Genomic DNA, 54,390 nt, shown 5'->3' on the forward strand with positions numbered 1-54,390 from the left:
ACGACGCGATGCGGCTGGGCGTGGGGCTGCCGATGGGGCCGTTCGCGCTGCTCGACCTGATCGGGCTCGACACCGCGTACGAGGTGATGGAGGTGCTGTTCGAGGAGACGCGCGACCGCCGGCACGCGCCCTCGCCGCTGCTGCGCGAGCTGGTCACCGCCGGGCGGCTCGGCCGTAAGAGCGGCCACGGCTTCTACGGGCCGCAGGAGCCGCCCAAGGAGCCGGAGAAGTCCACGATCATCACGTTCGGCATCGACGGTCCCGACGTGCACGGGCTCGGCGAGCGGTTGTCGGCCTCGGGGTTCAGGCCGTCCGACGCGCCCGACACCGTGCTGCGCTGCACCGACCGTCCGGTGATCGAGCACGCCGTACGCCTGTCCGACCCCACCAGGATGGTCGGCGTGCACGTCGTCGGCGACAAGGTGGCCGAGCTGGCCGGCACCGCGCTCACCTCGCCCGGGGCCGCCAAGGCGGCGCGCGACCTGATGCGGGTCGCCGGTCTGGTGCCCGTCTCGTGCAAGGACCGGGCCGGGTTCGTGGCCGACGCCCTGCTGTTCCCCTACCTCAACGACGCCGTCCGCATGTACGACGCCGGCTACGCGTCCATCGCCGACATCGACGCCGCCATGCGGCTGGGCTGCGGCTACCCGGCCGGCCCGTTCGAGATGCTGGGCTACCTCGGCCTGGCCAGGGTCCGCGACGGCCTCAGGGCCCTCTACGCCGAGTACCGCGAGCCCGCCTTCGCCCCCGCCCCCCTGCTCGACCAGCTCGTCACGGCCGGTGTGAGCGAGTTCCCCCGCTCATGAGCCCCCGCCGCGCCCGCCGGAGGGACGACTCCCGCCCTCTCGGCCTTCCCACCGGCAACGACAAGGTGGAGGAATGGCCGGACGGCGACTGGAAGGTGCGCATGCTGACGGGCGCGTCCTCGACCAAGACCTACCGCTGCCCCGGCTGCGACCAGGAGATCCTGGGCGGCAGGCCGCACCTGGTCGCCTGGCCCGACTGGCCGGGCGGCGACGAGGAGCGCCGCCACTGGCATCCGGCCTGCTGGCGCAAGAGACTCGACCGCGGCCCCGGCCGCAGCCGCTACTAGGAGGACCCCCGTGGAGATTCGCGCGGCCACCGTGCTGCCCGCCAGGCGTGAACCGATCGAGCTGCAGACGGGCGACGGCCTGACCCTGGTCGGCGAGCTGGCCCGGCCCCTCGACCGGCCGCCCGTGGCGACCCTGGTGACCCTGCACCCGCTGCCCACCCACGGCGGGTTCATGGACAGCCACGTCTACAAGAAGGCCGCCAACCGGCTGCCCGCGCTCGCCGACCTCGCCGTGCTGCGCTTCAACACGCGCGGCACCAGCTCCGAACGCGGCACCTCAGGGGGCGCGTTCGACGGCGGCGAGGGCGAGCGGTTCGACGTGGCGGCGGCGCTGGAGTACGCCGAGTTCAACGACCTGCCGCGGGTGTGGGTGGTGGGCTGGTCCTTCGGCACCGAGCTGACCCTGAAGTGGGCCCACGACCCCCTGGTCGAGGGGGCGATCCTGCTCTCGCCGCCGCTCCACAGGGCCACCGACGACGACCTCGACGCGTGGGGCCGGTTCGGCCGGCCGCTGGTGGCGCTGGTGCCCGAGTTCGACGACTACCTGCGTCCCGAGGAGGCCAGGCGGCGCTTCGCCAGGGTGCCGCAGGCCGAGGTCATCGGGGTCGACGGCGCCAAGCACCTGTGGGTGGGCGAGCCCTACGTCCGGATCGTGCTGAACGAGATCGTCCGGCGGGTCAATCCGGAGGCGTACCCGCTGCCGACGGACATCTGACGGTCACCTCCAGCCCGCCCTGCGGCCGCGCGACCACCTCCAGCGTGCCGTGATGGGCCTGGACGACGGCGGCGACGATCGACAGGCCGAGCCCCAGTCCGTCGCCGACCGCCCGGCGGCCGCCCGCCAGCCGCTGGAACGGCTGGAGCAGCGTCGCGACCCGGTCGGGCGGGATCACCGGGCCGCTGTTGGCGACGCTGAGCGTGGCCAGGCCCGCCCGCGCGTCCGTGGCCACCGAGATCCAGCCGTCCGGGACGTTGTGCCGCGCCGCGTTGTCCAGCAGGTTCGCGACCAGGCGTTCGAGCAGGGCGCGGTCGCCGGAGGCGGGCGCCGGCCGCAGCGCCGCCTCGACGCGCAGCGGTGAGTCCGGCCGCCGGTCGAGCGCCTGACCGGCGACGGCGGCCAGGTCCAGCGGCTCCCGGTGGTCCAGCCCCTGCTGGCTCCTGGCCAGGACGAGCAGCGCCTCGATGAGCCGTTCCTGGTGCCGGCCGGCCGCCAGCAGCCGGTCGAGGACGTGGCGCAGCTCGGCGGCGCCGGCGTCGGGGTCGGCCAGCGCGACCTCGGCCATGGCGCGTTGCAGGGTCAGCGGGGTGCGCAGCTCGTGGGAGGCGTTGGCCACGAACCGCCGTTGCGCGGTGAAGGCGGCCTCCAGCCGGTCGAGGAGGTCGTCGAAGGTGTCGGCCAGCTCCTTCAGCTCGTCGTCCGGGCCGGAGGCGGCCAGCCGCCGGTCGAGCCGGTCGGCCGTGATGCGCCGGACGGTCGCCGTCATGTCCTGCAGCGGACGCAGCACCCGCCCGGCCGTCAACCGGCCCAGCAGCACCGACGCGAACGCCATGACCACCAGGGCGATCACCGAGTTGACCAGCAGCCTGCGCAGTCCGGCCGCCTGCTGCTCGGCCAGGTACGCCACGTCCACCCGCGGCTCGGGCACGACCTGGCCGGGCCCTCCGGGCAGGACGGGCGCGGCCGGCGCGGCCGGGAACGGCGAGTGCGCGACCAGCAGGTAGATCAGGGCGACCAGCAGCAGGCCGGCGGCCAGGAACAGGCCGCTGTAGAGCAGCGTCAGCCGCAGCCGTACGGTCCGCCGCACGCCGGGACACCTCCGTCCGGGTCCGGTGCCCGGCCCGCGGGACGGGCGAGGCCGGCCATCCGGTACCCGGCCTGCGGCACGGTCTCGATCAGCGGCGGGTCGCCGAGCTTGCGGCGCAACCGGCTGACCGTGACCTTCACGGTCTGGGTGAACGGGTCGGCGAACTCGTCCCATCCGCGTTCGAGCAGCTGCTCGGCCGAGACCACCGCGCCGCCCGCCGACAGCAGCAGCTCCAGCACCGCGAACTCCTTCGGGCTGAGCGCCAGCCGGCGCCCGTCGCGGGTGGCCACCCGGGTGGCGGGGTCGAGCCGCAGCCCGCCGTGGACCAGCACCGCGGGCAGCGCCGGACGCGCCCGCCTGGCCAGCGCCCGGATCCTGGCCACCAGCTCGGCGAACGCGAACGGCTTGGGCAAATAGTCGTCGGCCCCGATGCCCAGCCCGCTCACCCGGTCGTCGATGGTCCCGGCGGCGGTGAGCATCAGCACGCGTGCCGGATGGCCGCCGGCGGCCAGGCTCCGGCACACGTCGTCGCCGTGCAGGCCGGGCAGGTCGCGGTCGAGCACGACCACGTCGTAGTCGTTGACGGACGTGCGTTCCAGCCCGGCGTGCCCGTCCAGCGCCACGTCGACGGCCATGCCCTCGCGGCGCAGGCCGGCGGCCACGGTGTGGGCGAGCTCCTCGTGGTCTTCGACGATCAGCACCCTCATGGTCCGCCCAGCATGCCCAGAGCGGGGTTACAGCGGGGTAACCGCCGTCGTTCCCGGGCGGTAACCGAGGGTGGGGTTCGCTGTGAGCGTCGGACGAAACGGAGGAGTCATCATGAAGGGTTCGACCATCAGGCGGGTGGTCCTGGCCGCCCTGGTCTTCGCCGCCGTGGCGGGCGGGGCGGCGGCGTCGTACGGGGAGACCGGGCCGGGCGACGGCGGGAAGGCGTTCACCGCCTGCGTGCGCGCGCACGGGCTGCCGGACTTTCCCGGGGTCACCGTCTCCGAGGACGGGCTGATCAACCTCAGCATCGACGGCGAGCGGGTGGACGCGCTGTCGGAGAGGTACGGGGCGGCGGTCAGGGCGTGCGAGTCGCTGCTGCCGCGCGGGGCGAGACTGCCGGCCGCACCGCAGGCCCCGGCCGCGCCCGCGGCGCCCGTCCTGTCGTGATTTGGGGCGGTACGGGCATGGCGCGGGCCGGACAAGATTTGTAGAATCTTGTTCGGTTCCGAGCGAGGAGGCACTGTGGGCGCGTTCGACCTGTCCGGCAGGACGGCTCTGGTCACCGGGGCGTCGAAGGGCATCGGGCGGGCCATCGCGCTCGCCTACGCCGCGGCGGGCGCCGACGTCGCCCTGGTCAGCAGGTCGGCCGAGACCCTCGCCGAGGTGGCCAAGGAGATCCAGGCGCTCGGCAGGCGGGTCGTCGTGATCCCGGCCGACCTCACCGACCGCGCGGCCGCCGCAGCGGCCGTCGCCGCCTCCATCGACGGGCTCGGGCACCTCGACGTCGTCGTGAACAACGCCGGCGGCTCGAACTTCCTGGTCGAGTTCAAGGACCTGCGCCTGTCCGGCTGGGACAAGCTGATGCGGCTCAACCTCGACTCCGCCATGGCCGTCTGCCACGCCGTCGCGCCCCACCTGCTGGGCCGCGGCTCCGGCTCGGTGATCAACGTGGCCTCGGTGGCGGCGCGCGGCGCACCGCTGCTCGCCCCGTACGCCGCCGCCAAGGCCGGGCTGGTGGCCCTGACCAAGACACTGGCGGCCGAGTGGGCGCCCGTGGGCGTCCGGGTCAACGCCCTGTGCCCCGGCTGGACGGCCACCGACCTCAACCGCAACCTGTGGGAGGACGAGACCGCCGCCGCGGCCACGGTCGCCGGCGTGCCCATGCGGCGCTGGGGCACGCCGGAGGAGATGGCCCAGCCGGCCGTGTTCCTGGCGGGGCAGGCGTCGGCGTACATGACCGGGCAGGTGCTGTTCGTCGACGGCGGGGCCACCGCGATCGGCTGAGCCCTCGTGTGCCGGGGGCCTCAGACGGCCCCGGGCTCGCCCGGCGGCTCGAACACGAGGACGACGTACGTCTCGAAGGACCGGCTGCCGTTGCCCGCCACGCGGCCGGCGCCCATCCTGGTGGTGCCCGCCCGGACGAGCCGGCCGAAGTCGCCGGTGACCTCCGGCCGGCCGTGGCCGCCCGCCCGGTCGTGCCAGGCGGCGACGGCGTCCCCGGCGGTGGCGTCCCCGGCGTGCCAGAAGAGGCTCTCGCCGGTGCCCGCGCGCAGGCCGTCGTGCCCGGCGCTCAGGCCCTCGTGCTCGGAGCGCGAGGAGGCCCTGGACCTGGCGTACTCGACCAGCAGCGGGTCCATCGTGAGCGGGGGCGCGTGGTGCTTGGCCCGGTGGGCGTTGACCTCGTTCAACGCCTCCTGCAGGAAGGCGTTGTTGGTGGCGTCGGGGAGGGCGGGACGGGTTCCGGCCATCGCTATCACCTCGCCAGGATTGTGCGTGCTGGAACCACCGCAGGGCAATGTCCGGAAGCGGTCGGGCTTATCGCGGTATACCGGCATAGGTCAATAAGTGAATGTCTACGTGAACCGGGCTACCGTGTGGTCCGTGCAGCTCTACACGAGATCGGCCGGGAGCGGACTCCCGGTTGTGCTGCTTCACGCGTTCCCGCTGTCGTCGGCGATGTGGCTGGCCCAGCGCGAAGGGCTGTCGACGGTCTGCCGGGTCATCACCCCCGACCTGCGCGGGTTCGGCGGCTCCCGGCTGGGCGACGACGAGCCCTCCCTCGATCTGATGGCCGACGACGTCGCCAGGCTGCTCGACGACGAGGGCATCGACCGGGCGGTGGTCGGCGGGTTGTCGATGGGCGGATACGTGACCATGGCGTTCTGCCGCCGGCATCCCGACCGGGTGCTGGGCGTGGTCCTGGCCGACACCAAGGCCGCCCCCGACCAGCCCGCCGCCAGGGACAACAGGGAACGCATCGCGCGCGCCGTGCTGGAGGAGGGGAGCGAGGTGCTGGTCAGCGAGGTGCTGCCGGCGCTCATCGGGCCCACGACCAAGGAACGCAGGGCCATGGTCTTCGGCCGGGTCAAGGGCCTGGTGCAGTCGGCCCCGCCGGGGGCGGTGGCCTGGGCGCAACGGGCCATGGCCGCGCGTCCCGACTCCTTCGGCACGCTGGGCGACCTCAAGGTGCCCCTGCTGATCGTCGTGGGGGAGGAGGACGAGCTGTCACCTCCCGCCGACGCCGAGGCCATGGCGCGGGCCGCGCCCGAGGGCAGGCTGGAGGTCATCCCCAAGGCCGGTCACCTGAGCGCGGTCGAGCAGCCGGAGGCGTTCAACGCGACGGTGGCCGAGTTCCTCAGGACCGAGCTTGGCGGGGCAGCACGATCTCCCGGATGATCAGCGCGATGGCGGCGGCCACCGGGATCGCCAGCAACGCTCCGACGATGCCGAGCAGGGCGCCGCCGAACAGCGCGGCGATCACCGTCACGGCGGGCGTCACGTCCACCGAGCGCTTCATCACCCTGGGGTAGATGAAGTAGTTCTCGACCTGCTGGTAGACCACGAAGAAGATGGCGCAGGCGATGCCGGCCGGCAACGACTGCAGCAGCGCGACCCCGGTGACGAGCACCGCCCCGATCGTGGCGCCCACCAGCGGGATCAGGTCGGTCAGGGCCACGACGAGGGCGAGCGCGAGCGCGTACTGCACCCCGGCGATCGACAGGAAGATCCAGGTCAGCACGCCCGCGATGATCGAGATGAGCACGTTGCCCGCGACGTAGCCGCCGATGCCGGTGAGGATCTGCTCGGTGATGGCCGACGTGCGCGGACGGCGCGAGGCCGGGACGAGCTTGAGCAGGTACTCCTTGATCGTGTGCAGCGAGCCGAGGAAGTACAGCATGAGCACCAGCAGCGTCACCGTGGTGAACACGCCGTTGAGCACCACCAGCCCCGCGCCCATGATGCCGCTGGCCAGCGCGGGCCCGAGCGTGCTGGTCACGAACTGGCGCACCTGCGCCAGCACGTGGTACTCGGCCTCGATCTGGCGGACCGTCGGATGGTTGCTCAGGTCGGTGATGTAGCCGGGCACGGCCGCGATGAACTCCGACAACTGCTGGCTGACCGGCGGCACCACGGCCAGGCCGAACAGCGCGAACGCCACGACCACCCCGGTGAACACGATCGAGATCGCCGGCCGCCTGCCCAGGCCGCGCCGCTGCAACGCCTCGACCGCCGGGTTGAGGCCCACGGCCAGGAACATCGCCACGACGATGAGGATGATCGTGCTGAGCGACTTCTCGATCATCTGGGCGAGCGCGATGGCGGTCAGCACGCCCAGCCCGCCCACCAGCCCGAACAGGAACGGCCCGCGGGCGAACGGCTTGCCCGGCAGCCCGTACGGCGCCGCCTCCTCGGCGGGCCCGGACTCCTGCGGCGCCTCGGCCTCCTCGGCGGTCCTGGGCTCGGTTTCTGCGGACACGGCGGGCTCCTAGGGGGGACGGGAGGTGTCGGTGAAACAGAAAGAGAGCCTAGCGACCCAAGGTCACCAGACTCTCTTCCCAGCCGTTCGCTGCCCCCGTGTGCGGTCTCCCGTCTAGCCCGCCGTCACTCCTGCCACCACTCCGCGTCGTCCTCGCTCTTGGCCTCGACCTTGGGAGCGGGCGTCGTGGGCGGCGCGACCGGCTCGGCGGCCGGTGCGGCGATGGCCGGCTTGGCCGGGGCCGCGGCGACCGCGGGCTCCGGCTCCAGGCCCGGCAGGGCGGCGCCGCCGAGCAGCTGGCGCAGCTGGGCCAGGTGGCTGGTGATGCTGTCGCGCTGCCTGGTCAGCTCGTCGACCTGGCGCTGCATCGTGGTGCGGGTGCGCTCGGCGTCGTTCTTCGCCTCGGTGACGATCGTCTCGGCGCTGGACTTGGCCTCCGCCATAACCGTCTCGGAGCTCTTGCGGGCGTTCGCGACGAGCTGCTTGGCGTGCAGGTCGGCCTCGCGGCGGGTCTGCTCGGCCTGCTGGGTGGCCTTCGTGGCGCGCGACTCGGCCGTGGCGGCCCGCTGCTCGGCCTCGGCGACCATCTTCTGCGTGTTGGCCTGGGCGGTGGCGTGGCGCTCGGCCTCCTGGCGCTCGGCCTCCTCCCGGCGGGAGGCGAGCTGGATCTCGAACTCCGCCTCGTCCTGGGCCCGCTTGGCCTCCGACTCCTCCAGCACCCGCTGAGCCTGCGCGCGCATCTCGTCGGCCTGCCGCTTGGCGGTGGTCAGCACCTCGTCGCGCTCGCGCTTGGTCGAGGCGCGCAGCTGCGCCACCTCGCGCTCGGTGGTGGTGCGGAGCTTGGCGATCTCGCGCTCGGCGTCGGCCCGCTTCTCGGCCACCTCGTGGTCGGCGGTGGCCCGCAGCTTGGCGGCCTCGCGCTCGGTGGTGTTGGTCAGCTCGTCGGCCTCGCGGCGGGCGGTGGAGCGGATCTCCTCGGCGTCCCGCTCGGCGGTGGAGCGCATGTCGTCGCTCTCCCGCGTGGCCTGGGCCCGCTTCTCGGCGGCCTCGGCCTCGGCGGCGGCCCTCAGGTCGGCGGCCTCGACCTTGGCGGCGGCCTTGATCTCGTTGGCCTCGGTCCGGGCGGCCTGCACGAGCTCGGTGGCCTGCTCCTCGGCCAGGCGCAGCAACTGCTCGATGCGGGCGCCGAGACCGGAGTACGTCGGACGCTCCTGCTCCTGCAGCTGACGCTGGGAGTCGGACAGATCGCGCTGCAGGTTGGTGACCTGCTCCCGGGCCTGGCGTAGCTCCAGGTCGAGCTGCTTGAGGTGGTCGTGTACCTGGTGCCGGTCGTAGCCCCTGAGCACGACGTCGAACTCGCGTGCCGGGGCGTCCTCGAAGAAGTTGTTGAGCTGGGCGTCGATGTCGGACTGCATGGAGGCTCGATCCTGGGTTGTCGAGACGGCTACACGGGCCGGACGGGGGGTTCGGGGCAGCCGAGCCAGGAGCCTGTGCCTCGCGGCAGGCTCCCTGTCCGGTGGGAAGCCAGCGTACTCCGCTGGTGCCACCTTCGGGCCCCGTCCAGCTTTCTGCGTGACTAGTTACTTATGAACGATATTTCCGTTTGCTAGCGCGAGGCCGCTTGGACCAACTCGGTGAGCATTCCTCCCACATCTTTGGGGTGCAGGAACGCGATCTGCGACCCCATCGAACCGTGACGCGGACGTTCGTCCAGCACCCTCACGCCCTTCTCGTTGATCTTAGTCATGGCCTCGGCGACGTCGGAAACCCCAAATGCCACATGGTGGACACCTTCGCCGCGTTTGGCGAGGAATTTTCCTACGGGCGAGTCGTCGGAGAGCGGTTCCAGCAGCTGGATGTAGGAGCCCCCGCCTTCGCCGTCGGCGATGTGCAGCATCGCCTCCTTGACGCCCTGCGCCTCGTTGACCTCGCGGGCCACGACGGTCAGCTCGAACGTCTCCGAGAAGAAGGCGATCTTCGCCTCCAGGTCGTGGCAGGCGATCCCGATGTGGTCGATGCGCATGAACATTGTGTGGCCTACCTCCATAGCGGGCGAGCTCCTACTCGTGGGTATGGTGTCAAAGAACCCCTCGTGAGCACAGGAGGCCGCCGCCAATGTCCAGTTCCGTCATCGTCGCCGGAGCTCGTACCCCCATCGGCAAGTTGCTCGGCGCCCTGTCCGGGCTGTCCGGCGTAGAGCTGGGTGGCATCGCCATCAAGGCCGCCCTGGAACGTGCCGGAGTGGCCCCCGAGGCCGTCGAGTACGTGATCATGGGCCAGGTGCTCCAGGCGGGCGCGGGCCAGATCCCCTCCCGCCAGGCCGCGGTCAAGGCCGGCATCCCGATGACCGTGCCCTCGCTGACCGTCAACAAGGTCTGCCTGTCGGGCCTCGACGCCATCGCCCTGGCCGACCAGCTCATCCGCGCCGGCGAGTTCGACATCGTGGTCGCGGGCGGCATGGAGTCCATGACCAACGCTCCCCACCTGCTGCCGGGGCTGCGCAAGGGCGTCAAGTACGGCGGCTCCGACGTCGTCGACTCCATGGCCCACGACGGCCTGTTCTGCGCCTTCGACCAGTGCGCGATGGGCGAGTCGACCGAGCGGCACAACGCCCGGCTCGGTATCGCCCGCGACGAGCAGGACGCCCTGTCGGCCCGCTCCCACCAGCTCGCCGCCGCCGCCACCAAGAACGGCGTCTTCGAGGAGGAGATCGTCCCGGTCGAGATCCCGCAGCGCCGCGGCGAGCCGGTGATCGTCCGGGAGGACGAGGGCATCCGCGGTGACACCACCGCGGAGACGCTGGCCAAGCTGCGCCCGGCCTTCGCCGCCGACGGCACCATCACCGCCGGTTCGGCCTCGCAGATCTCCGACGGCGCGTGCGCCGTGGTGGTCATGTCGAAGGCCAAGGCGGAGGAGCTCGGGCTGCCGTGGCTGGCGGAGATCGGCCGGCACGGCAACGTGGCCGGGCCCGACGCGTCCCTGCAGTCGCAGCCGGCCAACGCCATCAAGCACGCGCTGTCCAAGCAGGGGCTGAGCACGGACGATCTCGACCTGATCGAGATCAACGAGGCCTTCGCCAGCGTGGTCCTGCAGTCGGCCAAGGAGCTCGGCGTGCCGCTGGACAAGGTGAACGTCAACGGCGGCGGCATCGCGCTGGGGCACCCGATCGGGGCCTCGGGGGCGCGGATCGTGCTGACGCTGGCGTACGAGCTGAAGCGGCGGGGCGGCGGCCTGGGGGCGGCCGGGCTGTGCGGCGGGGGCGGGCAGGGCGACGCGCTGATCATCCGCGTGCCCTGACCCGTCCGGGCCCACCCGGTCGCTGTCGTCGGGTGGGCCTGTTCTCCTGCCCCCTGTGCGCGGTCGCCGGTCAGGGCGCGGTCAATGAGCCGCGCCCTTGCCCGTGTGCCGCCCGCCCGCCGGGACCAGCTCGCACACGCCGTCGGTGCACTGACGCTGCATGCGTCCCATCGAGACGAGCTGCACCAGCGCCATCACCCAGCACGCCGGGCACCCGCGCAGGGCGATCGCGCCGGGGACGGCGAGCACCAGGCTGACCGGCCCGGTCCACGGGATCAGCGCGACCGCGGCGATCAGCGCGCCGAAGCCCAGCGCGCCGCGGGCCAGGTGACGGGGCAGTGACGTCCCCGGGGTGGGCTCAGTCATGGAGGGCTCCTTGGGACAGCAGGCCGTGCACGGTCGCACGGGCGCGGTGCAGGCGGGACTTCATCGCGGGGACGCTCAGCCCGAGGGCGTCGGCGACCATGCGGCCGCTGAGCCCCTGGACGTCCCGCATGATGAGCACCCGCCGCTGGTCGGCGGGGAGTGCCGCGATGGCCTCGGCCACCCGCGCGGCCTCCAGCCGTTCGAACATCTCCTCCTCGGCCGACTGCGCGGCGGGCGAGGAGGGCGCGGGCGGGCCGGGGCGCAGCATCAGGCGGGCCCGCCTGATGCATTCGTTGCGGATGATCCGGAACATCCACGAGGCCAGCGCTCCGGACGCGCGCAGGGTGCCGATCTTGCGGTACAGGACGATCAGCGCCTCCTGGGCGGCGTCCTCGGCGTCCTCCGGCGTGGCGCACAGCGTGTGGGCGAAGCGCCGCACATGCGGGTGGGCGCCCGACACCAGCGCGGCGATCGAGTCGGCGTCGCCGGCCCGGGCCGCGTTGATCAGCTGCTCGTCCGACCACGCGCGCCCGTCGCCGGGCGGCTCCGGGGCCGCCCGGCCGGGCCCGGCGGGCCCGGCCAGGCGCTGCGGGTCAGCCACGTTCCTTGCTCCTTCGCCGCAGTACGACCACGCACGTGCAGATCAGTACGGCCGCAGCCCCGGCCGCGATGGCAATCACCATGATGGTCTCCCATTGTCTCGTTCCGTTGTACGGACATGAGAGGCACCGACCCCCGAAAAGGATTCAGGAGACGCGGGTGAAGTCGGCCGTCCAGTTCGTCTCCCAGGTCGTCCCGCCGTCGGGGGAGAAGCGCTGCTCCCAGCGGCACGACTCGGCGGTGATGTCCGACCAGACGTAGGCGACCTTGATCGGCCTGCCGTCGTACACGTCGTCGCAGGTGAACAGGCCGACACCGGTGTCGTCGAAGCGGCCCACGACGGGCGGCAGGGACATGCCGGTGGCGCTGCCGGCCCAATAGAGCGCCCACGTGTCGGCCGCCTTGTCATGCAGGCGGAGGGTCACCCCGGCGGAGCCCTCGCTGGGGAAGGTGACCTCGTCGATGTTGCCCGCACCGTCCAGGACACTCCAGCACCTGGTGTGGCCGGTGAACTCGTACCATTCTTCGCTGCCGGCGAGCGCCTTGCGCAGCCGCCGCTGCCGTGAGGTCCAGGTGCCGACGAAGAAGTCGAAGCTGTTGTCCATGCCCGGGACGGTATGCGCCGATCCCTGACATCTTCCGTCAGTGTCCTCGCGCCGTACGAGCCCCCGCGACGTACGGCGCGAACGCGCGACACCCCGGTCCCACCAGGAACGGGACCGGGGTGTCGCTGACGCTGCGCTCGGGCCGGCCAGGAATCCGGCGCCGGACGCGCCCCCCTAAGGGGGCATCTCAGCCCGGCCGCGAGGGAGGCTGCGGCCGGGCTGCTTGTGGGCGGTCATGAAGCCAGGAACTTGGCGAAGACCGAGCGGTGGCGACGTTCGGAACGCTGTCCCTTCAGCGCTTCCCGTACGCGCCGCTGCTCGGCGGCGGCCTGACGGAGTTCGGCGGCGTGGTGCTGCATGACGGAGTACTCGAGTTCGGCGTTCATCCGATGCTCCTGCTGTTCGTGTTCCTTGTTCCCTGCACTCTTAAGACTCCTCCTAAGGCCCCTCCCGCCACATCGGGCGGATGTCCTATCTGCCGGGGTCCGGGCAGGTAGGGAGGTACTTAGGCAGGCGTGCCCAGGGACTTAGGACGCCTCGGCATACCTAGGCGGGAACGCGGACGGACCGCGCCACCCGAGGTGGAGCGGTCCGTGGGCAGGGTAAGGAGGCCCGTCAGGGCTCGTCGGTGAACTTCACGGTCACCTTGGCGAACCCGAGCGACTTGAGCATGCCGGTGAGCATCGACTTGGTGTTGGCGTCGGCCCGCGCCCGCAGGTCGCTGGCCACGGCCGCCTCGGTGATCTTCTTCTCCGCCAGCAGGTAGAGCTCGCGCTGGTCGCCCGGGGAGCCCGACAGGAAGTCCTGGACGCGGTCGAGCAGGCCGCGCTGCTGGGCGAACACGTACGAGCGGCTGTTGTCCAGGTTGGGCTTCTCCAACTGGGCGCGCGGGAGCCGGACGGTGGCCTCGGTGCGCTCCTTGTTCACGGTCACCGCGCCCGCCCCCATGGCCGAGAAGTCGACGTAGGCGTCGACGCCGCCCGCGCCCACGAACAGCGTGCGGGTGCCCTTGACCGCGTCGGGCAGGAAGTTGGCGTCCTTCTCCAGGTCGACGACGACCTGGAAGGTGCCCGTGGCCGCCTCGAACCGGCTGAGGTCCTTGATGGACTGCAGCAGCACCGGCTGGCTGCGGTCGACGGTCTGCTCCCCGAACGGGTTGAGCCAGGTCCAGGCCAGCCGGCCGCCCACCACGAGCAGGACCGCCAGGACGAGGAACCCCGCCGCATATCGCCACCTGCGCCGCCGCCGGGGAGCCAGGTCCGGCGGCGTCGTCTGGGAAGTCGTCATGGGGCATGACTACCCGCTCGTCGATCATCAGTGCCACCCGTAGGGTGACATCTTCGTCCTCAGCCGGTGGTGCGCGGGGTGCCGGGGTCGGGATAGACCGGGTAGACGTGGCTGCTCTCGGGCGTGGCGCCGGTGGGGGGCGTGATGACGGCGGTGGGGGCCGGACCGCCGCCGAAGTGCGTGCTGGACAGGCGGCACGCCTGGAAGTCGCTGTAGAACATGCGCAGCCACTCCCTGCGCTGGTGCTCGTCGAGGCCGGAGAACCAGGACGCGGCGTACTGGTGCTCGGGCAGCGGCCCGCCGGGCAGCGGCTCGCCGCGCAGCCAGGCCATCACGATCTCCCGGTAGCCGTCGGCCGGCGTGCCGGGGCAGCGGGCGGCCAGCGCGTCGATGTACTCGTAGGCCGCCTCCTCGGCGAACCCCGCCGACAGGTCGGGCACGTGGATCGGCGCCAGGCCGTTGGAGGGCTTCAGCGGCTCGTCCAGCGGCCGCTGCTCCACCCGCGTGAACGCGGCCGGCGTGCCGGCCAGGCGCGAGGCGATCTGCGTGAACACCGCGCCCAGCTCGGTCTGCCCGGCCCGCATCCCGGGGTGCAGGCAGACCGTGATCGGCCACTCCTGGCAGGCGTAGGCGATGTCCTCGGCCGCGGCCGGCTTGGGGTGGGCCAGCATCCGCGACACGCCCATGCCCGCCGCCAGCACGGCCAGCAGCGCGCACGCCAGCACCAGGGCCTGCCTGGTCACCAGCGCCGCCCAGCCGAGCAGCAGCGCGCAGGTGATGCCGAGCAGCCAGATCGTCTGGTCGAAGAACGGCGCGCCGCCCAGCCCCTGGAACAGGTCGTACGGCTCGCCCGTGCCCGGCACCAGCCGGTCGGCCAGCCCCCGGTCGTCGGCCAGCCAGGAGAAGGCGACGTAGCAGGCCAGCCCCGCGATCGGCGGCGTGAGCGCCTTGGGCACGACCCAGCCGGCCACCCACCCGATCACCGCGTAGAGCGCCAGGCCCGCCATGCCCATGCCCAGGCCGGACAGGCTGAGCCGCCCCGCCTGGTCGGTGAGCACGGTCTTGACCGCCAGCACCAGCACCGTCGCGCCGAACGAGCCCAGCACCACCACCACGATCGCCAGCGGCGCCTTGAGCGCCCGCCAGGTCGTGAGCGACCGCCCGCGCAGGGCGCGCCGCTTGCGCAACGCCACCCAGGCGGCGAAGGCGGCCGCCACCGGCCCGGTCATCCGCAGCGAGCCGATGACAGCGGCCAGGATGTTCTCCCACGCGTCGACGCCGGGTATCAGGACGTTCCACGCCGCGACCAGGCCGAGAGCGAGCAGCACCGCCACTGTCACGGCCGCGCTGTGCTTCAGCTCCTCGCGTGTAACGCCCGAGTGCTCACGCACCCTGTATCCCGTTGATGTTCACCAAGCACCCCCCGTGCCCTCGGCAAAGCGGAAGAATGCCAGCCCAGACCCGTCCCCACGGCAGATGGACTTGGCTTCCGCGTCACCTTACGTGAGAGAACCATAACGGAGCGTGATGATTGACGGTCGGATTCTTGGTCAAGCGGTGAAGCCTGTCGCTCCAGGTAGCCCGACGAAACCGGGACGAGAGGCACGCTACCGTAGCGCTGTGTCCCAGCCGAAGCCGCTCAATCTGCCGTTCGATCCCATCGACCGCGCCGCGGAGAGCTGGCGTGCCCGCTTCGGGCCTTCCTCCGCGATGGCCGCGGTCACCTCGATCATGAGAGCACAGCAGATCCTGCTGTCGCAGCTCGACTCCCTGCTGAAACCCCACGACCTCACCTTCGCCCGCTACGAGGCCCTGGTCCTGCTGACCTTCAGCCACACCGGCTCGCTGCCGCTGTGGAAGATCGGCGAACGGCTCATGGTCCACCCCACCAGCGTCACGAACACGGTGGACAGGCTGGAGAAGTCCGGGTTCGTCTGCCGCCTGCCCAACCCCCGCGACGGCCGCGGCGTGCTCGCCGAGATCACCGCCAAGGGCAGGGAGGTCGTGCGCCGGGCCACCGACGACCTGATGGCCGCCGAGTTCGGCCTCACGATGTACGCCGAGGACGAACTCCGCCAGATCTTCGACCAGCTCCGCACGCTGAGGGTGGCGGCGGGTGACTTCGCGGGCCCGTCCATGCGGCAAGATGAGGAGCATGGCGGACTTCTCTAGGCCCGGGTCGCTCTACGGAGCTGTGGACCTGGGCGCGCGCAAACAGGCACTGGAGGCCCAGGCCCGGCGGGAGGCCGCCGGTCCCCAGGGGGCCACCTCGGCCTCGGTCGTCGACGTGACCGAGGAGACGTTCACGACGGACGTCATCGACCGGTCGATGACCGTGCCGGTGGTGCTCGACCTGTGGTCGCCGCGGGCGCCCGGCAGCGCCCAGCTCAGCCCCGTGCTCGAGAAGGTGATCGGCGACCTGGGCGGCCGGGCCGTGCTGGCCAAGGTCAACGTCGACGCCAGCCCCCAGATCGCGCAGGCGCTGCGGGTGCAGGCCGTGCCGACCGTGCTGGCCATCTTCCAGGGGCAGGCCGTCACCGGCTTCCAGCAGGTGCTGCCCGAGCAGGAGGTGCGCCGCTGGCTCGACGAGCTGATGGGCGCGGTCGAGCAGTTCTACCAGGCCAACCCCGACGCCCGGCCGCCGGCGGCCGAGGAGGGGCCGGAGGCGCCCGCCGGGCCGCCCGCCGACCCCGACCTGGTGGCGGCCGAGCAGGCCATCGACGCCGGCGACCTCGACGCGGCCGAGGCGGCCTACCAGCGCCTGCTGGCCCGCGTCCCCGGCGACGAGGACGCCAAGATGGGCCTGGCGGGCGTCGGCCTGATCAAGCGCACCTCCGCGGCCGACCCGGCCGACGTGCAGCGGCGCCTCCAGGACCCGTCCGACGTCGACGCGCAGCTCCTGGCGGCCGACCTGGAGATGCTCTCCGGCGCGGTCGACGAGGCGTTCGAGCGCGTCGTGGCCGTGGTCAAGCGCACGTCGGGCGACGACCGGGACCGGGCCAGAAAGCACTTGCTCGGACTTTTCGACGCGTTGCCGTCAGACGACCCATCTTTGGCAAAAGCGCGTAGAGCATTGGCGAGTGCCCTGTTCTAACCTGGAGGTATGCGGGTCGTCACGATCTCCGCGGCCTACGGCACGGCCGGCAGCCACATCGGCCCGGCCGTCGCCGAGCGGCTCGGCGTGCCCTTCGTCGACCGTGCCATCCCCAGCGCCGTGGCCAAGGAACTCGGCTGCACGCTGGAGGAGGCGCTGGCCCATGACGACCGCGCCGAACACGGCCTCGGCAGGCTGCTGTCGGGCGCCATCCGGCTGCCCACGGTCACCTTCGGCGGCGTGGACATGTACGTCCCCGGTGCGATGCCGCTGCCGCCCGAGGAGTTCGTCCGGCGCACCGAGCGCATGATGAAGGAGATGGCCCTGGCCCAGGGAGGCGTCTTCCTGGGCCGCGCCGGCGCCCTGGTGCTGGCCGACCATCCCGGCGCCCTGCACGTCAGGCTCGACGCGCCGCTCAAGCGCCGGGTCCGCCAGACGGCCACGCTGAGCGGCACGAGCGAGCGCGAGGCGCGGGCCGTCATCGAGGACAACGACCGGGCCAGGACGGCCTACGTCCGCCACTTCTACCGGGCGGATCCGGGCGATCCGTGCCACTATCACCTTGTGCTCGACAGCACGACGATTCCCGTTCCCGCGTGTGTCGATCTCATCGTCACCGCAGCGACGGCACTGGGTTGACCTGATGCCCCCTATCCTTGGATGACTTCTTGGTCAGTCCCGAAGGAGCGATTGACGTGGCGACCGTCCCGAGTGTGTCGTACTCCATAACCGTGCGTCTCGAGGTGCCCGCAGGCGGCAAGGCCGTGAGCCAGCTCACCCATGCCGTAGAGTCGGCCGGAGGCGTGGTGACCGCCCTCGACGTCACCAACGCGGGCCACGAGAAGCTGCGCATCGACGTCACCTGTGCCGCCCGCGACACCGACCACGCGCAGGCCATCGTCGACCAGCTGGAGGCGGTCGAGGGCGTCGTCATCCACAAGGTCTCCGACCGCACGTTCCTCATGCACCTCGGCGGCAAGATCGAGATGAAGTCGAAGGTGCCGCTGCGCAACCGCGACGAGCTGTCCATGGCCTACACCCCGGGCGTGGCGCGCGTGTCGATGGCCATCGCCAGGAACAAGGAGGACGCGCGGCGCCTGACGATCAAGCGCAACTCGGTGGCCGTGGTCACCGACGGGTCGGCGGTGCTGGGGCTGGGCAACATCGGGCCGGAGGCCGCGCTGCCGGTCATGGAGGGCAAGGCTGCCCTGTTCAAGCGGTTCGCCGGCATCGACGCCTGGCCGATCTGCCTCGACACCCAAGATGTCGACGAGATCGTCCGCACGGTCCAGCTCATCGCGCCCGGGTTCGGCGGCATCAACCTGGAGGACATCGGCGCGCCGCGCTGCTTCGAGGTCGAGCGCCGGCTGCGCGAGCTGCTGGACATCCCGGTCTTCCACGACGACCAGCACGGCACGGCGATCTGCGTGCTGGCGGCCCTGACCAACGCGCTGCGCGTGGTGAACAAGTCCATCGAGAACGTCAAGATCACGATGGCCGGCGCCGGCGCGGCCGGGAACGCGGTGCTGCGGCTGCTGCTGGCCGCGGGCGCCCGCAACGTGGTCGTCTGCGACTACCTGGGCGCCGTGCACAAGGGCCGCGACGACCTCGACGACTCGCTGCGCTGGATCGCCGAGCACACCAACGCCGACGGCTACGCGGGCGACCTGCGCGGTGCGGTCAAGGACGCCGACGTGTTCGTGGGCGTGTCCGCGCCCGGCATCCTGACCGGCGACGACATCGCGACGATGGCCAAGGACTCCGTGGTGTTCGCGCTGGCCAACCCCGAGCCCGAGGTCTCGCCCGACGACGCGCGCGAGCACGCCGCCGTGGTGGCGACCGGCCGCTCCGACTACCCCAACCAGATCAACAACGTGCTGGCCTTCCCGGGGGTGTTCCGCGGGCTGCTCGACGCGCAGGCCGGCGGGGTGACGCAGGAGATGCTGCTGGCCGCGGCGGGCGCGCTGGCGGCCGTGGTGACACCGGAGGAGCTGGGCCCCAACTACATCGTGCCGAGCGTCTTCCACCCCGACGTGGCGACGGCGGTGGCCGCCGCGGTCCGCGAAAGCGCCGGCGGCCGGGCCCGCGGCTTCACCGAGGCGTGATCCTGCGGGGGCCAAGGCAGGCTCGGCCCCCGCACCCAGACGGCCCACAGAGCGCACCGTCACGGCGGCGCGCCGGTGAAGGGTCAGAGGGCGTGACATGGAGGGCCGTCAGCCGAAGTCCGGCGGGTGGCTCGACCACGCGAAGCCGTAAAGACAGAAAGCGTGAAAGGGCCGTGAAGCCGGAAAGGCTCCCGCCTACCGGGTGACGGCGGGGATCAGGCGGTAGCTTTCCTGGAAGACCAGGTTGTGGGCGTCGGCGGCGGCGATGGCGCGCAGGGTGGTCAGCTGGCCCGCCGCGTCGGAGTGGTCGAAGACGTTCAGCGGCCAGTCGCCGACCGTGTTGCCGCGCAGGTGCGGGTGGTGGAAGTCGGCGCCGTAGTGGGCCACGATCGCGATCGGCAGGATGTCCTTGTCGCGCTGCTCCGGCCACGTGAGCGACCACATGGCGTTGAGCCCGCCCTCCTGAGACCTGGTGAGCCCGCTGGCCACCACCTGCCCCGTGCCGAGGAGCAGGTCGGCGTTGAACTCGTCCAGCGTCGCCCGCGCCACGGGGTCGAGCAGCTCGACCGCCGTGGCGAACAGGCGTTCTTTGTCCTCCCGCGCGGTGACGCCGCCGTGGACGCCGTCGCGCAGGTCGGTGAAATGCCTGATCAGGGCCTCGTTCATGGCAGTGCGCATGCCTACCCCCTTCCCCCGGGACAGGGGCGACACCCCGTGCGGCGGCGATCCGCCGCACGGGCACGCGCGGGTCAGGCGGCGAACGGCGCCGGACGCCGGTCGCGGATGCTCAGTTCGTAGATCTTCTCGTAGCCCATGGCCATGCCGAGCGCGTCGAAGTTGCGCTTGACGTGCATGCGGCAGTCGGCCGGGTGCAGGCCGCCCGCGGCCTCGACGGCCTCGGCCAGGTCGGCGGGGTCGTCGCAGACGTAACCGGTGATGCCGTCGACGAGGACCTCGCCCACGGCGCCGCCGCGCAGCGCGACCACCGGGGTGCCGCTCGCCATGGCCTCGATCATGACCATGCCGAACGCCTCCTCCCGGCGGCTGGGGAAGAGCAGGCAGTGGGCGTCGGCCAGCAGCTCGCGCTTGCGCGGGCCGTCGGCCTCGCCGACATAGACGGCGTCGTCGCCGAGCCGGGGACGGATGTGGCTGTCGAAGTACTCGTGCTCGGACGGCTCGTTCAGCCGGCCGGCGAGCAGGATGCGCCGGCCGGCCTGCCGGGCGGCGTCGATGGCCAGGTGGGCGCCCTTCTCGGGGCTGAACCGGCCGAGGAAGAGCGCGTAGTCCTCCTTGTGCTCGCGGAGGGGGAAGCTCTTCAGGTCCACGCCGTTGTGCACGGTGCCCAGCCAGTTGAGGTCGGGGGCCTGCATGCGCTGGAACGTCGAGGTGGACACCAGGCCGACGGAGTCGCCGAGCCGGCGGTAGCGCTCGGCCTGCTCGCCCGAGGCCGGGCCGTGCACAGTCGTCACCGTCGGGATCCGGGGGTTCAGGGCGGTCACCGAGCCCGCCGGGGAGTGGTCGTGGACGACGTCCACGTCCAGGTCCGCCGGCCGGACGTCGGGGACCGCCGTCCCAGGGACGGGTTCGTCCAGCGGATGGGAAGGCGGCTGGGTGTAGGCGGCCAGGACGTGGGGTGAGGTGCCCGTCCGGCCGGCGCCGATCAGGGTGACCTGGTGGCCCAGTCTGAGCAGGGACCGCGCGAGGTCGTCCATCATGACCTTGACGCCGCCGTACGAGCGGGGCGGGTTCTCGAACCTCGGGGGAGCCACCATCGCGATGTGCAGCCGGGACTTGGCGGACATGACGTCACCTCCGTAGGGGCGGCAGAAGAGGGTTCAGCCGGTAGGCGCTCCGACACCTCGATGCGACCCGGGGGGGCCTCGGCGACGGATGCGACATTTCGGATTCCCCGTACCGGCCGCTTCGAACCTGTGATCTGCGGTGACGTTCGTCGCAGCCGCGGCGGCGGGGTGCCGCCGCGGCCCGGGTGACGGTCAGGCGAGGAGCTGCTCGATGCGGGTGCGGACGTCGGGCGTGTCGAGGCCGCGCACGGTGAGCGTGGTCCGGCGGCGCACGACGTCGTCGACGGTGGCCGCCCACTCGTGGTCGCGGGCGTAGACGGCCTGGGCCCAGATGTCGGGCCCGTCGGGGTGGATGCGCTCGCCGAGCGAGGGGTCGTCGCGGATGAGCCGGGCCACGTCGAAGGCGATCGTGCCGTAGTGGGTGGCCAGGTTGCGGGCGACCAGCGGGTCCATGCGGGCGCCCGGCTCGCGTTCGGTCCACAGGCGCATGGCGACGGCGTCCGGGCTGGCCAGGCCCGGCAGGGGCACGGCGGGCAGGATGTCGGCCAGGTCGTCGCCGAGCGGCCGGCCCGGCAGGCGGGAGAGGGTCTCCAGGACGTGCCTGCCGATGTGCCGGTAGGTGGTCCACTTGCCGCCCGCGACCGACAACATGCCGCCCGCGCCCCTGGTCACCACGGTCTCCCGCTTGGCGGCCGACACCTGCCCGGGGCCGCCGGGCAGCACGCGCAGCCCGGCGAAGGCGTAGGTGATGTCCTCGCGGCGGAGCTGGCAGTCGCGTACGGCGTGGCCGGCCTCGTCGAGGATCTGGGCGATGTCGGCGTCGGTGGCGCGCACGTCGGCCGGGTCGCCCTCGTACGCCTCGTCGGTGGTGCCGAGCAGCAGGTGGTCCTCCCACGGGATGGCGAAGGAGACCCGGTACTTGTCGATCGGCGTGGTGAGCGCGGCCTTCCACGGGTCGTGGCGGCGCATGACGAGGTGGGCGCCCTTGGAGAGCCTGATGCTCGGCGCGGCGTGCGGGTCCTCCATCCGGCGCAGGTGGTCCACCCACGGGCCGGTGGCGTTGAGGACGAGCCGGGCGTCCACCCCGAACTCGGTGCCGTCGAGGCGGTCGCGCAGCTCGGCCCCCGTCACGTTGCCGATCACGTTGCCGCCCGACTTGCGCAGCCCGACGACCTCGGCGTGGTTGAGCACGACCGCGCCCGCGTCGACCGCCGCGCGCACGGTCATGACGGCGACGCGGCTGTCGTTCATCTGGTGGTCGCCGTAGACGGCGGCGGCGCGCAGGCCCTCGCTGCGCAGCGCGGGGACGCGGGTCATGGCCTGGTGCGGCGTGATGACCTTGCCCATGCCGTCGCCGAACACCGACAGCGCGGAGTACAGGAAGACGCCGGCGCCGAGCTTGGCCGCGCCGTGCGGGCCGCCCTTGTAGATCGGCACCAGGAAGCTGAGCGGTTTGACCAGGTGGGGCGCGATGTCGGCGGCCAGGGCACGGCGTTCGCGGTGGTTCTCGGCGACCAGCTTGACGTTGCCGGTCTGCAGGTAGCGCAGGCCGCCGTGGACCAGCTTGGACGACGCGCTGGAGGTGGCCCCGGCGAAGTCGCCCGCCTCGACCATCGCCACCCGCAGCCCGGCCTGCGCGGCCATCCAGGTGATGGAGGTGCCGAGGATGCCGCCGCCGATCACCAGCAGGTCGTACGTGGCGCGGGAGAGCTCGTGCCGGATCTCGGCCCGGTCGGCGCCGATGGCGATGTTCATGACGTGCTCCAGTCCTACTGTTCGACCCAGTCGAGGGTGCGGGCCACGGCCTTCTTCCAATTGCGGTACTCCCGCGCGCGGACCTGTTCGTCGATCTCCGGCCGCCACTCCGACGCCTTGTGCCAGTTGGCGCGCAGGCTGTCGAGGTCGGGCCAGTAGCCGGTGGCCAGGCCGGCGGCGTACGCGGCGCCGAGCGCGGTGGTCTCGGCGACCATCGGCCTGATCACGGGGACGGCCAGCACGTCGGCCAGCGTCTGCATGAGCAGGTTGTCGGCCGTCATGCCGCCGTCGGCGCGCAGCGTGGTCAGGTCGAGGCCGGAGTCGGCGTTCATCGCGTCGACGACCTCGCGGGTCTGCCAGGCGGTGGCCTCCAGGACGGCCCGCGCGATGTGGCCCTTGGTGACGAACCCGGTCAGCCCGGCGATCACGCCGCGGGCGTCGGAGCGCCAGTGGGGTGCGAACAGCCCCGAGAAGGCCGGGACGAAGTAGCAGCCGCCGTTGTCGTCGACGGTCTTGGCCAGCGTCTCGATCTCGGCGGCGCTGGAGATCAGGCCCAGGTTGTCGCGCAGCCACTGCACCAGCGAGCCGGTGACGGCGATCGCGCCTTCCAGCGCGTACGTGGCCGGGCCGTCGCCGATCTGGTAGCCGACGGTGGTCAGCAGGCCGTGCCGGGAGACGACGGGGTCCTGGCCGGTGTTCATCAGCAGGAAGCTGCCCGAGCCGTAGGTGCTCTTGGTCTCGCCGGGCTCGAAGCAGGTCTGGCCGAACAGCGCCGCCTGCTGGTCGCCGAGCGCGGAGGCCACCGGCACGCCGGCCGCGGTGTGGCCGTAGACCTCGGCGGACGGGCGGATCTCCGGCAGCATCGCGCGCGGCACGCCGAGGGCGGCGAGCAGGTCGTCGTCCCAGCTCAGCGTGTGGATGTTCATCAGCATCGTGCGGCTGGCGTTGGTCACGTCGGTCAGGTGGCGGCCGGTCAGGTTCCACAGCAGCCAGCTGTCCATCGTGCCGAACAGCACCTCGCCGCGCTCGGCCCGCTCGCGCAGGCCGTACGCGTCGAGCAGCCAGCGGATCTTCGGCCCGGAGAAGTAGGTGGTCAGCGGCAGGCCGGCCTTCTCCTTGAACAGCCCCTCGTGCTCGGCGAGCATGCGGGTGAGCGCGTCGGTCCTGGTGTCCTGCCACACGATCGCGGGGCAGACGGGACGCCCGGTCTCCCGGTCCCACAGGACGGTGGTCTCGCGCTGGTTGGTGATGCCCAGCGCGGCGATGTCGAGCCCCTCGGTGGCCTCGGCCATGACGGTCCGGACCGACTGCCAGATCTCCTCGGCGTCGTGCTCGACCCAGCCCGGCTTGGGGAAGATCTGGCGGTGCTCGCGCTGGGCGACGGTGACGATGTTGCCGGCCTGGTCGAAGACGATGCACCGGCTGGACGTGGTGCCCTGGTCGATGGCTGCGATGTAGTGCGGTCGAGGCACGAGGTTCCTCGCTTGGGAGTCGGGGTTCGACATTGTCGAACGATGTGAGCGATGTTACGTGTTCGCCCCGGTGTTGTTCAACCGGTCATCTGGCCAGATCGCGGGTGATCGCGCGGGCGGCGTCGCGGACGTAGGAGACGTACTCCATGGTCAGGGCGCCGTCGGCGGTCAGCCGTTCGACCGCCCCCCGGATGCCGATGGCGCCCACCACGAGGCCGCGCGGGTCCTTGATCGGGGCGGCGATGGCGACCTCGCCCTCGGTGAGCTCCTCCATCTCGGCCGCCCACCCCCTGGCCCGGACCTGCTCCAGCTCCTCCTCCAGCTTGGCGGCGTCGACCAGCGTCCGGTCGGTGTACGCCGGCAGCGGCGGGGCCGCGAGCGACTCGCCGTACGGGTCGTAGGCGAGCAGCACCTTGCCGAGCGCGCTGGCGTGCGTCGGCAGGTAGGTGCCGACCTGGAGGGTCTGCATGCTGTCGTCGGGGCGGAACACGTGGTGGATCACCAGCACGTGCCCCTCGTGCAGGGTGCCGATCCAGGCGCTCTCCCTGCTCCGCCCGGCCAGGGCGTCGGCCCAGTTGATCGAGCGGGTGCGCAGCTCGTTGACGTCGAGATAGCTGCTGCCCAGATGGAGCAGCGTGGCCCCGAGCCGGTACTTGCCGGTCGTCGCGTCCTGCTCGACGAAGCCGACGCGGACCAGCGTGCGCAGGATGCCGTGGAGCGTGCCCTTGGGCAGGCCCAGCGCCCTGGCCAGCTCTGCCACGCCGAGCTGGCGGGGGCCGGATGCGAGCAGCCGCAGGATCGCGGCCGCCCGTTCCACCGATTGAATCGTCTCTCCCACGGCGGCCACCCTAGCGCAGATCAGTTCGACATTGCCGAACGCTTGCGGGAAATCAGCACCCCGCCGAACGTCAGCGCGGCGTTGACGAGCACCGCCACGATCACTCCCTGGAGCACGGTGCCCATCGCGGCCGTGGCCACGGCGCTCATGACCGGGATGCCCATGGTGATGCCGACCTGCTGGGTCATCGTCGCCAGGCCGGTGGCCAGGCCCTGCTCGGAGTCCGGCAGCCCTGACGTGGCCGTCACCATGAACCCGACGATCGCCACCATGTTCCCGATCCCGCCCGCGAACGTGGCCGCCAGCAGCAGCCAGATCCAACCCGGGCCGGTGCCCAGCAGCGCCAGCGACGCCGTCGCGACGGCCTGGAGCCCGAACCCGGCCGCCAGCGCCCGGCCCCTGCCGAGCCGGCCGAGGACCCGGGGCGCGAACACGCCGCCGAGCACGGTGCCGAGCCCCAGCACCCCGAACGCCAGCCCGGTCGCCAGGGCCGAGTAGCCGAGCACCTTCTGCAGGTAGAGGGTCATGAGGAAGACGAGGGACGTCTCCGTGGCGAAGGCGATCAGGCCGGCCAGGTTGCCCCAGGTGACGTTGGGCCTGGCCAGGATCGAGACGGGCACCAGGGGCGCGGCGGCGCGGCGCTCGACGTACCAGAAGGCGACGAGCAGGGCGGCGCCGGCGGCGAGCGCGCCGAGGCCGAGGGCGTCGGCGAAGCCGTGCTCGCCGGCCCTGGTCAGGCCGAAGACCAGCGCGAGCAGGCCGGCGGTCACGCTCACCGCGCCGGGCAGGTCCATCCTGGGCCGCTCGGCGGGACGGCTCTCCTTCAGCACCACGGGCGCGGCGACGACCACGGCCAGCGCGACGGGCACGTTGACGAAGAACGCCCACCGCCAGCTCAGCAGCTCGGTCAGCAGCCCGCCCAGGATCGCGCCCGAGGTGAACCCGGCCGACATCAGCGCGCCGTTCAGGCCGAGCGCCCTGGCCCGCAGCGGCCCCTCGGGGAACGACGTGGTCAGCAGCGCGAGCCCGGCGGGTGTGACGACGGCGGTGGCCAGGCCCTGGGCGACCCGGGCGACCAGCAGCATGCCCGGTGAGACGGCCAGGCCGCCGGCCAGCGAGGAGACGCCCAGCAGCACCATGCCGGCCACGAACAGCCGGCGCCGCCCGAACAGGTCGGCGATCCTGCCGAACAGCAACGTGAACCCGGCGGCGGCCAGCGCGAACGCCGTGGCCACCCACTGGAGGTCGGCCAGCGCGAAGCCGAGACCTGAACCGATCACCGGCAGCGCCACGTTCAGAATGGAGAAGTCCACGGCGAGCATGAACTGGGACCCCAGCAGGAGCACCAGAACCAGCCGTTGCGCGGACGTCATGCGATCGGATCGGGGCCGATCGGCGAGTACGGTCATGCCATCCCCCTAATGGGACGTGAGTTCCGTTAAGATGCGGCACGACGATAGCACGAAAGGGGCATTAATGGAACAAGAGTCCCGTTTGGCGGGGACTGTGCGGCCAGGGGGCCGCACCGCGCGCGTGCGCGCGGCCGTGCTGGAGGCCACTCAGGACGAGCTGGTCGAGCACGGCTTCCATGGGCTGACCATGGACCAGGTGGCGGCCAGGGCCGGCGTGGGCAAGACCACGGTCTACCGGCGCTGGGGCAGCAGGGCCGGGCTGGTGACGGACCTGATGACCGAGCTGGCCGAGCAGTCGTCACCGCACGCCGACACGGGATCCATCGAGGACGACCTGCTGGCCAACGCCGTGGCCGTCGTGGGCGCGGTCACTGACCACCGGCTCGGGGCCACGTTCCAGGCGGTGATCGCGGCGGGCACCTCCGACGCGCAGGCCGTCCAGGCGTTGCGCGCGTTCTACCTGCGGCGCATCGAGGAGTGGGCCAAGGTCGTCGACCTCGCGGTGAAGCGGGGTGAGCTGCCCGAGGGCACCGACGGGATGGAGGTGATCCGGGCGATCTCCGCGCCGCTCTACTACCGCCTGCTGGTCACCAAGGAGCCGGTGGACCAGGAGGTCGCCCGGGACGCGGCGCTGCGCACGCTGGCCGCGGCGCGGGCGGGCGCGTTCGTCCCGCGGGACGCCTAGCGCCGCCGGGGCCGTTGCGGGGGCGTTCGCGGAGCCAGTGCCTTTGTGCCGGTTTCCGCGCGGGCGGGGTCACAGGGGGCCGTCGGGGACCGAACGGGGCCAGACGGAGCCGTACCACCACATGATCCCGCCCATCACCACGAGCCCGGCCGCCGTGGCCAACTTGCCCCACAGGTCGGAGGGCGGCCCGGTGTACGGCAGCCGGCCGTGCCTCCGCTCCCGCCCCCAGGTGCAGTCGTTGCGCACCCGGGTGGAGTCGATGAGCGTGTCGGGATGGGTGTCGGTGACCGAGAACGCCTCGATCTCGCGGGTGGTGCCCCGGTCGATCCGGACCGTCCTGACCACCTGCTTGCGGGCCGGGATCGAGCCGGTCGCCACGCTCCTCGCGTCCACCCGCAGGTCGAACCGGGCGAGCTGGGGGGTCTGGTTGCGCAGCGTGACCCGTACGGACCCCGAACCGCACCCGAGCCGGTCGGTCGTCATCGTGAACGGGTCACCCCGGTCGGGCAGCGGCCACGCCTGCGCGGACGACGGGAGCAGCAGCGCCGCGCCCACGGGAAGTGCGGCCAGGACGAGGCGTGTACCGATGCGCATGTGCTCCTCCCGAGCCCCCGCAAGCGTGATCTTTGCTACAGATCGTGCCCATAAGAGCACAGAAAGTAACATCGCCGAGCCGGGGGAGCGGAAGCCCGCCACACCCCTCATGATGGAGGTATGGCGGAAGCGATCTACGTCGGCGGTTTGTTGGTGGCGACGCCGCTTCTTGACGACCCCAACTTCCGGCGTAGCGTCGTGCTGATTCTCGAACACGACCACGACGGCGGCACTCTCGGCGTGGTGCTCAACCGGCCGAGCGACATCTCGGTCACGCAGGTGCTGCCGGTCTGGGACCCGCTGGTCACCGGGCCGCCGGTGCTGTTCGAGGGCGGCCCCGTGCAGACCGACAGCGCTCTCGCCCTCGCGGCGGTCCCGAGCGGGCAGGAGCCGCTCGGCTGGCGCCGGCTCCACGCGGGCACCCCGGCCGTCTCCCGCCTGGGCACGGTCGACCTCGACGCGCCCCCCGAGATCCTCCAGGGCGAGATCGCGCAGATGCGGATCTTCGCCGGATACGCCGGCTGGACCTCCGGCCAGCTGGAGAGCGAGATCGCCGAAGGCGCCTGGTACGTCGTCGACTCCGAGGCCGGCGACACCTTCCACGGCGACCCCGGCTCGCTCTGGCGGCACGTGCTGCGGCGCCAGCCGGGCGAGCTGGCCTTCGTGGCGACCTGCCCCGACGACCCCACGATGAACTAGGCCGCCGGGCGGGTGTCCCAGCCGGGCCGCAGCGACGCCTCGGCCAGCGCGACCGCCTCGGAGATACGCGAGACGAGCTCCGGCATGGTGGTCTCCCTGCGGGGGCACTCGAAGCCGATGCGCATGGTGGACATCGCGAACGCCACGATCAGGTACGTCAGCTGATCGTCCTCGGGGGCGACACCCCTGCGGGCGGCGACGGCCTCGGCCAGCCGGCTCTCCGTCATGGCGCCCCGGGCCACCGACTGACCCACCAGGTGCGGATATTTATCGAATAGTTGTCGCAGCTTCAGGAACCTCTCGGTGTCCTCCGGCGTTGACCCCTGCATGTCGTCCACCATGGCCCGCAGGCCGTGCATGAGCGACGTGAACGGGGGCTCGTCCGCCGGACGGGCGGCGAACTCCTCCAGCAGGATCTCCTCGCCGTGGTCGTGGAACCACAGAACGAGATGGTCCTTGCTGGTGAAGTAGCGGAAGAAGGTGCGGGGGGAGACTTCGACGACCCCCGCTATCTGCTCGATCGTGGTGGACTCATACCCTTGTTCGAGGAACAGGTCGAGCGCCGCGTCGAGGAGCGCGAGGCGCGTCTTCTCCTTCTTGCGTTCCCGTAGACCCACAGCAGACACCCCTTCGCCACGTTTCTGTCACAGTGTGCCAGAAGTCATGCGGCGTCTTTTTAAAATCGTTTGTCATAAGTCATCGTCTGACATACCCTACCTGAGGCTTACGAGACCTATGCCGCAGTTGAGCGGTATGTGACTGAGGGGGACCTTATGGCTAACGCGAAGGCGGTCGTCGAACCGTCGTCGCCCGGCCTCGGTAAGACGGGGACAGGTGGCGGAAACCCGTGGCTGGTGCTGTTGGCGGTCAGCCTCGGCGTCATCATGGTGATGCTGGACGGCACGGTGGTGGGCATCGCCAACCCCGTCATCCAGATGGAGTTGAAGGCGTCGCTGTCCGATCTGCAGTGGGTGACCAGCGGTTACCTGCTCGCGCTGGCCGTGTTCCTGATCACGGCGGGCAAGCTCGGCGACCTGTTCGGGCACAAGCGCGTCTTCCTGATCGGCGTGACCGGCTTCGCTCTGTCCTCGATCGGCATCGGTCTCAGCCAGGAGCTGGCCGACATCGTTCCCGGCGTGTCGCCGGTCGGCGCGCTGATCGGCCTGCGGGTGCTGCAGGGCCTCTTCGGCGCCCTGCTCCAGCCGGCCGCCCTGGCCCTGCTGCGTGGCGCCTTCCCCGGTGAGAAGCTGAACCAGGCGATGGGGGCCTGGGGTGCGATCATCGGCCTGTCCAGCGCCGCCGGCCCGATCGTGGGCGGCGTGCTGGTGGAGAAGGTGAGCTGGGAGTCGGTCTTCTTCATCAACGCCCCGGTGGGCATCGTCGCGCTGATCATGGGCATCTTCCTGATCAAGGAGAACCGCGTCCAGACGTTCGCCAGGATCGACTGGCTCGGCGTGCTGCTGCTGTCCGGCGCGATGTTCTCGCTGGTCTGGACGATCATCAAGGCCCCCGAGTGGGGCTGGGGCGACTCGACGACGCTGACCTTCATCGGCGCGTTCGTGGTGCTCATCGCCGCGTTCATCTTCTGGCAGAGCAGGGCCAAGCAGCCGCTGGTGCCGCTGTCGCTGTTCAGGAACGCCTCGATCTCGATCGGCACCCTGCTGATGATGATGGTCGCGTTCGCCATGTTCGGCGCGATGTTCTTCCTGGGCTTCTTCTTCCAGGGCGTGCACGGCCTGACCCCGCTGGAGGCCGGTCTGCGGATGTTGCCGATGAGCGCGGGCATGATCGTGGCCTCGCCGCTGGCCGGCATGGCGATCGGCAAGCTCGGGCCGAAGATCACGATGGCCGCCGGTCTGCTGATCACCGCGTGCTCGATGTTCCTCATGTCGCGTCTGAGCATCGACGCCTCGTTCATCGAGAGCGGCCTGCCGTTCGTGCTGCTGGCCTTCGGCCTCTCGCCGGTGTTCGTCGGCGCGACCGAGATCATCGTGGGCAACGCGCCGGTCGAGCTGAGCGGTGTCGCGGGTGGCGTGCAGCAGTCGGCCATGCAGGTCGGCGGCGCGCTCGGCACCGCGATCCTGGGCGCCGTGATGGCCGGCGAGATCGCCGACACGCTGCCCGGCTACCTCGGCCCGGCGGCGCAGGCGATCCCGCCCGCGCAGCTCCCGCTGCTGGAGAAGGCCGCCGCGTTCGGCGCGGCGCCGCCCGGGCTGCCGCAGGTGGTCACCGACGCCGTGCACCACTCGTTCATGGACGGCATGCACCTCGCCTTCCTGGTCAGCACCGGTGTCGCGGTGCTGACGGCCCTGCTGACGCTGTTCGTCAAGGCCGGGCGGAAGAGCGAGGGCGCGCCGGTCCACATGGGCTGACCGCTTCCCGCCGGAACGGCCCCCGCCTGCGTGGCGGGGGCCGTTCCGCTGTCCAGGGCCCGATCAGCTGGGGGTGACGGTCAGGACGACGCGGCCCGAGGTCTTGGTGGTGACCGTCAGGATGCGCTTGGCGGCGTTCCAGGCGGCCGTGCCGCCGTCCACCCGGGCGCCGTTCGGGAAGCCGCGCTCGGGCAGGTAGATCTCGGTGGGGCCGGTCTCGTTGGCGTCGAAGACGACCTGGAGGCGGTTCTCGCCGTAGGTCACGCTGACCGGGACGCCGCCGATCGCCCTCGGGTACGCCCTGACGTACGCGCCCGGCAACGCGGTGGCCTTCCCCTTCACGTCGTACGGCCCCCACGGGTCGGCGTCCCGCGACCAGTAGGCCATGCCGGTGCCCACCTCGTCGCTCAGCCCCTGGACCTTCCGCACCAGGTCGGACGCGCCGGGCCTGGTCATGTCCAGCCCGAACTCGCCCAGCAGGACGGGCGCCCCCATACGCTCGGCCGTCCGCGCGATGTTCTCGCGCCACCAGCCCAGCGTGCGGTCGGTCCACTCCTTGGAGCTCGCGGTGTAGTCGTCCCCGAGGTCCAGGGGCAACGGGTAGACGTGCGGGGCGAAGGCGATGCGCGGCGGCCCGCCGCGCGGGTCGTCGAAGCGCGGCAGCGACGACGGCAGCCCCCAGTTGACGCCCACGGCCTGCGGCTCCAGGAAGATCCAGCTGTCCTGGTCGACCGCCCTGATCCGGTCGATGCTCTTGCGGTAGAGGGTGGCCAGGGGGCCGGTCTCGAACGCCGCGCCCTGGACCGAGCCGCCCCACGGCTCGTTCATCAGGTCGTACCCGAGAATGCCGGGCACGTCCTTGAAACGCGCCGCGACCGCCGCCCACGCCTTGGCGTAGTGGTCCATCAGCTCGGGGTGCTCGCCGGTGGTGTTCCAGAAGTGGTCGAAGGCCCGGATGACGCCGGGCTCCAGGTAGTACATCTCCCAGGTGAAGTGCTCGGTGGCCACCGGCAGGCCGTCGGTGTGCGTGGCCCAGCCGGGCGCGCCGTTGCCGGCGACGCCGGTGGGGGTGATGCCGTTGCCCCACAGGTCCTGGTGCATGTCCAGCATGACCTGGTAGCCGCGGTCGGAGTACCACCGCACCCGCTCAGCCACCTTGTCCAGATATTTCGTGTCATAGGTGCCGGGGGAGGGCTCCACGGCCCGCCACTGGATGAGGAACCGCACGAAGTTCGTGCCCATGTCCCGGTACTCGCGGTCGATGTCGTCCGGGGTCAGCTCGGGCAGGGCGTCGGGGGCGCCCTTGGCGCTGCCCGCCGTGTTGAAGCCGTGCAGGATCAGCGCCCGTCCCCGGTCGTCGGTGACGTAGCGGGGCGTGGACGGGGGAGCGTCCCTGGTCGCGGCGGCGACGGCGCCTCCGGCCAGCAGGACGAGCACGGCTGTCGTCGCGAGCAACCTGGCACGCTTCATCTGATCTCCGCGGATGCCGGGAAATGGGGTCTTCCATCAGAATCATGGACGCGGCTAGCCTGCCGAACATGAGCCTTGTTCGCAATAGCCTGCCGGCGATCGTCGCCTTCTTGATCGTCCTGGGGTTCGGTCTGTTCGGCGCGGTCCTGGTCACGAGGGTCGGCTACCTGGCCGTGCCGTCCGCGATCGGGGCCCCGTACGCGCTGCCGGGCCTGCGCGTCGTCCCCCTCGGCGAGACGACGTGGCTGCTCACGCTCGCCGACACGGTCCTGGCGCTCGCTTTGGTCGGCGCGGTGGCGGCCACGCGCGGCGGCTTCTGGCGCACCTGGGGCCGCTTCCTGGTCGCCGCGGTCGTGGTGAACCTGCTGCGCGCGGCCCTGCTCGCCACGGTCGCGCAGGCCGGGATCGGCGCCTATCTGGGCTATCTCGGCGGCGGCCTGGCCGTGGGGCTGATCTGGGGAATCGTGCTCGGCTGGCTTCCCGGACTCGCCGCGCTGCCACGCCGGCGCGGAACGCGGGACCGCTCGCCGGCGGGCATAAACTCGATGGGGTGAGCACGAAGATCCTCCCAGAGCAGGAGACCACGCCGCGCACCTCTCATGGGGACGGCGACCACGAGCGCTTCGCCCACTACGCGGACAAGCACAAGATCACCGAGAGCATGGTGACGGGCACACCCATCCGCGCCCTGTGCGGCAAGATCTGGGTGCCCAGCCGGGACCCGAAGAAATACCCGGTCTGCCCCGAGTGCAAGGAGATCTACGGAGGTCTGCCGTCGGGCGGCGGTGAGGGCGACGACAAGAAGCAGTGAGTGTTGCTGAAGCCCAATCCCCTCGGGTAAGGCTACGGTCGGTAATCTGACCAGCCCATACCGTCACGGGGGGATTGCATGGCCCGGCGCGCGACCGCCGTCTCGTTGGCATGCCTGCTGGCGGCCGGGCTCGCCCCGCCGCTCCCGCTCGACGCCGCGCCGGCGTCGCCGTGCCTGTCGTCGGCCGCGCGCCTGACCGCGCGCTCGACCCCGGGCGTGCCGAGGGCGACCGGCCCGCGCTCGCCGCTCCCTGAAGACGTCGCCAAGGTCATGGCCGAGCTGAAGGTCCGGCTGCGCGGGGTGGCCGTGCCCACGCGCATCACCGTGCCGACCCGGGTGGTCGTCCTCACCGACGGCCGCCGCAAGGTCGCCGAGCAGGCGGTCAAGGCCCAGATCGACGTGCTCAACGCCGCCTACGCCGGCCGCAACGGCGGCGTGGACACCGGCGTGCGCTTCAAGCTGGAGTCCGTCTCCGTCAAGGAGAACGCGGGCTGGTTCACCGACCCCGTCGGCGGCGAGAAGGACATGAAGACCCGCCTGCACCAGGGCGGCGCCCAGACGCTCAACCTCTACATCGCCCAGCTCAGCGAGCTCATGCTGGGCTTCGCCAGCTACCCCTACTGGTACGCCGGCGCCCCCGCCCTCGACGGCGTCGTGATCGACTGGCGCAGCCTGCCCGGCGGCCCGATGACCAACTACGACAAGGGCTACACCGGCGTCCACGAGATCGGCCACTGGCTCGGCCTGTTCCACACCTTCGAGAACGGCTGCGACGATCCCGGCGACGGCATCGCCGACACCGCCCCCGAGGCCCGCGCGACCGAGGGCTGCCCCGAGGGCAAGGACACCTGCGCCCACGCCGGCTCCGACCCGATGCGCAACTACATGGACTACACCCATGACCGGTGCATGTCGGAGTTCACCCAGGGCCAGGCCAACCGCATGCACGAGATGTGGACGGCGTACCGACGCAGCGCAGATGCGTAGTTTGGGGGCAATTACGATGTGTAGGTGACAGCACCGAAGGCAATCGACGCTCCCGACACCTCACCCCCGATCCTCGGGCCCCGATACCGCACCGCCACCTTGGGGATCCTTCTGGTGGTCACGCTGATCGCCTTCGAGGGCATGTCGGTCGGCGTCGTCATGCCGGCGGTCTCGAAGGACCTCGACGCGCTCAACCTCTACGGCATCAGCTTCTCCGCCTTCCTCATCGCCAGCCTGTTCGCCAACGTGGTCGCCGGGCTCTGGTCGGACCGGCGCGGCTACCCGCTGCCGTTCCTCGTCGGGGTGGTGCTGTTCGTCGCCGGGATGGCGCTGGCCGGCGCGGCGGACGCCAAGGAGCTGTTCCTGGTGGCGCGGGCCGTCCAGGGGCTGGGCGCCGGTTCCTCGATCGTGGCGCTGTACGTGATGATCGCGCGGGTCTACCCGGCGGTCGTGCGGCCCAAGGTCTTCGCGGCGTTGTCGGCCGCCTGGGTCGTGCCCTCGATGGTCGGGCCCGCCGTGGCGGGGGCCGTCGCGAAGGAGTGGGGCTGGCGTTTCGTCTTCTACGGGATCATCCCGCTGGTGGTGCCCGCGCTGGTGATGCTCGTCCCCGCGCTCCGGATGGCCTCGCCCGGTGAGGCCGAGGAGAGCCCCCGCGGGCCGCGTTCGCAGCCGCTGGCGATGACGCTGGCCGCCACCGCCGCCGCCGGCGGCGCGGGCGTGCTGCTGTGGGGCGTGGACGAGCTGCACAAGCAGCCGGTGATCGGCGCGGCCGCCACGCTCGGCGGGCTGGGCTTCCTGGTCTACGGCCTGCACCGGCTGCTGCCGCCGGGCGCGCTGCGGTTCGGGCGCGGGCTGCCCACGACCGTGCTGCTGCGCGGGTTCTTCTCGGCCGCCTTCTTCGGGGTCAACTCCTTCATCCCGCTGGTGCTCACGTCGGTCAAGCTCTTCGACGCAAGGGCCGCCGGGATCGCGCTGACCACGGGCGCGCTCGGCTGGTCGGCGGGCTCGTTCCTGCAGAGCAGGCGGACCGCCGAGCCGCACCGGCGGATCAGGCTCGGGGCGGTGTGCGTCACGGCCGGGATCGTGATCGCGCTGTTCGCGGCGCTGCCCGAGGTGAGCGGCTGGATCGCGGTGCCGGCCTGGATCGCGGCCGGGTTCGGCATGGGCCTCGGCATGACCACGGTCAGCGTCACCGCGCTCAGGCAGTCGCCGGTCAGCGAGCAGGGCGCCAACTCCGCGGCGCTGTCGGTCACCGACATGCTGGGCTCGGCCCTGACCGTGGGCCTGGGGGGCGCGGTGATCAACTTCATCGGGCACGGCTCCGGGCAGATCGCCACCGGATTCGTGGTGATCTCGGTCCTCATGGCGCTCATCGGGCTGGCCGCCACGTTCCTTGCCGCCCGTACCCGCTGATCGTGTGATTCTGCCCCTCCCGCCACAGCGATCACGGATCGCCAGATCTTCGTCCCGAGGAGTGATAGGACAACGGGACGAGGAGGTGTCATGGAGGATGATCACCGGGTCTGGCCCCCCGCTTCCGGGCCCCGGCACCGCCGCACTCCTCCCGAGGACGCGGACTTCCCGGACGACTCCGACAGCGACGACAGTGACGACAGTGACGACGAGGACGACCAGGACGACGAGGAGGCCCCCTGGCCGCCGCGCCGGGGGCGCGACCCGTACGAGCGGCCGGCGTGGAACCCGCGGATCCGCAGGACCGTCCCGCTCGACCCACCGGCCGCCGCCGATCCGCTGCCGCCCTCGGCCCGCCGCCACGCCACCCCCTCCGAGCCGCTGCCGCCCTCGGCCCGCCTCTACGGCACCCCCGCCGACCCCGGCCCGCTGGAGCAGGCGCCGCGGCGCGGACGGCGTCCGGCGGGCGTCCTGGTCGCCCTGGTGGCGACGGCGGGGCTGGTCGCGGGGGCGAGCGCGGTGGCGTCCCGGCTCACCGAGCCGCCGCCGCGGCCCGACCGGCTGAGCGACGCCGTGGCCGGCGTGTCGCTGCGGCTGCCGCCCGGCTGGAGCGCCGGGACGGTCCCGCCGGTCACCGGCTTCACGTCGGTCGCCAGGGACGGCAACGGCGCGCTGGTCATGGCCAGGCGGGTCGCCGAGCCCGTGCCGAACGTCAGAAAGGCCGCGGGGGAGGCCGCCGAGCTGTACTCCAGGCTGCTGCTCAAGGGCGACAAGGTCACGGTGGTCGACGACCGCGACATCCCGCAGGGACACACCCGCGCCCTGCGCGCCGAGTACCAGGACGTCGTCAACCGGCCCGCATTCCTGCGCGTGATGCTTCTCACCCGCGCGGGCCGCGCCGTGCTGCTCGTCGGCCTGCTCCAGCCCGAGGCGGCCACCGGCAGACAAGCGCTCGACGCGGTGATGACGAGCTTCAGATAAGCCACATAGCACGTAGGGAAGACCTTGGCCAGAATCCTCGATGCACGGCACGTCTTGTCGGTGAGCCCGATTACTCTTGGGTCACTGTGAGAGAGCGAAGCACACGAACCCCAGAGGTGATGCGGTGAGCACCTTCGCCGCGTCCCACCTTTCGCCTTCCTATCCAGACCGCGCCGCGTGGGGCACCGCGCCCAAGCTGCGCGCCTGGCAGCAGCAGGCGTTCGACCTGTACTTCAGGCGCGAGCCGCGTGACTTCCTCACCGTGGCCACCCCCGGCGCGGGCAAGACGACCTACGCCCTGCGCATCGCCAGCGAGCTGCTGGCCAACGGGGTGATCAGGGCCGTCACCATCGTCACGCCCACCGAGCACCTCAAGCGCCAGTGGGCCGACGCCGCGGCCCGGGTGGGCATCGGCATCGACCCGGAGTTCAAGAACAGCCAGGGCACCACCTCGCGCGACTACACCGGCGTGGCGGTGACCTACGCGCAGGTCGCGATGCACCCCGCCCTCCACCGGGCGCGCACCGAGGCCCGCAAGACGCTGGTCATCTTCGACGAGATCCACCACGCGGGCGACGCCAAGTCGTGGGGCGACGGCGTGCGCGAGGCGTTCGAGCCCGCCACCCGCCGGCTCCAGCTCACCGGCACGCCGTTCAGGTCCGACGACAACCCGATCCCGTTCGTCGGCTACGAGGAGGACGCCGAGGGCGTCAAGCGCAGCGTCTCCGACTTCTCCTACGGCTACGGCCCGGCGCTCGACGACGGCGTCGTCCGTCCGGTGATCTTCCTGGCCTACTCCGGCGAGATGAAGTGGCGCACCCGCGCGGGCGACGAGATCGCCGCGACGCTCGGCACCCCGCTGACCAAGGACCAGCTCTCCCAGGCGTGGCGGGCCGCGCTCGACCCCAAGGGCGACTGGATCCGCCAGGTCATGCAGGCCGCCGACCGCCGCCTGACCGAGATCCGCCGGGGCGTGCCCGACGCGGGCGGCCTGGTGATCGCCACCGACCACGAGACCGCCCGCGCCTACGCCCGCCACCTGCGCAACATCACCGGCGAGGGCGCGACGGTGGTCCTGTCCGACGATCCGGGGGCGTCCAAGAAGATCAAGCAGTTCGCCGCCTCCCACGACCGGTGGCTGGTGGCCGTCCGCATGGTCTCCGAGGGGGTCGACATCCCGCGCCTGTGCGTGGGCGTCTACGCCACCTCGACCTCGACCCCGCTGTTCTTCGCCCAGGCCGTGGGCCGGTTCGTGCGCGCCCGCAAGCGCGGCGAGACCGCCTCGGTCTTCCTCCCCTCGGTGCCCACCCTCATGGGGCTGGCCAACGAGATGGAGGTCGAGCGCGACCACGTCCTCAACAGGAAGCCCCCGGAGGACGGCCTCGACGACAGCCTGCTGGAGCAGGCCAACCGGCAGAAGGACAACCCCGACGTCCTGGGCGACGAGCTGCCGTTCGAGACGATGGAGACCTCGGCCACCTTCGACCGCGTGCTCTTCGACGGCGGCGAGTTCGGCACCGGCGCGGAGATCGGCTCGGCCGAGGAGGAGGACTTCCTCGGCCTGCCCGGCCTCCTGGAGCCCGACCAGGTGGCCACCCTGCTCCGCAAGCGCCAGTCCGACCAGCAGGCCGCCAAGCGCAGGCAGAGCCCGGCCGAGCAGCCCAAGGAGACCCTCGCCCCGCACGAGCAGATCGCCGAGCTCAGGCGCGAGCTCAACGGCCTGGTGGGCGCCTGGAACCACCGCACGGGCCAGCCCCACGGCGTCATCCACGCCGACCTGCGCCGCACGTGCGGCGGCCCGCCGATCGCGCAGGCCACGGCCGAGCAGATCCAGGAGCGCATCGACGCCATCCGCCGCTGGGCCACCCAGCGGCGCTAGCCGCGCCCCCTTCGCCGGTTCCCCGCGAACCGGCGAAGGGGCCCGGCGGGGGTCCGGCGGGGGACCCTGCACATTTGGCCACAGAGCAGTGACCTTCCGTTAGAAGGCCGGCCAGAACGGCAACAACCCTCTTGGCTGTCTTGGGATACCAGAAGGATCTTGCCCATGTCGTCTGAGGCCCCCGGCAGGTCGACGCTCACCGTCACTTCCGGCCTCTCCCGAAACGCCGTCATCATCAGGCTCGAAGGCGAGCTCGACGTCTACGCGATCCCGACCCTGCGCGAGCACATGCAGCGCGTCTGGGAGCTGCCGGCCAAGCCGTTCCTGATCCTCGACCTCGGCGCGGTCGCCTTCTGCGACTCGATGGGCATGAACGAGCTCGTCGAGGTCATGCAGCGGTGCGAGTCGAGGGGCACCAGGCTGCTGCTCGCGGGGGTGCACGGGGTGATGGCGCGGGTGTTGTCGATCACGGGGCTGCGGCACGCGTTCGAGGTGTTCGCCAGGTTCGACGACGCCCTGCGGCTGGCCGTGGCGACCCTCTAGGGGGCTCTAGAGGCCGGCGGGGGCCGGGATCCTCTTCCCGGAGCGGCCGTCCACCGGGATGTAGCGCTCGTTGCCCGGCAGCGGGACGGTCAGCGCGGCCCGGCCGTCCTTGACGCGGACGGGAAGCGTGCGTACGCCCTGATGGTCGCCGCTCAGCGGGCCCTCGTGCACCCACACCAGCAGCCGGCGGCCCTCGGGACGGGCGATCACCTTGGCCGTCGCGCACTCGCGCGGCGCGGCCGACCACGACAGCACGAGCTGCCGGCCGACCTTGGCCCACTGGGGGATCGGGGTGCGCTCGTCGCAGGCGGGCAGCGCGGGCGCCGGCGGCATGTCGTGGGCCACGACGGCGGGGCCGCGGCCGGCGGGCACGTCGCCCATGGCGACCGTCGCGGCCTCCAGCAGCGCCAGCGTCACGACCGCCCCCACCCGCGCCCCCGGACGGCCCTTGACGAGCACCCAGAGGGCGAGAGGGGCGAGCAGCAGCCAGGCCACGCCCAGGGAGATGGCAAGCATGAGGAACCTCGCACAGGATGAAGAGATATGACTCTACGTACTACTTCGACTGCGGAGAGGTTAGGTCATCCTTGAATATCACATGACCGCAGGGTTGCGCACTGTGTACCGTCCGTGATCACGGACGGCCGTGGCGCACTCCCGGGTCGTCCCGGGCGGGGCCGGTCAGCCCGTCTTGGGGCGTGCCGTCCAGCTTCACGCCCGCGGCCTCCATCTGGGCCATGGCCGACTGCGTGGTCGCCGGGGAGACGCCCGCGGTGAGGTCGAGCAGCACGCGCACGGCCAGCCCGTTGGCCGCCGCGTCGAGCGCGGTCGCGCGCACGCAGTGGTCGGTGGCGATGCCCACCACGTCGACCTCGGTCACCCCGCGCTCGCGCAGCCAGTCGGCCAGCGGCGCGCCGTCGCCCGAGGCGCCCTCGAAGCCGCTGTAGGCGGCCGCGTGGGAGCCCTTGCTGAAGACCTCCTCCACCTCCGACACGTCGAAGGAGGGATGGAAGTCGGCGCCGGGGGTGCCGGCCACGCAGTGGGCGGGCCAGGACGTGACGTAGTCGGGGGTGTCCGAGAAGTGGGTGCCGGGGTCGACGTGGTGGTCACGGGTGGCCACGACGTGGTCGTAGCCGTGCTCGCTCAGATGGCGGGTGATCGCCGCGGCCACCTCCGAGCCGCCTGCCACGGCCAGGCTGCCACCCTCGCAGAAGTCGTTCTGCACATCGACGATGATCAACGCGGTGCCCATAAGAGCACGATACGTCAGACGAACTCCGTGGGGATCGCCGCGTACCCCCTCCCGAGGTGCAGCGCCTCCTGGGGGAGCAGCGCGACGGCCTCCGCGTGGCGGTCACGGGCGGCGGAGAGAGGCTCCCGGCCGACGACCTCGCCGTCGCGCACCAGCTCGTGCAGCAGGGGGATGCCGCCGTCGGGGACGACGCCGCCGGTCGTGATCAGCTCGGTCTCGACGTGCCCGCCGGCGTCGAGCAGCCGGTACGCCTCCTTGCGCCCGCCGCGTGACGGCTTGCCCACCGACCGCTTGGCCACGGCCTCCAGCCGGCCCGCCCCCGTCTCCCGCGCCACCAGCTTGTACACCAGGGCCGCCGTGGGGACGCCGGACCCGGTCACCAGGGAGGTGCCCACGCCGTAGCCGTCCACCGGGGCGGCGGCGAGCGCGGCGATGGCGTACTCGTCGAGGTCGGAGGTGACCACGATGCGGGTGTCGAAGGCGCCGAGCGAGTCGAGCAGCTCGCGCACCTCCTGCGCGGCGGCGGCCAGGTCGCCGGAGTCGATGCGGACCGCGCCCAGCTTGCTGCCGGCCAGCTCGACCGCCGTGCGCACCGCCTGCTCCACGTCGTAGGTGTCCACCAGCAGCGTCGTGCCCACGCCGAGGGAGGCGATCTGGGCCTCGAACGCGTCCCGCTCGGAGTCGTGCAGCAGGGTGAACGCGTGCGCGGCCGTGCCCGCCGTGGGGACGCCGTACACGTGGCCGGCCATGAGGTTGGAGGTGGAGGCGAACCCGGCGATGTAGGCGGCGCGGGCGGCGGCGACGGCGGCGTACTCGTGCGTGCGGCGCGAGCCCATCTCGATGAGCGGGCGCTTGCCGGCGGCGTTGGTCATGCGGGAGGCGGCAGAGGCGATGGCGCAGTCGTGGTTGAGTATCGACAGCGTCAGGGTCTCCAGCAGCACGGCCTCGGCGAAGGTGCCCTCGACGATCATGATCGGGGAGGCGGGGAAGTAGAGGTCGCCCTCGCGGTAGCCGTAGACGTTCCCGGAAAACCGGTAATCGGCGAGAAACGCCAGAGTCGATTCGTCGACCACCTCCTGCTCGCGGAGAAAGGTGAGTTCTTCATCACCGAAACGGAAGCGTTCGAGCTCGTCCAGGATGCGGCCGGTGCCGGCCACGACCCCGTACCGGCGGCCGCCCGGCAGGTGTCTGGCGAACACCTCGAAGACCGCGCGCCGGTGCGCCGCGCCGCTGCGCAGCGCCGCCTGGAGCATCGTCAGCTCATAGTGATCTGTGAGCAACGCAGTGCTCATGGTCATTCTCACGACTCGAAGACTACGACCCAGATAGGGCAGACTCGGGGATGTGGGTAGCACCGCTCCAATCACCGTCGAGCGTCCGTCATCGGACGTCCGGCCCGATCTGCCATGGGTGACCATCGTCTGGAACGACCCGGTCAACCTCATGTCCTACGTGACCTATGTCTTCCAAACCGTCTTCGGCTACACCAAGGAGAAGGCGGAAAAACTGATGCTGGACGTCCACCAAAAGGGCAAGGCGGTCGTGTCCAGTGGCACGCGCGAAGAGATGGAACGCGATGTGCAGATTCTCCACTCCTACGGCCTGTGGGCGACGGTCCAGCCGGATTCGGTCAAGTGAGGCGGCGTCGGTGAGTTCGGGGTTCTCGGCCGGGCGGAACGGTTCGGTCATCGCGCAGTTCGAGGCCGCGGAGGTCTCGCTGTTGCGCTCGCTCGTCTCGATGCTGCTCGGCCTGGTCACGCCGGGGGAGACGAGCGACGATCCGCTGGAGCGGGCGCTCGGCATCGGGGCGGCCCAGGCGCCCACCGATCCGGTGCTGGCCCGGCTGTTCCCCTCGGCGTACGAGGACGAGCAGGAGGCGTCGGAGTTCCGCCGCTACACCGAGGCCACTCTGCGCGACGGCAAGCGCGCCGACGCCCAGACCGTCCTGGACACCGCGCGCCCGGGCGGCGCCGAGCTGACGCCGGAGCAGGCCCAGGCGTGGCTGCGCTCGCTCAACGACGTCCGCCTGACCCTCGGCACCAAGCTCGACGTGACCGAGGAGATCCACGACGAGATCGCCATGATGTCCGAGGACGACCCCCGCTACCCGGCCTACGTCACCTACGACTGGCTGACCTACCTCCAAGACAGCCTGGTCCGCGCCCTCTGGTAGCTTCCGGGCATGCTCACGATCTCGCAGGAACTGGTGGACAAGATCGTCGCGCACGCGCGGGCCGACCATCCGGACGAGGCGTGCGGGGTGATCGCGGGCCGCGACGGCGTGCCCGAGCGGTTCGTCCCGATGGAGAACGCCGAGCGTTCGCCCACCTTCTACCGGTTCGACTCCCTGGAGCAACTGCGCGTCTGGCGGGAGATGGACGACCGCGACGAGGAACCCGTCGTGATCTACCACTCCCACACCGCCACCGAGGCGTACCCGTCGCGCACCGACGTGTCCTACGCCTCCGAGCCGCAGGCCCACTACGTCCTGGTCTCGACCAGGGACGAGAACGAGGTCGAGTTCCGTTCCTACCGGATCCTCGACGGAGTGATCGAGGAGGAAGAGGTAAGATTCCTCCCATGATGGTCCGGCCGGTGCAGAGCTACCTCTTCGCGCACACCCCGGCCGTCGTCGTCTACGACTGTCGCTGATCTGGAATCCGTACCAAGCCATCGGTGTTGCCGCCGATGGGACGACGACCAGATAAGAGGAGAATGACCGCGATGGCCATCGAGGTTCGCATTCCCACCATCCTGCGCACCTACACCGACGGCGCCAAGGCCGTCGACGCCGAGGGCGCCACCCTCGACGAGCTGATCAGCAACCTTGAGTCGCGCCACCCCGGCATCAAGGACCGCCTGGTCGACCAGGGCAGCCTGCGCCGCTTCGTCAACGTCTACCTCAACGACGAAGACGTGCGTTTCCTCGGCGGCCTCGGCACCCCGGTGTCCGACGGCGACACGGTGACCGTGCTGCCCGCCGTCGCCGGCGGGTGACATGCGGTTCGACTCGCTGATCGACTCGGTCGGGCGCACGCCGCTCGTCGGGCTGCCCCGGCTGTCGCCCTCGCCCGAGGTGCGCGTCTGGGCCAAGCTCGAAGACCGTAACCCGACCGGGTCGATCAAGGACCGGCCGGCGCTGTGGATGATCGAGCAGGCCGAGAAGGACGGCCTGCTCACGCCCGGCTGCACGATCCTGGAGCCCACCAGCGGCAACACCGGCATCTCGCTCGCGATGTCGGCCAAGCTCAAGGGCTACCGGCTGATCTGCGTGATGCCGGAGAACACCTCCGAGGAGCGCCGCCAGCTCCTGCGCATGTGGGGCGCGGAGATCATCTCCTCGCCCGCCGCGGGCGGCTCCAACGAGGCCGTCCGCGTGGCCAAGGGCCTGGCCGCGGAGAACCCGTCCTGGGTGATGCTCTACCAGTACGGAAACCCGGCCAACTGGCGCTCCCACTACGAGACCACCGGCCCGGAGATTCTGGCCGACCTGCCCACGGTCACCCACTTCGTGGCCGGGCTCGGCACGACGGGCACGCTCATGGGCGTCGGCCGGTTCCTGCGGGAACGGGTGCCCGGCGTGCAGATCGTCGCCGCCGAGCCGCGCTACGGCGAGCTGGTCTACGGCCTGCGCAACGTCGACGAGGGCTTCATCCCCGAGCTGTACGACGAGTCCGTGCTGACCACCCGCTTCTCCGTCGGCTCGGCCGACGCGCTGCGGCGCACCCGCGAGCTGCTGGCCGCCGAGGGCATCTTCGCGGGCGTCTCGACCGGCGCCGCGCTGCACGCCGCGCTGGGCGTGGCCGGGAAGGCCGTCAAGGCGGGCGAGCGGGCCGACGTCGTCTTCGTGGTGGCCGACGGCGGCTGGAAATACCTGTCCACGGGCGCCTACGACGGCACCCTGGAGGAGGCGGAAGAGCGCCTGGAAGGGCAGCTCTGGGCCTGACGACATGAAGAAGGGGGCGGCCGGTCCGGCCGCCCCCTTCTTCCATGGTCAGTTGAACAACACCCGCAGCGAGAAGTCCGCCTCGGTGGCGCTCTGCTTCCCGCTCAGCCCGACGGCCCGCAGGACCTGCGCGTTGGCCTTGTCGTCGCCCTCCATGCTCTGCAGGTAGAGGTGCTCGACCTTGTCGAGGTCCACGAAGAGCGCGAAGGTCGCCTCGCCGGCGTCGGGGATGGCGGTCTGGAACGTCTCGGAGTCGCCCAGCGTGCCTTCCTCGGCCAGCTTCTTGGCGTACTCCTCGCTCGTCGCCGCCGTGAAGACGCCGTCACCGGGCACCTTGGCGAGCTGCGGAGCGGGCTGCCCACTGGCCGCCAGCGCCTTCTCGATCTTGCCGACCACCGCCTGGGCCTTGGCCGGATCGGTGACCACGCGGACGCCCGCCTTGATCTGGTCGCCGTCCAGGCCCTGGCTGTCCACCGCGACCGTGAAGTTCTTGCCGAGCACCGTGGCCAGGTCGCCGGGCAGGTCGAGGCCGAACTTGGTCTTGGCCTGGTCGAGGAGCTGCCGGACCTCGGCGCCGCCGCCGGCCGCGGCCGACTTCTGGATCTGGGCCCACTGGCTGGTGATCATCTGGTCCAGGCCGGAGATCGACAGGGCCCCGGCGGTGCCGGCAGGCAGCGTGCCCAGGGCGGCGGGCTGGAGGTCGTCCGAGGTCACGCCCTTGGCGCCCCTGACCAGGCCGGCCAGCTCGACGTAGGCGCTGTCGAAGCGCAGCGCGCCGGCGAACCGGGCGTCCTTGATGGGCTCGATGCTCGCGGCCTGCTCGGCGGGGATGGGGGAGAGCTTGGCCAGCGCCCCCATGTCCGCCCAGAACGACAAAACGCCCTGCTCGCCGACGTCACCCATGTCGTCGTTGAACTCGCTGTTGTCGGCGAGCGTGGCCTGGCCCTTCGCGTACTTGTCGGCCAGCGCCTGGGTCGAGGACAGCAGCGCGTAGTCGTCGCGGAAGGCGATGCCGTACTTGTCGCCGTCCATGAGCTTGGCGATGCCCGCCTTGGCCTGCGCCTGGTCCTTGACCTGCACGGCCACCGCGAAGTCGGGCTCGGACTTGCCGGAGGGCACGGCGGCGAAGCCGACCCTGCTGCCCAGCCACGGGTCCACGTCCTTGGCGAAGTCGACCTTCTTCTCGCCGGTCTCGTTGACCAGGTTGAACAGGGCCTGGCGGGGGTCCTCGCCGGTGAAGGAGCCCTTGGTGACCGTGAACTTCCTGGCGAGCTGGAACAGCGCCAGCTTCTGGTTCGCGGCCGGGTCGAGGTCGAGGCGGGCGTAGGCGATCGCGTCGGCGGGCAGGACCTCGTTCGGCTGCGTGCCGCCGCCGCCGATCGCGCCCACGGCCCACACCGCGCCGCCGCCGAGCAGCACCACCGCGAGCGCCGCCGCGCCGGCGATCAGCCAGCCCTTGCGGCCGCCCTTCTTCGCCGGCTGGGGCGGGCCGAAGCCGTCGGGGCCCTGCTGCTGCCAACCCTGCTGCGCGTACTGGTCCTGCTGCTGCCAACCCTGCTGGTGCTGCTGCTGGGCGTACGGGTCCTGTTGCTGCCAACCCTGGTGCTGCGCGTGCTGGTCCTGTTGCGGCCAGGTCTGTTGCTGCTGCTGCTGTTGCCGGCCTTGCTGCGCCTGGCCGCCGTACGGGGCGCCGTAGGCGGGCTGCTGGCCGTAGGCGGATTGGGGGTTGTAAGCCGGCTGCCCGTACGAAGCTCCCTGCCCCGGCTGAGGGGCCTGCTGACCATAGGGCTGCTGGTACGGCTGCTGCTGCGGCTCCTGCGGCTGGTCCCAGCCTCCTCGGTACGCCGTGGTGCGCTCAGGATCCTGGCCAGGTGGGGGATTATTCGCAGACATCACTCAACTCACAATGTGGACTTTTGACCACAGAGAAGGTAGCTGATGTTGCTAGATGGCCGCTTGCAATGTGCTGAAGTCGGGATTAGGCCCGGTTCAGCTCCTTTTTCAGCACATCGAGGTGAACTTCGCCGCCTGTCCAGTCCGTCACGCAGGCCCAGGGCACGAACGTGCACCCGGCGTACACCGTCCGCGCCAGCGTCTTGGACAGCCAGGGGGAGCGGCCCTGACGGTCTCGGGTGAGCCCGAGCAGGACGGGCGCCCGCCGCCCCGAGACGACCAGCCCGTAGACCGTCTGGCTCTGCTGGATCTCGCCCCTGTGCCTGTGGGCGCGGATGTCGACCACGTGACCGACCCAGATCCCGTTGGAGTCCCACACCGACTGACCGATGAGTTCGGTGACAGTTGCCATGATCGAACTGTCCCATCCGGGTGGTGTTTCCGCAGGTAGGCGCGCTGATATCGGAACGGCGTGGTGCGAACGCCGCAGCCCCGCGTAAAGTGGGGGGACTACTAGAATATAGTTCCGTACGGTGAAGGCAGGGCGGTATGACCAAGTTCGACGAGGCCACACAGGCGATCAGGGTCGACGAGACCACCTATGACGTGTGCCTCGACCCCGGATACTCCATCGGCGGCCCGCTCAACGGCGGCTACCTGATGGCCGTGGTCCTGCGCGCCGCCGTGGACGCCTCGCCGTTCGAGCACCCGGTGAGCACCACCTCGCAGTTCCTCAGATCACCGGTCGCCGGCCCCGCCCAGGTCCGGGTCGAGCCGCTGAAGTCGGGCCGCACGGCCGCCTTCGCCAGGGCCACCCTCGTCCAGGACGGCGTGCCGCAGATCGAGAGCCTGATCACCACCGCCACCCTGGCCGGCGCCGACCCCGTCTACACCGACGCGCCCTCGGTCGTCATGCAGTCCGTCGAGGAGTGCGTCAAGCTGCCCGACCCCAAGCCCGAGAACAACATGACCCTCAACGCCCAGATGGACATGCGCTTCGACCCGCCCACCATCGCCTGGCTGGCCGGCGAACCGACGGGCAGGCCGGAGTCGCGTGCCTACTTCAGGATGGCCGAGCCGCAGGACGCCGACCCGTACGTGCTGGCCCTGGCCGTGGACGCGCTGCCGCCCGTGGTGTTCTCCGCCGGCGCCCGCGGCTGGGCGCCCACCGTCGAGCTCACCTGGCACCTGCGCGCCCTGCCCGCCCCCGGCTGGCTCACCCTGATCGGGAGCGGCCGGCTCATTTCGGACGGCTGGTTCGACGAGGAGGTCGAGGTGTGGGACTCCGCCGGCCGGCTCGTGGCCCAGTCGCGCCAGCTCGCCAGGGTCGGAAGGGGCTGATGTGAGCAACACGACAGTCGCGCCTTCATCAGGTGTGAGCATTCTTACGCGGTGTTGATCGAGCAGGTCGCCTACCCTCTAGAACGTGCCGGACGAGAGTATTGGGATCTTCGACAGCGGGGTGGGCGGCCTGACGGTCGCGCGCGCGATCATCGACCAGCTCCCCCACGAGTCGATCACCTACGTGGCCGACACGGCCCGCCAGCCGTACGGGCCGAAACCCATCGCGGAGCTGCGCGCCTACGCCCTTGAGGTGATGGACCACCTCGTCGAGCAGGACGTCAAGATGCTCGTCATCGCGTGCAACAGCGCCAGCGCCGCCGTGCTGCGCGACGCCCGCGAACGCTACGGCGTGCCGGTCGTCGAGGTGATCCAGCCCGCCACCAGGCGCGCGGTGCGCGCCACCCGCACCGGCCGGGTCGGCGTGATCGCCACCCAGGCCACCATCACGTCGCTGGCCTACCACGACGCCTTCACCGCGGCCCCCGACGTGCAGCTCACCGGCGTGGCCGCGCCCCGCCTGGTGGAGTACGTCGAGCGCGGGGAGACGATGAGCAAGGAGCTCATCGACGTCCTGGCCGAGTACCTCGATCCGATCAGGGCGGCCGGCTGCGACACGCTCATCCTCGGCTGCACCCACTACCCGCTGCTCACCGGCGCGATCTCCTACGTCGTCGGCGACGGGGTCACGCTGGTCTCCAGCGCCGACGAGACGGCCAAGGACGTCTACCGGATCCTGCACGACCGCGGACTGGCGGCGGGAGGCGAGGCCACCCCCCGGCACCGCTTCCGCGCCACCGGCGACTCCCAGCTCTTCGCCCGCCTCGGCAGGCGGTTCCTGGGCCCGGAGATCGACGTGGTCGAAGTCGCGCCAGTGGGGGGTACTACCTTTAGCGGGAGGCCCACATGAAGGTGACCATCGTCGGATGCTCGGGCAGCTACCCCGGCCCCGACAGCCCCGCGTCCTGCTATCTCGTCGAGGCCGAGGGGTTCAGGATGCTGCTCGACCTCGGCAACGGGTCGCTCGGCGCGCTCCAGCGCCATATCGGCCTCTACGACGTGGACGCCATCTGCCTGTCCCATCTGCACGCCGACCACTGCCTCGACGTCTGCGGCTACCACGTGGCCCGCACGTACGGGCCCGACGCGCCGTACCCGCCCGTGCCGGTCTACGCGCCGGAGGGCGCCCCGGCCCGGCTCGCGGCCGCGTACGGGATGCCGGACGAGCCCGGCCTGGAGACCGCCTTCGACTTCACGCCGCTGTCGCCCGGCTCGTTCGAGGTGGGGCCGTTCGTCGTCACCGCCGGCCTGGTGAACCATCCGGTCGAGGCGTACGGGTTCCGGGTGGCCAGCGACGACGTGTGCATGGCGTACTCGGGGGACACCGGGGAGTCGGCGGAGCTGGTCAAGCTGGCCGCGGGGGCCGACCTCATGTTGTGCGAGGCGTCGTTCGTCGAGGGGCCCGACCTGCCGCCCGACCTGCACCTGACCGGCCGTCAGGCGGCCGAGCACGCGGCCAAGGCCAACGCGGGCAAACTCGTGCTCACCCACCTGGTGCCGTGGAACGACAACGCAAGGGTGCTGCAGGACGCGTCGAGGGGCGGTTACGCCGGGCCGATCGAGCTGGCCCGCAGCGGCGCGGTCTACGACCTGGCCTGAGCGTCGTCGAAGTCACGTAATCGGGGCAGCGGCGAGAACAGCAGCGGCACGAACGACATGACCCGGCCGATCATGAACACCCATAAGGCCGTCCGCACGCCGAACTGCTGGGCGACGATCCCGCCGAGCAGCGCGCCCAGCGGGACCGAGGCCCACGTCAACGACCGGAACGAGGCGTTGACCCGGCCCAGCAGCCGCTCGGGGACCGTCGTCTGCCGGTAGGTGATCTGGCCGACCGCGCCCAGCGCCGAGCTCCACGACAACGCAATCGAGGTGACGGCGAAGAACGCCACCCGCCAGTCGGCCTGGGTCATCGGCAGCAGCAGGGCGAAGGGCGCCGGCACGGTGAGGGAGAGCCAGGTGACCCTGGCCGTGCCGACCTTCCTGGCCAGCAGCGCGCCGAGCAGGCCCGCGGCCACGCCGCCGAACCCGCCGGACATGAGCAGCACGCCGATGAGGCCGGGCGCCAGCCCCACCTCGTCGGCCAGGAACAACACCGACAGGCCGAGCACCGCGCCGACCGTCAGGTTCGCCAGCACCGAGGACGCGGCGAACATGCGCATCAGGTGGTCGCGCCACACGTAGCGCAGCCCCACGCCGATGCCGCGCAGCAACGGCTCGGGCTCGCCCGCGGCCGGCGGCTTGTCCGGGGTCTTGATGGTGCTGAGGAACAGCGCCGACGTCAGCGAGCCCAGCGCCGTGGCGAGCATCGTGAACGGCGCGCCGACGAGCTGCACCAGCAGGCCGCCGAGGCCAGGCCCGCCCAGGAAGCCGCCGGAGCGCACCACCTCCAGCTTGGAGTTGCCGTCGCCGAGCTGCCCCGCGCTCACCAGGCTGGGCAAATACGTCTGGTCGGCGACGTCGTTGAACACCTGCGCCACACCCGCGAGGAAGGCGACCGTGAACATCATGCCGATCGACAGCACGCCCAGTTGCGCCGCCAGCGGAATGCTCGCCAGCAGCACGAACCTGACCAGGTCGGAGACCACCATCACGCGGCGCCGGCGCATCCGGTCGACCCACACCCCCGCGGGCAGGCCGAGCACGAGGAACGCGGCGGTCTGCAGCGCGGACAGCAGGGCCACCTGGGCCGGCTGCGCGTGCAGCGTGACGACCGCCACCAGCGGGAGGGCCACGCGCGAGATATTCGCTCCCAGTTCGTTCCCTACGTGCGATGTCAGGAACCGGAGGAAGTCAGGGTTTCGCAACACCCCCGTTGTCATTGCGTAAGGATCCATGTGTCGGACACATTTGGTCAAGAGTGTCGTGCCGCGGAGATAGGGTGATCTGCATGTCCCGACAGGATGGCCGCAACCCCGACCAGCTACGCCCCATCACCATCACCCGGCAGTGGCTGGCGCACGCCGAGGGTTCGGTCCTCGTCGAGTTCGGCGGCACGAGGGTGCTCTGCGCGGCGTCGGTGCAGGACAGCGTGCCGCGCTGGCGCAGGGGCAGCGGCCAGGGCTGGGTCACGGCCGAATACGCGATGCTCCCGCGGGCGACCAATACCCGTAATGACCGGGAATCGGTCCGCGGCAAAATCGGCGGGCGCACGCACGAGATTTCCCGGTTGATCGGAAGATCACTTCGCGCGTGCGTCGATTACAAAGCTCTCGGCGAAAACTCCATTCTGCTCGACTGCGACGTCCTGCAGGCCGACGGCGGCACCAGGACCGCCGCGATCACCGGCGCTTACGTCGCCCTCGCCGACGCCGTCGCCTGGATGAAGGCGCGCAAGATGTGCCCGGGAGACCCGCTGATCGGCTCGGTCGCGGCCGTGTCCGTCGGGGTCGTCGGCTCGGTCCCCATGCTCGACCTGTGCTACACCGAAGACGTCGCCGCCGAGACCGACATGAACGTCGTGATGACCGGCGAGGGCGCCTTCGTCGAGGTGCAGGGCACCGCCGAGGGTGTGCCCTTCGACCGCGCGGCCCTCGACCAGCTGCTCGACCTGGCCGCCGCCGGGTGCGAGGAGCTCACCCTGATCCAGCAGGAGGCGCTGAGCGCATGAAGATCGTGCTCGCCACCCGCAACCCGGGCAAGATCGCGGAGCTGCGGCGCATCCTCGCCGGGTTCGAGATCGTCGGGCTCGAGGAGTTCCCCGAGATCGGCGAGGTCGCCGAGACCGGCGTCACCTTCGAGGAGAACGCGCTGCTCAAGGCGCACGCCGTCGCCAAGGGCTCCGGGCTGCCGGCCGTGGCCGACGACTCCGGGCTCTGCGTCGACGTGCTCAACGGCATGCCCGGCGTCTTCTCGGCCCGCTGGTCCGGCCGCCACGGCGACGACCAGGCCAACCTCGACCTGCTGCTCGCCCAGCTCTCCGACGTGCCCGCCGAGAAGCTGTCGGCGCACTTCGCCTGCGCCGCCGCGCTCGCGCTGCCGTCCGGGGAGCACCGGGTGGTGGAGGGCACGCTGCCCGGCCACCTGATCACCACCCCGCGGGGCACCAACGGCTTCGGCTACGACCCGATCCTGGTGCCGCTCGGCCACGACCGCACCACCGCCGAGCTGTCTCCCGACGAGAAGGACGCCATCAGCCACCGGGGCCGTGCCTTCCGTGCGCTGGCGCCGATCGTGCGTGACATCGTCGGCTCGTAACCACCGCGTAAGAACCTGCTGACCGTGGGCGACGTAACGTCGTACCGTGCAGAAGAACGAGAGGGTGCCCGCCTGGGCCGGCGCCCTGGCGGGGCTCACGGCGGGTGCGCTGGCGCTGGGGATCGCGCAGCTTGTCGCCGGGTTCGCCGGTCCTGAGACCTTTCCGGTGGTGGCGGTGGGGGACACCGCCGTCGACCTGACACCGGCGCCGGTGAAGGACTTCGCGATCAACACGTTCGGGGAGAACGACAAGACCGTCCTCATCGGGGGCGTGCTCGTGGTGCTCGCCGGGATCGCGGCCGTCATCGGGGTGCTGGCGCGGCGCCGGCTCGCGTACGGGTACGCGGGGCTGGCCCTGTTCGGGGTGGTGGGGGCGGCCGCGGTGCTCACCCGTCCGGGGGCCGGGGCGGCGGACGTGCTGCCGACGGTGGTCGGGGTCCTGTGCGGGGGGCTGGTGCTGGGGTGGCTGCTCCGGCGCGCGGGCGTTGGTCGCGGCACGGTCGCGACGGCCCCTGAGGCCGGTGGCGGGGTCGCGGCCCCTGAAGCCGGTGGCGAGGCGGCGCCTGGGCGCCGCGGTGACGGCGCGGTCTCCGAGGGCGGCGGTGACGGTACGGTCTCCGATGAGGTCGGTGGTGCGGGGGCGGGCGGCGAGGGGGCCGTGGAGCGGCCTGCCGTGATGCGGGCCGGGGCGGGGGAGCGCGGCTTCGACCGGCGGCGGCTGATCACCGGTGTGGCGGGCGGGATCGTGGTGGCGGGGGCGTCGGCCGTGCTGGGCCGGCAGCTCGGCGGGCAGCGGGAGCTGGACGCGACGCGGGTGAACCTGGCGCTGCCCAGGCCGGCGACGCCCGCCCGGCCCCTTCCCGCCGGTACGGACTTCCGCATCCCCGGCCTGTCCCCCTTCATCACGAAAAATCGGGACTTCTATAGGGTTGATACGGCGCTCGTCGTCCCCCAGGTGGACCCGCGCACCTGGACGCTTCGCATCCACGGCATGGTGGACAGACCGGTCGAGATCACCTACGCCGAGCTGCTGAACCTGCCGCTCACCGAGGCCGACATCACCCTGACCTGCGTCTCCAACGAGGTGGGCGGCCCGTACGTCGGCAACGCCCGCTGGCTGGGCGTACGCATGGCCGACCTGCTGCGCCGTGCCGGGCTCCAGCCGGGGGCCGACATGCTGCTGTCCACCTCCGACGACGGCTTCACCTGCGGCACGCCCGTGGACGTCGTGATGGACGGCCGCGACGCCCTCTTCGCCATCGCCATGAACGGCGAGGCGCTCCCGTTCGAGCACGGTTTCCCCGTACGCCAGGTCGTGCCCGGCCTGTACGGGTACGTGTTGGCCACCAAGTGGGTGGTGGACGTGAAGGTGACCCGGTTCGACCGGGACCAGGCGTACTGGACGCCACGCGGGTGGGCCGCCAAGGGGCCGATCAAGACGGAGTCGCGCATCGACGTGCCGAAGAGCGGCGACTCGCTGAAGGCCGGGCGCACGACCATCGCCGGGGTGGCGTGGGCCCAGCACACCGGGGTGGACGCCGTCGAGGTGCGGGTCGATCGCGGCGAGTGGCGGCAGGCGCGGCTGGCCGCCGTGCCGGGGCCCGACACCTGGCGGCAGTGGGCGCTCGACTGGGACGCCACGCCCGGGGAGCACACGATCGAGGCGCGGGCGACGGACGCGGCGGGTCGCACCCAGACCGAACGGCAGGCGCCGCCCGCGCCCGACGGCGCCAGCGGGTGGCCGGCCCTGACGGTCCAGGTGGCCTGATTCGCGGACGTTTGCGCAGGTAAAGCCGTTGGCCCAGACGGATAATCTTCCCCACTTCCCCCTCTCGGACGCGACGGCGGCCCTACGATCGGTCGTCCAAGCAGGACAGGAGGCAGGACGTGGTCCGCGAACGCAAGTCGAGCGTCCGAGGGGTCCTTCCGGAGGGGCAGTACAACCCGGTGGTGGGAGAGGGGGTCCGGTGGCTCGACTACGAACGTGCCGCCGAGGACGTCCCCGGCGAAGCACCCGCCACGACCGAGGTGCCCTCCTCCCGTGAGGGCTCGGCCCCCTTAACGCCCGCCGCCTCCCGCGCCCCCGCCGAGGAGCCGCCGCCACCCGGCCTCCGTACGCAGACCCCTGCTCCCTCCCACCCGACCCCCCGGCCCGCCGCAGCCTCCGTCCCTGGTGTGGTCTCCGCTCTGGACGTGCTCACCGGCCTCGCCACCCGCCCGGCCCCGGCCCGCACCGACACGCCGTACGGCCTGACGTTCAGCCTGAACACCCTCAACCGCCTCGCCACGGCCATCCCGGACGAGCGGGAGAGCGCACATCCCGGCCGGCCGGACGACCGGAAGGCGCCGACGGGCGTGCCGGACGGCCCGTCGCCACGTTCCGCCGAGGCGACCACCTGCGCCGACGGCGGCGGGGCGACCGGCGCGGCGACCGGCGGGCAGGCCGCCACAGTGCCGAACGCCGACGTGCCGAACGCCGGGGAAGCGCACACCGGCACGTCCGGCCACCGGGAGGGACGTCCTGACGCGTCCGACGACCAGGAGCTCCCGCAGGCGCGGGTATCGCGCACGACGGCCCATCCGGCCGCGGCCCGCGATCCGCACGGAGCCCCACCCATGCCGGCAGCCCCACGAGTGATCGGCCTGAACGGAGCCGCCGCGCAGGCAGAGGCGGCACGCCCGAGCGGCCTGCGGGAAGCCGCCCCGGAGGCGGGCAGCCCGCGTGAGGCAGGGCCGGACGAGGGGGAGCCGGGGGAGTTCCCAGGGGGCGGGACCGGCGGGCCGGAGAGCCCCGGGGACGCGGTGACGCCGGGTTTCGGGGCGGCGGTCAACGGGATGCGGCGGCTGGAGTTCGGGGAGAGGGACGGGGCCCGTGGCGCGGACGGACGGCATCCGCTGGAGGCCCGGATCGACCGGGCGAGGAACCGTGCCGCCGTCGACTGGTTCGAGGGCGAGCGGCGGCCGCCGAGGCTGGCCGACTGCCGGCCGTACGGGCTGCCCGGCGGGTTGGCACAGCCGGACCCGCAGGTGGAACGGGAGCTGAGGCAGGCGCTGGAGCCCGGTGCCAGGTTCCCCGATCCGCGCGGCACCTGGGTCCGGCTGATCAACGGCGGCGGCCCGGCCGACGACCCGTTCCGGGCCTCCAACGCCGCCGACTGCGCCCTGGCCGTGTTGTCCACCTGGCACGGCGAGCCCGCCACCGCCGCCCCCCGGCTCCCCGAGTACGACGGGATCGGCCGGCCGCTGCTCACCGGCGAGAAGGGCGGAGCGG

The 54,390-nt window shown here is 71.6% G+C and carries 59 protein-coding genes and 1 pseudogene (2 of these 60 cut by a window edge); 33 read left to right on the forward strand and 27 right to left on the reverse strand.

Annotated features, from left to right (window positions below; genetic code table 11):
• The 3 genes in view from ABZ459_RS16440 to ABZ459_RS16450 are tightly spaced (at most 10 nt apart) and all read left to right on the forward strand, a layout consistent with a single transcriptional unit that may run on beyond the window.
• Positions 1-806 carry the 3' portion of a 3-hydroxybutyryl-CoA dehydrogenase gene (locus ABZ459_RS16440; protein ID WP_357971070.1) on the forward strand. It extends 643 nt beyond the left edge of the window, so only the last 806 of its 1,449 coding nucleotides appear in the window; its start codon lies off the left edge, out of view; the stop codon is at positions 804-806.
• Complete coding sequence (locus tag ABZ459_RS16445) at positions 803-1,093, forward strand: ATP/GTP-binding protein (protein WP_357971071.1); 291 nt, start codon at positions 803-805, stop codon at positions 1,091-1,093. The genes ABZ459_RS16440 and ABZ459_RS16445 overlap by 4 nt, the downstream gene beginning before the upstream one ends.
• 10 nt (positions 1,094-1,103) lie before the next feature.
• Positions 1,104-1,808 carry an alpha/beta hydrolase gene (locus ABZ459_RS16450; RefSeq protein ID WP_357971072.1) on the forward strand — a complete coding sequence of 235 codons (705 nt, stop codon included), beginning with the start codon at positions 1,104-1,106 and terminating at the stop codon, positions 1,806-1,808.
• Here the strand turns inward: ABZ459_RS16450 and ABZ459_RS16455 are convergent.
• On the reverse strand, positions 1,771-2,898 hold the full coding sequence (locus tag ABZ459_RS16455; RefSeq protein ID WP_357971073.1) for an ATP-binding protein: 1,128 nt from the start codon (positions 2,896-2,898) through the stop codon (positions 1,771-1,773). The genes ABZ459_RS16450 and ABZ459_RS16455 overlap by 38 nt on opposite strands.
• 56 nt (positions 2,899-2,954) lie before the next feature.
• Positions 2,955-3,605, reverse strand: a pseudogene (locus tag ABZ459_RS16460) (response regulator transcription factor); the annotation flags it as partial.
• 112 nt (positions 3,606-3,717) lie between these two features.
• On the opposite strand from ABZ459_RS16460, the gene ABZ459_RS16465 reads away from it, so the two are divergent.
• Positions 3,718-4,053, forward strand: coding sequence for a hypothetical protein (locus tag ABZ459_RS16465; RefSeq protein ID WP_357971074.1), 336 nt, complete (start codon positions 3,718-3,720; stop codon positions 4,051-4,053).
• 75 nt (positions 4,054-4,128) lie between these two features.
• Positions 4,129-4,890, forward strand: coding sequence for an SDR family NAD(P)-dependent oxidoreductase (locus ABZ459_RS16470; RefSeq protein WP_357971075.1), 762 nt, complete (start codon positions 4,129-4,131; stop codon positions 4,888-4,890).
• 20 nt (positions 4,891-4,910) lie between these two features.
• Here ABZ459_RS16470 and ABZ459_RS16475 read toward each other — a convergent pair whose 3' ends face one another.
• Positions 4,911-5,354, reverse strand: a complete 444-nt coding sequence (locus tag ABZ459_RS16475) for a CAP domain-containing protein (RefSeq protein WP_357971076.1) — start codon at positions 5,352-5,354, stop codon at positions 4,911-4,913.
• A gap of 175 nt (positions 5,355-5,529) precedes the next feature.
• On the opposite strand from ABZ459_RS16475, the gene ABZ459_RS16480 reads away from it, so the two are divergent.
• Complete coding sequence (locus ABZ459_RS16480; protein ID WP_357971077.1) at positions 5,530-6,282, forward strand: alpha/beta fold hydrolase; 753 nt, start codon at positions 5,530-5,532, stop codon at positions 6,280-6,282.
• On the opposite strand, the gene ABZ459_RS16485 is transcribed toward ABZ459_RS16480, so the two are convergent.
• The 3 genes from ABZ459_RS16485 to mce form a co-directional block, all read right to left on the reverse strand.
• On the reverse strand, positions 6,242-7,363 hold the full coding sequence (locus ABZ459_RS16485; RefSeq protein ID WP_357971078.1) for an AI-2E family transporter: 1,122 nt from the start codon (positions 7,361-7,363) through the stop codon (positions 6,242-6,244). The genes ABZ459_RS16480 and ABZ459_RS16485 overlap by 41 nt on opposite strands.
• A gap of 125 nt (positions 7,364-7,488) precedes the next feature.
• Entirely contained in the window at positions 7,489-8,778 is a 1,290-nt protein-coding gene (locus tag ABZ459_RS16490) for a DivIVA domain-containing protein (RefSeq protein WP_357971079.1), read from the reverse strand.
• Positions 8,779-8,969: 191 nt separating this feature from the next.
• Positions 8,970-9,392, reverse strand: a complete 423-nt coding sequence (gene mce, locus ABZ459_RS16495) for a methylmalonyl-CoA epimerase (protein ID WP_357971080.1) — start codon at positions 9,390-9,392, stop codon at positions 8,970-8,972.
• An 86-nt stretch (positions 9,393-9,478) separates the two neighbouring features.
• Between mce and ABZ459_RS16500 the strand changes: the two genes are divergently transcribed.
• Positions 9,479-10,660: an acetyl-CoA C-acetyltransferase gene (locus tag ABZ459_RS16500; RefSeq protein WP_357971081.1), complete on the forward strand. Its 1,182-nt coding sequence runs from the start codon at positions 9,479-9,481 to the stop codon at positions 10,658-10,660.
• Positions 10,661-10,741: 81 nt separating this feature from the next.
• Here ABZ459_RS16500 and ABZ459_RS16505 read toward each other — a convergent pair whose 3' ends face one another.
• The 6 genes from ABZ459_RS16505 to ABZ459_RS16530 all read right to left on the reverse strand — a co-directional run bounded on the left by ABZ459_RS16505 (position 10,742) and on the right by ABZ459_RS16530 (position 14,909).
• Positions 10,742-11,026, reverse strand: coding sequence for a hypothetical protein (locus ABZ459_RS16505; RefSeq protein ID WP_357971082.1), 285 nt, complete (start codon positions 11,024-11,026; stop codon positions 10,742-10,744).
• Positions 11,019-11,627, reverse strand: a complete 609-nt coding sequence (locus ABZ459_RS16510; protein WP_357971083.1) for a sigma-70 family RNA polymerase sigma factor — start codon at positions 11,625-11,627, stop codon at positions 11,019-11,021. Before ABZ459_RS16510 ends, ABZ459_RS16505 begins: the two co-directional genes overlap by 8 nt.
• Before the next feature lie 145 nt (positions 11,628-11,772).
• Positions 11,773-12,231 (reverse strand): hypothetical protein, encoded by a 459-nt coding sequence (locus ABZ459_RS16515; RefSeq protein ID WP_357971084.1) that lies wholly within the window; start codon positions 12,229-12,231, stop codon positions 11,773-11,775.
• Positions 12,232-12,464: 233 nt separating this feature from the next.
• A complete protein-coding gene (locus ABZ459_RS16520; RefSeq protein WP_189648914.1) occupies positions 12,465-12,617 on the reverse strand; it encodes a hypothetical protein in 153 nt (50 codons plus the stop codon).
• Between the two features lie 229 nt (positions 12,618-12,846).
• Positions 12,847-13,518, reverse strand: a complete 672-nt coding sequence (locus ABZ459_RS16525) for a DUF4230 domain-containing protein (RefSeq protein ID WP_357971085.1) — start codon at positions 13,516-13,518, stop codon at positions 12,847-12,849.
• 59 nt (positions 13,519-13,577) lie between these two features.
• Entirely contained in the window at positions 13,578-14,909 is a 1,332-nt protein-coding gene (locus tag ABZ459_RS16530) for a hypothetical protein (protein ID WP_357971086.1), read from the reverse strand.
• 229 nt (positions 14,910-15,138) lie between these two features.
• Between ABZ459_RS16530 and ABZ459_RS16535 the strand changes: the two genes are divergently transcribed.
• The 4 genes from ABZ459_RS16535 to ABZ459_RS16550 are packed head-to-tail and all read left to right on the forward strand — an operon-like array spanning position 15,139 to position 18,717.
• Positions 15,139-15,690 carry a MarR family transcriptional regulator gene (locus ABZ459_RS16535; RefSeq protein ID WP_357971087.1) on the forward strand — a complete coding sequence of 184 codons (552 nt, stop codon included), beginning with the start codon at positions 15,139-15,141 and terminating at the stop codon, positions 15,688-15,690.
• Entirely contained in the window at positions 15,674-16,612 is a 939-nt protein-coding gene (locus ABZ459_RS16540) for a tetratricopeptide repeat protein (RefSeq protein ID WP_357971088.1), read from the forward strand. Before ABZ459_RS16535 ends, ABZ459_RS16540 begins: the two co-directional genes overlap by 17 nt.
• Positions 16,613-16,621: 9 nt before the next feature.
• Positions 16,622-17,251, forward strand: coding sequence for a cytidylate kinase-like family protein (locus ABZ459_RS16545; RefSeq protein WP_352350062.1), 630 nt, complete (start codon positions 16,622-16,624; stop codon positions 17,249-17,251).
• 56 nt (positions 17,252-17,307) lie between these two features.
• Positions 17,308-18,717 (forward strand): NAD-dependent malic enzyme, encoded by a 1,410-nt coding sequence (locus ABZ459_RS16550; RefSeq protein WP_357971089.1) that lies wholly within the window; start codon positions 17,308-17,310, stop codon positions 18,715-18,717.
• Positions 18,718-18,912: 195 nt separating this feature from the next.
• Here ABZ459_RS16550 and ABZ459_RS16555 read toward each other — a convergent pair whose 3' ends face one another.
• From ABZ459_RS16555 to ABZ459_RS16580, 6 genes are all read right to left on the reverse strand, one after another.
• Complete coding sequence (locus ABZ459_RS16555; protein WP_352326153.1) at positions 18,913-19,395, reverse strand: hypothetical protein; 483 nt, start codon at positions 19,393-19,395, stop codon at positions 18,913-18,915.
• A 71-nt stretch (positions 19,396-19,466) separates the two neighbouring features.
• Entirely contained in the window at positions 19,467-20,519 is a 1,053-nt protein-coding gene (locus ABZ459_RS16560) for a glycosyltransferase family 4 protein (protein ID WP_357971090.1), read from the reverse strand.
• A 192-nt stretch (positions 20,520-20,711) separates the two neighbouring features.
• Positions 20,712-22,274: a glycerol-3-phosphate dehydrogenase/oxidase gene (locus ABZ459_RS16565; protein ID WP_357971091.1), complete on the reverse strand. Its 1,563-nt coding sequence runs from the start codon at positions 22,272-22,274 to the stop codon at positions 20,712-20,714.
• A 14-nt stretch (positions 22,275-22,288) separates the two neighbouring features.
• Positions 22,289-23,779, reverse strand: a complete 1,491-nt coding sequence (glpK, locus tag ABZ459_RS16570) for a glycerol kinase GlpK (RefSeq protein WP_357971092.1) — start codon at positions 23,777-23,779, stop codon at positions 22,289-22,291.
• 52 nt (positions 23,780-23,831) lie between these two features.
• Complete coding sequence (locus ABZ459_RS16575; protein WP_357971093.1) at positions 23,832-24,584, reverse strand: IclR family transcriptional regulator; 753 nt, start codon at positions 24,582-24,584, stop codon at positions 23,832-23,834.
• A 20-nt stretch (positions 24,585-24,604) separates the two neighbouring features.
• Complete coding sequence (locus tag ABZ459_RS16580) at positions 24,605-25,957, reverse strand: MFS transporter (protein WP_357971094.1); 1,353 nt, start codon at positions 25,955-25,957, stop codon at positions 24,605-24,607.
• 160 nt (positions 25,958-26,117) lie between these two features.
• On the opposite strand from ABZ459_RS16580, the gene ABZ459_RS16585 reads away from it, so the two are divergent.
• Positions 26,118-26,681, forward strand: a complete 564-nt coding sequence (locus ABZ459_RS16585) for a TetR/AcrR family transcriptional regulator (RefSeq protein ID WP_357971095.1) — start codon at positions 26,118-26,120, stop codon at positions 26,679-26,681.
• 69 nt (positions 26,682-26,750) lie between these two features.
• Here the strand turns inward: ABZ459_RS16585 and ABZ459_RS16590 are convergent, their stop codons facing one another.
• Positions 26,751-27,275: a hypothetical protein gene (locus ABZ459_RS16590; protein WP_357971096.1), complete on the reverse strand. Its 525-nt coding sequence runs from the start codon at positions 27,273-27,275 to the stop codon at positions 26,751-26,753.
• A 120-nt stretch (positions 27,276-27,395) separates the two neighbouring features.
• Between ABZ459_RS16590 and ABZ459_RS16595 the strand changes: the two genes are divergently transcribed.
• The gene (locus tag ABZ459_RS16595) at positions 27,396-27,974 is read left to right on the forward strand and encodes a YqgE/AlgH family protein (RefSeq protein WP_357695183.1); all 579 of its coding nucleotides are present in this window, start codon (positions 27,396-27,398) and stop codon (positions 27,972-27,974) included.
• Here the strand turns inward: ABZ459_RS16595 and ABZ459_RS16600 are convergent.
• Positions 27,971-28,591, reverse strand: coding sequence for a TetR family transcriptional regulator (locus tag ABZ459_RS16600; protein ID WP_357971097.1), 621 nt, complete (start codon positions 28,589-28,591; stop codon positions 27,971-27,973). The two genes, ABZ459_RS16595 and ABZ459_RS16600, sit on opposite strands and share 4 nt — an antisense overlap.
• 156 nt (positions 28,592-28,747) lie before the next feature.
• Here ABZ459_RS16600 and ABZ459_RS16605 point away from each other — a divergent pair, with 156 nt between their 5' ends.
• Complete coding sequence (locus ABZ459_RS16605; protein WP_357971098.1) at positions 28,748-30,346, forward strand: MFS transporter; 1,599 nt, start codon at positions 28,748-28,750, stop codon at positions 30,344-30,346.
• 63 nt (positions 30,347-30,409) lie between these two features.
• On the opposite strand, the gene ABZ459_RS16610 is transcribed toward ABZ459_RS16605, so the two are convergent.
• Positions 30,410-31,816, reverse strand: coding sequence for a cellulase family glycosylhydrolase (locus ABZ459_RS16610; protein WP_357971099.1), 1,407 nt, complete (start codon positions 31,814-31,816; stop codon positions 30,410-30,412).
• 68 nt (positions 31,817-31,884) lie between these two features.
• On the opposite strand from ABZ459_RS16610, the gene ABZ459_RS16615 reads away from it, so the two are divergent.
• The 7 genes from ABZ459_RS16615 to ABZ459_RS16645 all read left to right on the forward strand — a co-directional run bounded on the left by ABZ459_RS16615 (position 31,885) and on the right by ABZ459_RS16645 (position 38,430).
• Positions 31,885-32,370 (forward strand): hypothetical protein, encoded by a 486-nt coding sequence (locus tag ABZ459_RS16615; protein WP_357971100.1) that lies wholly within the window; start codon positions 31,885-31,887, stop codon positions 32,368-32,370.
• On the forward strand, positions 32,367-32,627 hold the full coding sequence (locus ABZ459_RS16620; protein ID WP_357971101.1) for a DUF3039 domain-containing protein: 261 nt from the start codon (positions 32,367-32,369) through the stop codon (positions 32,625-32,627). The genes ABZ459_RS16615 and ABZ459_RS16620 overlap by 4 nt, the downstream gene beginning before the upstream one ends.
• 78 nt (positions 32,628-32,705) lie before the next feature.
• Complete coding sequence (locus ABZ459_RS16625; protein ID WP_357971102.1) at positions 32,706-33,614, forward strand: zinc metalloprotease; 909 nt, start codon at positions 32,706-32,708, stop codon at positions 33,612-33,614.
• Between the two features lie 24 nt (positions 33,615-33,638).
• Positions 33,639-35,027 carry an MFS transporter gene (locus ABZ459_RS16630; RefSeq protein WP_357971103.1) on the forward strand — a complete coding sequence of 463 codons (1,389 nt, stop codon included), beginning with the start codon at positions 33,639-33,641 and terminating at the stop codon, positions 35,025-35,027.
• A 90-nt stretch (positions 35,028-35,117) separates the two neighbouring features.
• Complete coding sequence (locus ABZ459_RS16635; protein ID WP_357971104.1) at positions 35,118-36,008, forward strand: hypothetical protein; 891 nt, start codon at positions 35,118-35,120, stop codon at positions 36,006-36,008.
• 124 nt (positions 36,009-36,132) lie between these two features.
• Positions 36,133-37,887 carry a DEAD/DEAH box helicase gene (locus ABZ459_RS16640; RefSeq protein ID WP_357971105.1) on the forward strand — a complete coding sequence of 585 codons (1,755 nt, stop codon included), beginning with the start codon at positions 36,133-36,135 and terminating at the stop codon, positions 37,885-37,887.
• Between the two features lie 165 nt (positions 37,888-38,052).
• Positions 38,053-38,430, forward strand: a complete 378-nt coding sequence (locus tag ABZ459_RS16645) for an STAS domain-containing protein (protein ID WP_357971106.1) — start codon at positions 38,053-38,055, stop codon at positions 38,428-38,430.
• Positions 38,431-38,436: 6 nt separating this feature from the next.
• Here ABZ459_RS16645 and ABZ459_RS16650 read toward each other — a convergent pair whose 3' ends face one another.
• The 3 genes from ABZ459_RS16650 to ABZ459_RS16660 all read right to left on the reverse strand — a co-directional run bounded on the left by ABZ459_RS16650 (position 38,437) and on the right by ABZ459_RS16660 (position 40,980).
• A complete protein-coding gene (locus ABZ459_RS16650; protein WP_357971107.1) occupies positions 38,437-38,946 on the reverse strand; it encodes a hypothetical protein in 510 nt (169 codons plus the stop codon).
• A gap of 118 nt (positions 38,947-39,064) precedes the next feature.
• Positions 39,065-39,682 carry a nicotinamidase gene (locus ABZ459_RS16655; protein ID WP_357971108.1) on the reverse strand — a complete coding sequence of 206 codons (618 nt, stop codon included), beginning with the start codon at positions 39,680-39,682 and terminating at the stop codon, positions 39,065-39,067.
• A gap of 14 nt (positions 39,683-39,696) precedes the next feature.
• The gene (locus ABZ459_RS16660) at positions 39,697-40,980 is read right to left on the reverse strand and encodes a nicotinate phosphoribosyltransferase (protein WP_357971109.1); all 1,284 of its coding nucleotides are present in this window, start codon (positions 40,978-40,980) and stop codon (positions 39,697-39,699) included.
• Positions 40,981-41,026: 46 nt separating this feature from the next.
• On the opposite strand from ABZ459_RS16660, the gene clpS reads away from it, so the two are divergent.
• The 5 genes from clpS to ABZ459_RS16685 all read left to right on the forward strand — a co-directional run bounded on the left by clpS (position 41,027) and on the right by ABZ459_RS16685 (position 43,628).
• Entirely contained in the window at positions 41,027-41,320 is a 294-nt protein-coding gene (gene clpS, locus ABZ459_RS16665) for an ATP-dependent Clp protease adapter ClpS (protein WP_352350112.1), read from the forward strand.
• 10 nt (positions 41,321-41,330) lie between these two features.
• Entirely contained in the window at positions 41,331-41,855 is a 525-nt protein-coding gene (locus ABZ459_RS16670; protein WP_357971110.1) for a DUF2017 domain-containing protein, read from the forward strand.
• A gap of 9 nt (positions 41,856-41,864) precedes the next feature.
• A complete protein-coding gene (locus ABZ459_RS16675) occupies positions 41,865-42,266 on the forward strand; it encodes a M67 family metallopeptidase (protein WP_357971111.1) in 402 nt (133 codons plus the stop codon).
• A 140-nt stretch (positions 42,267-42,406) separates the two neighbouring features.
• Positions 42,407-42,679: a MoaD/ThiS family protein gene (locus tag ABZ459_RS16680; RefSeq protein WP_352350116.1), complete on the forward strand. Its 273-nt coding sequence runs from the start codon at positions 42,407-42,409 to the stop codon at positions 42,677-42,679.
• A gap of 1 nt (position 42,680) precedes the next feature.
• Positions 42,681-43,628, forward strand: coding sequence for a cysteine synthase (locus ABZ459_RS16685; RefSeq protein WP_357971112.1), 948 nt, complete (start codon positions 42,681-42,683; stop codon positions 43,626-43,628).
• Between the two features lie 48 nt (positions 43,629-43,676).
• Here ABZ459_RS16685 and ABZ459_RS16690 read toward each other — a convergent pair whose 3' ends face one another.
• Both ABZ459_RS16690 and ABZ459_RS16695 read right to left on the reverse strand, forming a co-directional pair.
• A complete protein-coding gene (locus ABZ459_RS16690) occupies positions 43,677-45,521 on the reverse strand; it encodes a DUF3352 domain-containing protein (protein WP_357971113.1) in 1,845 nt (614 codons plus the stop codon).
• Positions 45,522-45,606: 85 nt separating this feature from the next.
• Positions 45,607-45,933, reverse strand: coding sequence for a hypothetical protein (locus tag ABZ459_RS16695; protein ID WP_357971114.1), 327 nt, complete (start codon positions 45,931-45,933; stop codon positions 45,607-45,609).
• Between the two features lie 137 nt (positions 45,934-46,070).
• On the opposite strand from ABZ459_RS16695, the gene ABZ459_RS16700 reads away from it, so the two are divergent.
• From ABZ459_RS16700 to ABZ459_RS16710, 3 genes are all read left to right on the forward strand, one after another.
• Entirely contained in the window at positions 46,071-46,862 is a 792-nt protein-coding gene (locus tag ABZ459_RS16700; RefSeq protein WP_357971115.1) for a thioesterase family protein, read from the forward strand.
• An 85-nt stretch (positions 46,863-46,947) separates the two neighbouring features.
• The gene (gene murI, locus ABZ459_RS16705; protein ID WP_357971116.1) at positions 46,948-47,772 is read left to right on the forward strand and encodes a glutamate racemase; all 825 of its coding nucleotides are present in this window, start codon (positions 46,948-46,950) and stop codon (positions 47,770-47,772) included.
• Complete coding sequence (locus tag ABZ459_RS16710; RefSeq protein ID WP_357971117.1) at positions 47,769-48,521, forward strand: MBL fold metallo-hydrolase; 753 nt, start codon at positions 47,769-47,771, stop codon at positions 48,519-48,521. Before murI ends, ABZ459_RS16710 begins: the two co-directional genes overlap by 4 nt.
• Here the strand turns inward: ABZ459_RS16710 and ABZ459_RS16715 are convergent.
• Entirely contained in the window at positions 48,506-49,759 is a 1,254-nt protein-coding gene (locus ABZ459_RS16715; RefSeq protein ID WP_357971118.1) for an MFS transporter, read from the reverse strand. The two genes, ABZ459_RS16710 and ABZ459_RS16715, sit on opposite strands and share 16 nt — an antisense overlap.
• 53 nt (positions 49,760-49,812) lie before the next feature.
• Between ABZ459_RS16715 and rph the strand changes: the two genes are divergently transcribed.
• From rph to ABZ459_RS16735, 4 genes are all read left to right on the forward strand, one after another.
• Positions 49,813-50,532 (forward strand): ribonuclease PH, encoded by a 720-nt coding sequence (gene rph / locus ABZ459_RS16720; protein WP_357971213.1) that lies wholly within the window; start codon positions 49,813-49,815, stop codon positions 50,530-50,532.
• A complete protein-coding gene (rdgB, locus tag ABZ459_RS16725) occupies positions 50,529-51,119 on the forward strand; it encodes an RdgB/HAM1 family non-canonical purine NTP pyrophosphatase (protein WP_352326185.1) in 591 nt (196 codons plus the stop codon). The genes rph and rdgB overlap by 4 nt, the downstream gene beginning before the upstream one ends.
• Before the next feature lie 46 nt (positions 51,120-51,165).
• The gene (locus tag ABZ459_RS16730) at positions 51,166-52,887 is read left to right on the forward strand and encodes a molybdopterin-dependent oxidoreductase (RefSeq protein ID WP_357971119.1); all 1,722 of its coding nucleotides are present in this window, start codon (positions 51,166-51,168) and stop codon (positions 52,885-52,887) included.
• Positions 52,888-53,006: 119 nt separating this feature from the next.
• A protein-coding gene (locus ABZ459_RS16735; RefSeq protein WP_357971120.1) for a toxin glutamine deamidase domain-containing protein crosses the window boundary here: on the forward strand, positions 53,007-54,390 show its 5' portion. Its footprint extends 284 nt past the window's final position; 1,384 of the gene's 1,668 nt are visible here — the first part of the coding sequence; its start codon is at positions 53,007-53,009; its stop codon lies off the right edge, out of view.

The organism is Nonomuraea sp. NPDC005692 (assembly GCF_040631115.1).
GTDB lineage: Bacteria > Actinomycetota > Actinomycetes > Streptosporangiales > Streptosporangiaceae > Nonomuraea.

Bases quoted from the DNA above. Each gene is read 5' to 3' on its own strand.
- ABZ459_RS16445 (WP_357971071.1), top strand. From the start codon at position 803: ATGAGCCCCCGCCGCGCCCGCCGGAGGGACGACTCCCGCCCTCTCGGC.
- ABZ459_RS16465 (WP_357971074.1), top strand. From the start codon at position 3,718: ATGAAGGGTTCGACCATCAGGCGGGTGGTCCTGGCCGCCCTGGTCTTC.
- ABZ459_RS16475 (WP_357971076.1), bottom strand. From the start codon at position 5,354: ATGGCCGGAACCCGTCCCGCCCTCCCCGACGCCACCAACAACGCCTTC.
- ABZ459_RS16490 (WP_357971079.1), bottom strand. From the start codon at position 8,778: ATGCAGTCCGACATCGACGCCCAGCTCAACAACTTCTTCGAGGACGCC.
- mce (WP_357971080.1), bottom strand. From the start codon at position 9,392: ATGTTCATGCGCATCGACCACATCGGGATCGCCTGCCACGACCTGGAG.
- ABZ459_RS16500 (WP_357971081.1), top strand. From the start codon at position 9,479: ATGTCCAGTTCCGTCATCGTCGCCGGAGCTCGTACCCCCATCGGCAAG.
- ABZ459_RS16505 (WP_357971082.1), bottom strand. From the start codon at position 11,026: ATGACTGAGCCCACCCCGGGGACGTCACTGCCCCGTCACCTGGCCCGC.
- ABZ459_RS16515 (WP_357971084.1), bottom strand. From the start codon at position 12,231: ATGGACAACAGCTTCGACTTCTTCGTCGGCACCTGGACCTCACGGCAG.
- ABZ459_RS16520 (WP_189648914.1), bottom strand. From the start codon at position 12,617: ATGAACGCCGAACTCGAGTACTCCGTCATGCAGCACCACGCCGCCGAA.
- ABZ459_RS16525 (WP_357971085.1), bottom strand. From the start codon at position 13,518: ATGACGACTTCCCAGACGACGCCGCCGGACCTGGCTCCCCGGCGGCGG.
- ABZ459_RS16540 (WP_357971088.1), top strand. From the start codon at position 15,674: ATGGCGGACTTCTCTAGGCCCGGGTCGCTCTACGGAGCTGTGGACCTG.
- ABZ459_RS16545 (WP_352350062.1), top strand. From the start codon at position 16,622: ATGCGGGTCGTCACGATCTCCGCGGCCTACGGCACGGCCGGCAGCCAC.
- ABZ459_RS16555 (WP_352326153.1), bottom strand. From the start codon at position 19,395: ATGCGCACTGCCATGAACGAGGCCCTGATCAGGCATTTCACCGACCTG.
- ABZ459_RS16560 (WP_357971090.1), bottom strand. From the start codon at position 20,519: ATGTCCGCCAAGTCCCGGCTGCACATCGCGATGGTGGCTCCCCCGAGG.
- ABZ459_RS16565 (WP_357971091.1), bottom strand. From the start codon at position 22,274: ATGAACATCGCCATCGGCGCCGACCGGGCCGAGATCCGGCACGAGCTC.
- glpK (WP_357971092.1), bottom strand. From the start codon at position 23,779: ATGTCGAACCCCGACTCCCAAGCGAGGAACCTCGTGCCTCGACCGCAC.
- ABZ459_RS16580 (WP_357971094.1), bottom strand. From the start codon at position 25,957: ATGACGTCCGCGCAACGGCTGGTTCTGGTGCTCCTGCTGGGGTCCCAG.
- ABZ459_RS16590 (WP_357971096.1), bottom strand. From the start codon at position 27,275: ATGCGCATCGGTACACGCCTCGTCCTGGCCGCACTTCCCGTGGGCGCG.
- ABZ459_RS16595 (WP_357695183.1), top strand. From the start codon at position 27,396: ATGGCGGAAGCGATCTACGTCGGCGGTTTGTTGGTGGCGACGCCGCTT.
- ABZ459_RS16605 (WP_357971098.1), top strand. From the start codon at position 28,748: ATGGCTAACGCGAAGGCGGTCGTCGAACCGTCGTCGCCCGGCCTCGGT.
- ABZ459_RS16610 (WP_357971099.1), bottom strand. From the start codon at position 31,816: ATGAAGCGTGCCAGGTTGCTCGCGACGACAGCCGTGCTCGTCCTGCTG.
- ABZ459_RS16615 (WP_357971100.1), top strand. From the start codon at position 31,885: ATGAGCCTTGTTCGCAATAGCCTGCCGGCGATCGTCGCCTTCTTGATC.
- ABZ459_RS16625 (WP_357971102.1), top strand. From the start codon at position 32,706: ATGGCCCGGCGCGCGACCGCCGTCTCGTTGGCATGCCTGCTGGCGGCC.
- ABZ459_RS16635 (WP_357971104.1), top strand. From the start codon at position 35,118: ATGGAGGATGATCACCGGGTCTGGCCCCCCGCTTCCGGGCCCCGGCAC.
- ABZ459_RS16645 (WP_357971106.1), top strand. From the start codon at position 38,053: ATGTCGTCTGAGGCCCCCGGCAGGTCGACGCTCACCGTCACTTCCGGC.
- ABZ459_RS16650 (WP_357971107.1), bottom strand. From the start codon at position 38,946: ATGCTTGCCATCTCCCTGGGCGTGGCCTGGCTGCTGCTCGCCCCTCTC.
- ABZ459_RS16655 (WP_357971108.1), bottom strand. From the start codon at position 39,682: ATGGGCACCGCGTTGATCATCGTCGATGTGCAGAACGACTTCTGCGAG.
- ABZ459_RS16660 (WP_357971109.1), bottom strand. From the start codon at position 40,980: ATGACCATGAGCACTGCGTTGCTCACAGATCACTATGAGCTGACGATG.
- ABZ459_RS16675 (WP_357971111.1), top strand. From the start codon at position 41,865: ATGCTCACGATCTCGCAGGAACTGGTGGACAAGATCGTCGCGCACGCG.
- ABZ459_RS16680 (WP_352350116.1), top strand. From the start codon at position 42,407: ATGGCCATCGAGGTTCGCATTCCCACCATCCTGCGCACCTACACCGAC.
- ABZ459_RS16685 (WP_357971112.1), top strand. From the start codon at position 42,681: ATGCGGTTCGACTCGCTGATCGACTCGGTCGGGCGCACGCCGCTCGTC.
- ABZ459_RS16690 (WP_357971113.1), bottom strand. From the start codon at position 45,521: ATGTCTGCGAATAATCCCCCACCTGGCCAGGATCCTGAGCGCACCACG.
- ABZ459_RS16695 (WP_357971114.1), bottom strand. From the start codon at position 45,933: ATGGCAACTGTCACCGAACTCATCGGTCAGTCGGTGTGGGACTCCAAC.
- ABZ459_RS16700 (WP_357971115.1), top strand. From the start codon at position 46,071: ATGACCAAGTTCGACGAGGCCACACAGGCGATCAGGGTCGACGAGACC.
- ABZ459_RS16710 (WP_357971117.1), top strand. From the start codon at position 47,769: ATGAAGGTGACCATCGTCGGATGCTCGGGCAGCTACCCCGGCCCCGAC.
- ABZ459_RS16715 (WP_357971118.1), bottom strand. From the start codon at position 49,759: ATGGATCCTTACGCAATGACAACGGGGGTGTTGCGAAACCCTGACTTC.
- rph (WP_357971213.1), top strand. From the start codon at position 49,813: ATGTCCCGACAGGATGGCCGCAACCCCGACCAGCTACGCCCCATCACC.
- rdgB (WP_352326185.1), top strand. From the start codon at position 50,529: ATGAAGATCGTGCTCGCCACCCGCAACCCGGGCAAGATCGCGGAGCTG.